Consider the following 57671-nt stretch of genomic DNA (forward strand, 5'->3'; position numbering starts at 1 on the left):
TTCAATTATATCATCCAATTGTTGATTTGTTAAGTCTGGTGCAATCTTTAATAATATGGGCTTAACTTTTTCCTGTTGCTGATTTAATTCCATTAAATGATTTAATAATTGCATCAATGGCTCCTTTTCCTGTAATTCTCTTAATCCGGGGGTATTGGGCGAACTTACATTGACAACAAAATAATCTACATACGGATAAAGTTGAAGAAAGCATTTTTCATAATCATTGAAAGCTTCTTCATTAGGCGTGACTTTGTTTTTTCCGATATTCCCCCCAATGATTACATTGCTTTTTCGTTTTTGCAGTCGTTTAATCGCTCCTTCAATCCCCTGATTGTTAAATCCCATTCGATTAATAATCCCACTGTCTTCAGTCAGTCGAAAAAGTCGAGGTTTTGGATTTCCAGACTGTGCTTTTGGCGTAATGGTGCCAATCTCTATAAACCCAAAACCCAAAGAGGCTAACTCATCAATAAGCTTGGCGTCCTTATCGAAACCCGCAGCCAAGCCCACTGGGTTGGGAAATTTTAAGCCAAACAATTCTTGCTCAAGTTTAAGTGATTTAACTTTAAACAGGCTTTTATTGAAGGATTTTACTCCGGGAATATTGAAAAAAATTTTGGTTAAAGAAAAGGTGAGGTGGTGTGCTTTTTCAGCTGACAACTTAAATAATAAAGGACGGATTATGGATTTGTACATTAATTCAAATTCAGAAATTGGTAATTCTTTATTGAAGCCCAAAGTTCTGACATAGATTTTATAAATCCACGTATTTGGTTAAAAATTAAATTCCAATCTTTAATAGAATGAATTAAAGCTCCTCTAGATAAAGAAGCTTTAATTTGTAAATTTTAATTCCAGCTTAAATCGTCATCATCTTCATCTCTATCAAACTGAGTGAAGTCAAATTCCGGCATCAAATCGGTTTTGATGTGATCTACCGTTTCGCCTAATGCATTAACGAATTTATTAAAATCTTCTTTATACAAGAATATTTTGTGCTTTTCAAAAGTAAAACCATCATCTTTTGGTTTTCTTTTGCTTTCGGTAATGGTCAAATAATAATCATTGGCTTTTGTTGTTCTTACATCAAAGAAATAAGTTCTTTTTCCAGCTCTAACTCTCTTCGAAAATAATTCTTCCTGTTCTCTTTCCATAAACTCTTTCACTAATCTATCTAAATGTTGTTTTTAATTATTTGGCTTAAATATAGTACAAACCCTTACACTTTTGCAAATTGCCCTTATTAAATTGCCAAAACATAACTTTAAATAAATAAGTATATAATATTCATGGACATATCATTAGAAAACCTTCCTGAAATACCATCATTGGATTTATTGGCCAAACAGCTGGTCGAAGGATTTATTACCGGCATGCACAAATCTCCTTTCCATGGGTTTTCGGTTGAGTTTGCTGAACATAGATTATATAATACAGGAGAAAGTACTCGTCACATTGATTGGAAGGTCTATGCGAAAACTGATCGGCTTTACACCAAAAGGTATGATGAAGAAACTAATTTAAGGGCCTATATATTATTGGACAATAGCTCTTCCATGTATTATCCCACGCAAAATAATGGTAAGATTAGGTTTAGTATTTTAGCTGCCTCTACCTTAGCTTATCTTTTGCAAAGACAAAGAGATGCGGTTGGATTGATAAGCTTTTCTGATAGAATAGATGTATTTACTGAGGCAAAGTCAACAAGGGCTCATTTGCAAAACATATTTGTTCATTTGCAAAAAATTTTACAGCAAAATCAACAACAGAAAAGTACCGAAATAAGTCAAAGCCTGCACATTGTGGCAGAAAAAATTCATAAAAGGTCATTAGTGATAATTTTCAGTGATTTAATGACAAAACCAGAGCAACTTGAAGAGTTTTTTAAATCCATACAGCATATCAAACATCGAAAACACGAAGTGCTGTTTTTTCAAGTAAATGAACCTACTACCGAGTTGGATTTTGATTTAGATGATCGTCCTTATTTAATTGAAGATTTGGAAAGCGGTCAAAAGATGAAATTAAACCCTTCACAAATAAAGGAAACTTATCACGAAAAAGTAGAGGAGTATTATAATCAAATAGCCTTAAAATGCCATCAGTATAAAGTTGATCTAACAAGAGTGAATATTAATGATAATATTCAAAAAGTATTGGCTGAGTTTCTAATTAAAAGGAATAAAATGAATTAGGATTTTATTAATTAACTAAAACTAATTGAAAGCTTGGGTGTTTTTCAATTCATTTACTTTTAATTAATATTACAATATGTTTACAGGAATTATAGAATCATTAGGAGAAATAGTGTCAGCAGACAAAGAGAACACTAACCTAAAACTGACCATCAAAAGTGATATCTCCAATGAATTAAAAATAGATCAAAGTATTTCCCATAATGGTGTATGCCTTACGGTAACAGAATTGCATCCGGATGCACACACCGTAGTTGCAGTGGACGAAACATTAAAAAAATCTTCAATAGGGAATCTTCAAAAAGGGGATTTTGTGAATTTGGAACGTTGCATGATTATGAACGGAAGGTTAGATGGCCACATCGTTCAGGGTCATGTAGATGGAAAGGGAAAATGTCTGAACATTAAAGATGAGGATGGAAGCTGGTTATTTACTTTTTCTTATGATTCTTCGGAAAATGTATTGGTAGAAAAAGGGTCTATTTGCATAAATGGTGTAAGCCTTACTTGTTTTGATGTTAGCGATGAAAAATTTAGTGTGGCCATAATTCCCTATACTTTTGAGCACACAAACTTCAAAAAAATGAAAAAAAACGATGAAGTGAACTTAGAATTCGATATAATTGGGAAATATGTACATAAACTAATCAATAAAACCAACTAACCAACTACAATATGGCTTCAGAATTGAATTGCATGATAGTGGATGACGATCCAATTTTCAGACAATATATCTCTAAACAGATCAAGGAAACTAATGGTCTAAAATTAGTTACAGAAGCTGAAAACGCGAATAGTGCTCTTGATTTATTAGAAGAACATGAAGTAGATATTATTTTTCTTGATGTGCAAATGCCTGAAATGAGCGGTATTGAGCTAACACAGCGCTTAAATAATGGTTATGAGGTAATTCTTGTAACCGCTAACGATAGCTATGCAGTAGATGCTTTTGAACAAAAGGTCACCGACTATCTTGTTAAACCTTTTGAGTACGAAAGATTTGTTCAGGCCATCAATAAGGCTCAGCGGAATATTGAAGCTTTCCGCAAGAAAAAGAATATTATAGAACATATTTTCATCAAAAGTGATGGGAAAATTGTGCACTTAAGGTTGCAAGATATACTTTTTGTTGAAGCTTTGGCTGATTATGTAGTAATCAACACAGAGGCTAAGAAATATATTGTACATCATACCATGAAAGGGGTTGAGAAAAAATTACCAGTTCATCGATTTGTGCGCGTACATAGATCTTTTATCGTCAACATTGAAAAAATAGACTATATAGAAGATTTGACCGTACATATAAAAGTCAAGTCGATTCCAATTGGCGCTTCTTACAAGGAGGCTTTATACAACACCATGAATTTTCTCTAAGTGATTAGGGAAAATTCTTTTATATAATTGATAGGTGATAATAGCCGCAATAATACCCAAAATTGCTCCCATAATAATATCGCCCGGATAATGAACCCCGACATAAATTCGGGAATATGAGACTACCACAGCCCACCCTATCATGATTTTAGCATAATTATTTCTATATATAAACCAAAGAAAAAAAGCCAAAGCAAATGTATTAGAGGCATGGCTGGAAGCAAATCCATATTGACCGCCACAGCCTTTCACCATGTGTACAAGATCTTGAATGGCAGGTTCATGGCAAGGGCGCAACCTCTCAAAAAAAGGCTTAAAAAAACCGGATGCTGCTTGATCGGCTAGCGTTATTAATAATGCAAAAGCTAAAATCATAGACCAACTTTGCCATTTTAGCCTTCTAATGACCAGAAACAAAATCAGTGCATATAAAAGAATCCAAGGATTCCTCTTGGTTATAAAAAGCATAATAGGATCTAACCAATCGGCATTAAGCCCATTAAGCCAAAGGAAAAATTGTTGATCGAGTTCTATCAATGATTCTAACATTCTGTAAAAATTTGAGGAAAATTAATGTTAAACTTAGAAATGACCTAAAAAGAATCTATTGAATATCGACCCAATCTACATTTTTCTTTAATAAAGCCATAGTATCTTTTTCAAAATCCTTCTCAGCTTGATAATCATAGGTCCAATTGGCTTGGGGTGGCATACTCATGAGAATGGATTCTGTTCTTCCATTAGTTTGCAGACCGAATTTAGTTCCTCTATCCCAAACTAAATTAAATTCCACATATCTTCCTCTTCTTAGGTACTGCCATTTTTTATGTTCATCTGAAAAGCTTCTATCTTTATTTATTTCCATCAAATGGCTATAGACTGGAGCGAATAGTTTTCCAACATCTTGAACAAAGGCAAAGATTTCTTCCTTGCTGTGTTTTTCATTTTCAGATAACCGATCGAAGAAAATACCTCCTACTCCACGGGTTTCATTTCGATGAGGCAAATAAAAGTAATCATCAGCCCACTTTTTGAATTTGGGATAATAGTCCATATCATGTTGATTACAAACTTTTCTAATCTCCTGATGGAAATATTGGGCTTGCGATTTGTCAATAATATGAGGTGTAAGGTCAATTCCTCCTCCAAACCAATAGGTTCCATTGCTCAATTCGAAATAGCGCACATTCATGTGGATGATGGGCACCATTGGGCTAAAAGGATGCATCACTATGGACACACCAGTAGCGAAAAAACTTAAATCATCATGCTGATTAGCATCTATTTCCAAGGTTTTCAGTAATCCTTCAGGAGCTGAGCCTTCTACAGCAGAAAAATTTACCCCTGCTTTTTCCAAAACGTTTCCATTTTGCAGTAAGCGAGATTTACCTCCTCCACCCTTTTCATGTCTCCATTCATCAATTTCAAATTTTCCTTTTCCGTCTGCAACTGAAATTTGATCGCAAATGTCGGCTTGTAATTCTTGAAAAAAATGTCCTATGGATGCTTTATCGGTATTCATTCAATAAGTCTTATATGGATTCTAAAATTAAATTGCACAAACGATATTCATTTGATTCTCCTTTTCAAATAGATATAAATGATCTTATGATAATTGCTTCAATGCTATTTATTTGAGCTTTGATATAACATATTTCACTAAAATTCTAAAAAAATAACCAAGGTTATTTTTTTATGTGTTCTCTTGTCTCTATTGTGGTTAAGAAAGAATGGTGGCAATCTTCAACAACTTTAGTAAATTCCAACCACAAAAGAAAACAAAAGTTATTTTCGCTTTAGCGAAAATCTCGTTGAGGAAATTCCCTGAACATAATTGCATTGGTTACAACCTAACAAGCTCTATTTATAAAAATTTAGAAACAGTATTCATTAATTCTTCTAAGTATTTTTGGTCAATTTCATCAAAAGTATTGAGTTCATCACTGTCAATATCCAACACCAAAGCCACTTCATTATTTTTAAAGCCAGGCACCACAATTTCAGACTTTGAGGCTGAACTACAGGCAATATGACCCGGGAAGGCTTCTACATCAGGAACCACAATGGTTTTGGCATCTGCCCAAGCAGTACCGCAAACACCTTTTCCTTTTTGAATACGAGTACAAGCAATGGGTCCTTGGAATGGCCCCAACACTAATTCTCCATTTTTAACTATATAAAAACCTATCCAGAAATAGCCAAAAGCTTCTTTCAGTGCAGCCGTGATATTGGACAAATTCGCCACTACATCTTCCTCTCCATCCACCAAGGCCTTGATTTGAGGAAGCAATGCTTTATATTTTTCTTCTTTTGATGCATTTACATCAATTAATAATGATTCTGACATTTTATGAGATTTATATATGCTAGATTAAAGATTATAGACTATTTATTTTGATAAATACTTAAAAAATCTGTTTGGTTTTTAACCATGATATTTTTTTGAAAAACGAGCTTTTGATTATTTAGTTGGGGTGATTGAATTCCTGTTACAAAATCAACAGGCGCCTTAAAAATTCGAGCTTCATCCCAAAGTACTGCGTCAATAAAAGATTGTATAGTCTGTGCCCCCCCTTCCACTAGTACGGATTGAATTTTTTGTCCATAAAGATAATCCATCATTTCATTCAAGAAATTTTCATGTCCCAACTGAATTGAATCAACTCCATTCAAATTTCTCTTTTCAGCTTTAGTATGAAAAAGAATAGTCTTTTGTTCTTTATCAAAAATTTTCAGCTCATCACTTAAAGCCAATTGATGATCAATGACTAATCGAACGGGATTTTTACCTGACCAATCTCTAGCTGTCAATTTGGGATCATCATAATGAACTGTATTTTTCCCTACCAAAATAGCATCTAGTTCTGTACGCCATTTGTGCACCATTTGTCGAGATAGTGGATTACTGATCCATTTAGAATCAAAATTTTCTCTGGCTACAAATCCATCAGCAGTTTCAGCCCACTTTAAAACAATAAAAGGTCGCTTTTTCTGCATAAAAGTAAAGAATGCACTATTAATTTCAAGACATTCATTTTCCAAAACCCCAGCTTTTACTTCAATTCCTGCATTTTCCAGAATTTGAATTCCTTTACCAGCCACTAATGGGTTTGGGTCAACTGCCCCTATCACCACTTTTTTAAGTTGTTTCTCCACCAATAGTTCAGCACAAGGAGGGGTTTTGCCATAATGGGCACAAGGTTCTAAAGTAACGTAAGCAGTAGCAGATTTTAATAGCTCCTCATTTTTGACGGAACGAATTGCCAAAACTTCGGCATGAGGCTCACCCGCTTTTTGATGCCAACCTTCTCCAATTATTTCTCCATCCAAAACGATTACACAACCCACCATAGGATTAGGGCTAACAGTTGCCCTGCCATAACCAGCCAGTTGAAGGGCACGTTGCATAAATAGTTCATCTTGTTTGTGCATCATTGGCAAAACTAAATAAAAAATGATGAAATTTGGGGAAAGGATTCTTAAATGAACAGCAAATTACTACTAGAACATTTAAAAAAGGAGATTTCAAATTTTGAAGAAGCTTCAGAAGCAGAGGCCATTGCAATGCTCATTATAGAAGATATTTTCAATATCTCCAGAATGGATATTTTAATTGAAAAGGAATTGGATATATCCTCCGATTTAAATGATAACATACAATCCATATTGAACCAATTAAAATCAGGTAAGCCAGTTCAACATATTTTAGGAAAGGTTGAGTTTTATGGAAGGCAGTTTTTAGTGAATTCAAATGTTTTGATACCCAGAAGGGAAACAGAGGAATTAGTCCATCTTATTTTAGAAAGGCATCCTGATTTAAGCGAGCAGTTAATAGTGGATATTGGAACAGGCAGTGGCATCATTCCCATCACGATAGCCAAAGAAAGAAAGCATTGTGAAGTTTATGGAGTGGATATCAGTTCTGCTGCATTGGCAACGGCCAAAAGAAATGCAGACCTCAACCATGCTCAAGTCAATTTTATTCAGGCAGATATTCTCGAAGATGAAATTGAATTACCTAAGGCCAATATTTGGGTAAGTAATCCACCTTATGTAATGGAAAAAGAGAAGGCTAGAATGGATGCTAAAGTTTATGATCATGATCCTGCCACTGCTCTATTTGTTCCTGATCATGATGCATTGATTTTCTATGAAAGAATTACTAAAATGGCTTTCAATAATTTGGTAAATGGTGGAGCATTGTATTTTGAGATTAACGAACAATTCGGAAAGGAAGTGAAAAAGCTTATGGAAGATAAAGGTTTTGGGGAGGTGAAAGTTTTGGGGGATATGCAGGGAAAGGATCGGTTTGTGGTGGGGACGCGGTGACGCCTAGGTAGCTCACAGAAACCACAGAAATCCACAGAAAAAAGTTTTAACCTTGAATATAATTTTATAGTTTAGGATTTAATTATTTTTTCAACCTTCTATAAAACCCAATGAGTATTAATGATTTAACCTACCAAATAAGAGGAGCAATCTACACTGTATTTAAAGAATTAGGGCCAGGTTTATTAGAAAGTGTTTACGAAGCAGCCTTAATGTATGAGCTGCATAAAATGGGACTTAATGCAAGAAGCCAAGTTGGATTACCCGTGATTTATAAAGGCATTAAATTAGAGTTAGGCTATAGATTAGACATTTTGGTAGAAAACACCATTATAATTGAGATCAAATCAGTAGAATTTCTGCACAATGTCCATAAAAAGCAACTACTCTCCTATCTTAAATTATCAGACAAAAAATTAGGCTTATTGGTTAACTTCAACGTTTCAAAACTAGTGGATAACGAAAGCTTGATCAGGATTATTAATTAAATCTCTTCAAATTATAGCAATCAATATCTATTTACTATTTTTATTTCCAATTATTCTTTCTGTGACCTTCTGTGAGAAAATTATTCTGAGAGAATTTTTATAAGCAAATAAATACTATGAAAAAAACAGCATTTATAACAGGCGCAACATCAGGCATTGGTCGAGCTACTGCCCTACTTTTAGGTAAAAATGGATTTAATATTATTGCAACTGGCAGAAGACAAGAGAGACTTGATGCATTAAAAAATGATTTAGCCAAACATACTGAAATCCACACCCAGAATTTTGATGTTCGAGATCAAAAGGCAGTATTGAAAGCAATTGAAAACTTACCTGCAGAATGGAAAAATATTGACTTACTTATTAATAATGCAGGAAACGCACATGGATTGGCTTCAATTGAAAACGGCAGTATGCAAGATTGGGAAGCCATGATCGATATCAATGTGAAAGGATTATTATACGTTTCGCAACCCATTATTCAGAAAATGATTAAACAAAAATCCGGACACATCATCAACATCGGCTCTGTTGCTGGAAGGGAAGCCTACCCAAATGGAAATGTTTATTGCGCTTCCAAACATGCAGTGGACGCTTTGAACAGCTCCATGCGTATGGATTTAAACCAATATGGCATCAAGGTTTCTCAAGTAGCCCCTGGCTTAGTAGAAACTGAATTTTCTTTGGTTCGATTTAAAGGAGATGAAGATCGATCCAAATCAGTTTATGAAGGATTTGATGCTCTAAAAGCAGAAGATATAGCAGACCTAATTTTATTTATGGCCACTAGACCAGCGCATGTAAATTTAGCGGATGTTTTAATTTTCCCTACTGCACAGGCTTCCTCCACTATGGTGAATAAGTCTTAGAAAAGTTTTAAGGTGAATAAGCGTTGAAGTTTAGAATTAATGGGTATGATTGTATATTGAATTTTAGCTTAAATTATCTCTTTGAGCAATAATCTCATTAATCTTATTTTTCAAATCCTCCTTTTGGGCGGTGCTCAAAATACTTCCATCTGATAGTTGAGTACTCATCAGTTTGATGATTTCATCTAATTCCTCACAGGAATTAAATAATTTGTCCATCAATTCTTGAGTCTTAGGATCAGTGGATTCCATCCTGATTAAGTCTGTTAATCCTAAAATTCTAGCCAGAGGTGCTCTTAATAAATGGGAATTGATAAAAGCATATTCTGTAAGCTGATAGTTTCTTTCCTCCAACTCTGTAGTTCTGTTTTTGACCATTAAATCCAGACCGTCATTCATGGATGTAAGCTCCTCATTAGCATGATTGAGTTCTTCCACAGTACTTCGCAATTCTTCTGTACGTTCACCGACCAAATCTTCCAAACTGGTTGAATACTTCCTTAATTTTTTACCATAATTAAATTGAACCAAAAACAGAGTGACCACAAGTAAGGAAGTAATATATTCAAAATAAAGAGACTGCCTTAATTCATTATAAAAAGGTATAAAAGGAGTATCGTTCAAGCCCAGTACTTGATTGGTGACAATAAAAATAGGTATTAAAAAAAAAGCATAATAGACAGTGATTCCTATAGCACAGAATAAAATACTTTTTAATACATAATCAGAATATCTTTTGATAACCAAATGATAAAATATACCGAAAAAAGCCAATCCACCTGCATGCATTAAAATAGTGGAATATATAGAACCTTGCTCAGGAGTTGTCAAGGCAGAAATAACAACTGTGATAATTAGATAAAAAGGATTGCTTATATAAAATACACTTATCAACAATGGGATTTCATTTAAGCTGCTGATTGCTGCGGTAAATCCCGGGATATTAAATCTGACAAGCCCTAAGAGCGTTGAAAGCAAGCCAAAGATCAGGCTGAGCAATATATCCCTAAAGTGCTGATTATTTAATATATTTTTCTCCAATCATTTGAATTTAAGTAGGAAACTACATAAAACGAACCTTAAGATTCTTTGTTTAAATCTTTTATTATTTTAGATGCTTTATCAAAATCAGTAGCGTTTACATATAAATCTACTGCATTTGGCAAAGCTCCAAAACCTGCCATTACAGCAGATTGAAATTCATTTTTAATGATGGAAGGAATTCCTACATTAGATAATTCATCTTGGATTAAATTAATGTTGATTTCGGTATCACTATAAATTCTTACAATATCATTCTTTTGGTTCTCCATAAATTAAAGATAAGAAATTTATAGAATATTCATATAAATATTACGATTGTTATAATTATAAAATTACTTTTTTAGTATCCGTGCAAATTTATATCCGCTATATTTTTTAACTCTATTTTTTGCTTGGTTTTCTTTTGTATTACCTCAAAGTGATGTAATTCTTCCTTTGAAATCAAGGAAATGGCAGTGCCTGCATGTTCAGCCCTTCCTGTCCTCCCCACCCTATGGACAAAATCCTTGGGAGAACGAGGGAGTTCATAATTTATCACAAAAGGTAGAAATTCAATATCTATACCTCTAGAAAGTAAATCAGTAGTTACCAAAACATTGGTTTTTCCTTCCTTAAAATCCGCTAAAGCTTGTTTTCTTGCATGCTGGCTTTTTTTACTGTGCACTGCCATTGCATTGATTCCATTTTTACCCAATTTTTCGGTTACTTTATCGGCACTTGTAATAGATGAAGTGAAAACCATCACCTGATTTAGATCTTTTGATTTTATTAAATATCTCAGAAAAGGTCCCTTTTGATTGGCTTCCACCGCATAAGCAGATTGCTGAATTAATTTTAATTTTTCCTCAGCTTGCTCTAACTGAACAATATGGGGATGGTTAAGATATAGTTCTTTCAACTTTTGTACATCAGGACTTAAAGTTGCTGAAAACAATAATTTCTGGGCAGTACCGGGGATGAGTTTTAAAATATCTTCCAGCTCCTTTTTAAAATTGGCATTCAATAATTTATCCGCCTCATCAATAACCAAAAGCTGTAAACCACTCAATTTTAAAGCATTAGAAGAAACCAAATCCAATAAGCGCCCAGGTGTAGCAATCAATATCTTTACTTCTCCCATGGCTTGCATTTGCGGATTAATGGAAGTCCCTCCAAATACAGCCAAGGTTTTGCTATGATTTCTATTCGTATCCACAAAAAGTTTAAAGACCTCCAATACTTGTTGTGCTAATTCACGAGTTGGTACCAAGATTAAAACCTGTGGCTGACGATTTCTTCCTTCCGGAAAAAAATTGAGTTTTGTTAAAATGGGTAAAACATAGGCTAAGGTCTTCCCTGAACCCGTTTTGGCAATGCCTAAAACATCTTTTCCGTTCAATGCCAGCGGAATAACTTCTTGCTGAATAGGAAAGGGACTTTTAATATTATGTTTTGATAAAACGTTGGAAAGTGCAATAGGTAAATTAAATGATGCAAAAGACATAAAGGGGTGTGCTATAAAATGAAATGCAAAGTTATTCATTTTTGATCGTGATTCCCTTTTTACATTCAGATTTAATCCTCCTATGGCAAGTTCATTGTGAGGAGGAAACCTGTCAGGTTTATCATTAATATTAATGATGAAAAACGCTACTATTTTTGATTTATAATATCTAGAAACCTGACAGGTTTGGCAAAATTCCTATTATGCTAATGAAGGATCAAAATCAAACTTAATTTCCTTAGCTTTGCATCATGGTTCAAAAAATCAAATCTCAGGGCGAAATGTTGGCCAAATTGGGTATTAAGGGATTAAATCCCATGCAAAAAGAGGCCTTGCAGGTTCTCAAAACTTCTGAAGATACTATATTACTCTCTCCAACAGGCAGTGGCAAAACATTGGCATTTTTACTGCCCATTATTGAATCATTAGACCCAGAATGCAAAGAAATTCAAGTATTGATCATTGTTCCTTCTCGTGAGTTGGCGCTACAAATTGAGCAAGTAGTGAGAGAATTGGGCAGTGGATATAAGGCGAATGCAATTTATGGAGGCAGAGCTGGAGCAAAAGACAAAATTGATTTACAACATCCCCCGGCTATTTTAATCGGGACTCCCGGTAGAATTGCTGACCACATCAAAAGGGAAAGTTTTGCGGTAAAAAGTATAAAAACTTTAATACTAGATGAGTTTGATAAATCCTTGGAAATTGGTTTTGAAGGAGAAATGAAAGCCATCGTTTGGGAGTTACCTCAAGTGAGAAAAAAGATTTTAACCTCTGCCACTGAACCTAAAGAAATCCCCGAATTTCTCGGTTTACGTGATCCCTTTTATCTCAATTATTTGGATGAAAAGATTAACAAATTATCAGTTAAAATCATTAAATCCCCCGATAAAGATAAGCTTGAAACGCTTGAGCAATTAATTCAGAAATTAGAAGGTCAGCCGGGTATTATTTTTTGCAACTTCAAAGACAGCATTGAAAGAGTAAGCGAACATTTAAGAGAATTGAATATTCCTCATGGTTGTTTCTATGGCGGATTAGAGCAGAAAGATAGGGAAAGAGCTTTAATTAAATTCAGAAATGGAAGCTATCATTTGTTGTTAGCTACTGATTTGGCTGCCAGAGGACTTGATATTCCAGAAATTAAATTTATTATCCACTATCATTTGCCTATTAAAGAAGAAGAATTCACCCATAGAAATGGAAGGACTGCCCGAATGCATCAATCAGGGGTGGCTTATGTTTTAGAAGGAGCTGAAGAGAAGCTACCTAATTTTATCAATGAAGAATATATCTCTATTCAAGAAATTGAAGGGACAGAAACAGATAAAATTGATTTCCTAACGCTTTTTATTTCAGGAGGTAGAAAAGATAAAATATCTAAAGGAGATATCGCAGGTTTGTTTATGAAGGAAGGCAAACTGCAAAAAGAAGATATAGGTGTAATTGAATTAAAGTTGGATTGCGCTTTTGTAGCCGTAAATGCAGATAAAGCTAAAGGCATAGTGAAATCCTTAGATAACAGCAGGTTAAAGAAGAAAAAGGTAAGGATTAAAACTATTTAAGAAAGAAAAAGCCCAAGCGAGACGCTTGAGCTAGATATCTGTAGTAAAAAGGCAACTGGTTCAAGCGTCTCGCTTGGACCTCTTCAAACACAACCACCTAAATCTCACCTCGGAATAGCATAAATCTCTTCCTGTCTTCCGTCAATGTAATAGATTTCTTCCCCATCAAAGAAAGCTTCTTCTTCTAGCATAATGCGGATTTCCTTATTCCATTCTTGGATGAAAACCGCTGCATTCAATTCAATGGAATAGGCTGTATTTGGATATAATGGATAATCACCACTCCCTGGAACACCACCTTGAGAATCCCACATGCCAATGGTAGGCCCTGCTGCATGACCGTGATATCCGATTGGATGCGTATAAATAGTGGGTTTCAAACCAGCTTCTTTAGCCTCCTCCAATGCTGATAACAACATTTCATTGCCTGTTCGGCCTGTTTTGAATTGGTTAGTCAAATGATCCTGCACTTTTTTACCCTCTTCAAAAGCTTTCACCAAATATGTAGGGATTCTTTCCTCTCCGGGCTTTAATACATAAGCATGCTGTTGTGTATCGGTATTCAATCTTAAATAAGTAATTCCAAAATCCACATGCAATAAATCTCCTGGCTGAATAATTTGCTGGTCAGGCCTTTTACTGAAACTCCTCAGATGATCAAAATTTTCAGGATCTGCCCTTTGGACATCCACAGTGGGATGAAACCATGTTCTTAATCCGAGCTTATTAATTTCCTGACGATACCACCAAACCAAATCATCAGTGGTGCTTACCCCTGGAGTGATGGCTTCCAATGAAAAGCCTTTAGCTATAATTTTATGGGCAATATTGCATAAGTGCTCATAAATTACCCTTTCCCTTTCGGTTCTTGTTTCCAACCATCCTACCGCTAATTTCTCTGCTGAAACCACTTTTTTTTGTTGTGGTTTTGACAAAGCATTCATCAGTAAATCATATTCCGATTTTACCAAACCATCGGCATGTGAAAAGTCATTGGACATATTCACGCCAATTTTTTTAGGATTTTTCTCTTCTATAAGTGATGCTAATCTTTTCCACTGGTCAGGCTGAGTATCAGGATTCCAAGCTCTTTTAAATATTTCCCCTACATCATATCTGGCTACTGCATGAGCTTCCAGTTCAGCCCCCTTTTCAGCTTGATAAATCACCAACATGGTAGTTCTTCTAGCTGCCATCCATGTGGAAGGTAACATGGTTTTGATTACGGGATCCTCATTATACTCACTTGAAATAATTACCCACATATCAATTTCTGTACGCTCCATTATTTCTGGCAATACTGTTTCAAAACGTTCTTTTAGAATTTCATCCTCCAGTTTGGCCTGATCTTCTAGGCTAAGGATTTCTGGATATTGAGCTATGGTAGGAAAGCTAATAAGTATTGACAATGCTAATGTGTAAATGGATTTGATTTTCATATTATGTTAGAATTAGTCAGAAAATGTAGTTAGAAATTTAATAAAATATAAAATTGAACTTCATTCAAATAGACCTGTCAGGTTTATTGAATCTCAATTTACATATAAAATTTATTAAGCCTGAATTGTCAATCAAAGAAATCCTGACAGGTCACTGACCGGAATTTAGGTTAAATCGTTATAAATAAACCACACCGCTTTTTCATCAGGTGAATTCATCATTTAATCTCAGTCAAAACAGTATAACTATTTAATTTCCCATTTTTATCATATTGCTCTGATCTTACAACCCCGACATTTTTTGCAATCCACTCAATATTTTTTGTTTCTCGGGTTATCATGGCATCGAATTTTATGATGGAATTAATTTTATAAGTATCATAGGTTCCTGCCGGCACTTCAATATCTTCTTTTGACATCACCTTTCTATCTTGGATTTTGATTTCCATCTTCATTTGCATAGGCCCTGAAATTGTCATGGTCACGCCACCATCTTCCAAGTATTGTCCAACTTCCAAATTTTCAGGAATGGTGATAGCATCAAATTCCATTTCAACATCCATATTTTTGAAGCTTTCCATGGTTTCCTCTGGAATATATTTTGACATATCCATTTCAACCACGCCATCTTTGCAGGTAAACTCCACCTCTTTTTCCATCACCATTTTGTCCTTTTTATCGTAAGACGTCAGCATTACATTAGCAGTTATAATCCCGTCTGCTTCGCTTACGGAAAGCACCTCATAACTTTGCTTGCCTTGATATTTGTCCTTTGCATTATAATTGGCGGTTGTCCATTTCCTACCTTCATCAAGTAGCAAATATGGATTGCAATCCGACTGAGCTAAGGATTTAATGGGCATTGATAAAATAAAAATAAGGGCAAGTGTTTTGATAAAAGTTTTCATAGTCTGGTAAATAAGTTTTTTACCAAATTACTATTTTATATTGATAGTGCCAATAATGTATAAGTTGTGGAAAACTTTATTTTTGGTTTATTGGCAAATGCGAGATGCTTGCTCCTGTGCGGAGGAAAAATAAAAAGATATTATTGCTCAACCTGAACATCCACCAGCATATAGGAAAAGAAATAACCTCTTGATGACATTAACTGAAAATACAAGCCTTCTTTGGTTACTTCATACCTGTTTTGATAAACCTTATCATCAGGAAGATTTATCTCTTTTAAAACATTAAATTGATTATCTATAATTTGCAAAAAATATTCGTGCTCATCTTTAGTTTCATCTTTCACTCTGAATACCCGATAATACAAATCTCGATACTTATCATAAGTAATAGGATGGTATCTATTACTCCGAAAAGAGCTTTTGATGATATCTCTCAAACTGCCATTTTGATTGATTTCTACAACAGATTCTATCTTATTGGATTTTACCTCATTAGCACTAATGGTACTATCTTGAAAATCATAAACATAAATAGTCGAGTGATTAGGGAATGAGTAAACCAAACGGTCTTCCAACTCAATAATTGAAGGCTTGTCCAAAATTCCGTAATTAATTCCAGACCGAAATAATTCGGGATAAGTTAAATAGGGTTCAATTTTAACGGATTTAGTATCAAAATTTAATTTACAGAAAAGCGGAGCTTTATAAAATTCAGGAGTATTCGCCTGTAAATTTACAGGATACAATCTCATATAGACCGATTTTTGATCTACTGATAATTCCTTTTTCACGGTATAACTTATCGTAAATCCCCCATCAATAACGTATTCATTATCGAGATCTTCCGCTAAATTCGAATAATTAACTCTATTTAAAACCTGCCCTTGATAATCAATAATAATCCATTCAGGAACGGTCTTTAAAATAATTTTATCTTCTGTTACAAATATTTCAGAAATAGTCTTGATTCTATTAGGCCCATCTCTTTCTAATTTGATCGTTTGTTTGGTTTCCTTACTGTGGAGATCAATGAATTGCAAAGAGTGATCAAAGTGATTATAGCCGACAAATAAAATTTCTTCATCCAGAATATCGTAAATGGCATAATAGTCTAAATATTCAGGAGAGATTCTAAATTTAACAGTATCAACCTTAATTTGATAGGTAGTTTGACTCGAATTATAACCATCACAACCTGTAAAGAGGACATAAATGAAAATTAACAGCAAGGACTTTACTAAAGATAATAAAATGATATTCAAATTGTTTCCCATTGAATAATTGCACATTTAATAAACCGGGAACTGCTCCATTAGGAATTCTCTTTAAATCATAAAAAGAACAAACTTCAAATAGACATTTATACAACGTATTGAATCGAATAAAATTACCCCAGCAACTCCGCTTGCATCTTCTCCATCACCTCTTCTTTCAATTTCGGAAGGTCTTTCTGGGTCAATCCTTCCGTTGATATAGACGGCAAAATTTGCACATGCACATTGCCGGGCTTCATTAAAAAGCTGCTAGGCTTCATCAATTTGGCTGCATCTTTTATTACTATGGGTAAAATTGGAGCTTGGGCATCAATAGCAATTCGAAAAGCTCCGTCATAAAATCGTTGTAAGGGCTGATCTGTTCGGTTCATGGTGCCTTCAGGAAAAACCAAAATGGAGGATTCATTTTCCAAAACCTCATTTAATCGCTCTTTACTTTTCTGTCTGCTTGATGGATTTGATCGGTCCACTACTTCGGTTATCATTTTGATCAAAAATCCAAAAATTGGGATTTTAGTCAATTCTTTTTTAGCCAAGGCCTTAAAAGGAGCATCAATAGCTTGCGCAATGGCAGGAGTATCTAAAAAGGAAGTATGATTGGAAATGACCACATAATTTTCCTTTTTATTGAAATGTTCTTTCCCTTTGATTTTATAAATGATACGGTTAAAAGTACTAAAAAGTAATGACCATAATCGAATCGCCTTGAAGCTTAGATGTATTCCTTTTTTATGGATCATGGGTGGAATTAAAAACACCGGGAAAAGGATAATCATAGAGATATGAAAAATGAGCAGTGCCCAAATGGTATATAAAAATTGGAAAAATTTCAGCATTGAATCTCGAACAATATTTTTAATCAAAAACAAAGATGCTGAAATTTCCTGTTTTAGGTAAAATTTTCTTTGGAATAAATGGATTGCTATATATTACCAATCCAATTCCAGAAGATTCTGGATAATTTTAGTCTCATTTCCTTCGTCATGAGACTAAAATTTCCGGAATGACGTTCTTAGCCCCGGTCGGTGGCTCACCGACCGGAAGAGCAGAAAAGATTGATATTTGGTTGAGATGATGGCTTCCCTAACGTCATTGATTTCATTTTAATGACAATAGCTTTCTTCCTATTTTGAAGTTCTTCAGGATTTTCCAAGTGTTATTCTTTGCGTAATTTATATGCAGTGAAATCACCTGCTAAACATGATAAAAGCCCCCCAATAATATGGATGCTTATATTCATTCAACATGGCCAATTGGGCTGATCGGAATGCCTCAGGAATGGCTTTTCCTTGAACATTTTCCCTATAAAACCCTGACATTAATTTTTGGGTGGCGGTATCATCTACTTTCCATAAACTCATGACCAGTGATTCAGCTCCGGCAACGATAAATGCCCTTTGCAAACCGTAAACTCCTTCTCCTGCTTTTACATCTCCTTTTCCTGTTTCACAAGCCGAAAGCACTACCATTTCGGTATTATTTAAATTTAAATTAATAGCCTCATAAGCCGAGAAAAAGCCGTTATCACTTTGATTGAAAGACTGTGAACTTCCAGAAGCTTCATCTGATCCTGCCCCTGTTAACAATAAACCCGAACGTAACAATGGGTTTTGTCTGATATATTGCAGTTGAACTCCAAACAAATTATCATTAGCCTGTTTGTCTTCCAAGAAATAACCATGACTTGCTAAATGCAAATACTTTGGTGATTGAACCTGTTTTAAATTAGACTCATTGGCTTCATCCGCCAGATATTTTTGCATTGTCATACTGGGCGAAAGATATTTTGAAATATCTTCTATCTCTTTTCTTGTTCCTGGTAATTGAGCAATACTTTTACTATTGAAATTCGGGTCCCCCATTAAATAAGCTTTCTGAGCTGTAGCTTGTGAAGATGCTTTCCTGTATAAAATATCGTTTGGATGGCCGATATAGCGGATATCATGGTCTTGAATTAAATATTTACCATTAGGCTGTTGAAGGGTATTCATATTGACCTGATTATAAATCCCATCCGGAGAAATATAAATTCTGGAAGTATTGCCAACTTCGCCTTCAATGCTTTTCCAGTATTGATCGTAGGAGTAATCATCTTTCATTTTCTGATTGATCACGTTATTATAGTAGGCGTAATATCTATTTTCCAACAGATTGCCGTCTTTATTGATGACAATTTCCGGTTTGCTTGTGCCTTTCTTTAAAATCACAAAAGCATAAGCATTTTTACTGGTTAATTTCTTGTCAAAAATAGGATATTGAACGATTTCAACCATTACTTCTCCTTGCTTTAACTTATTTAGAATAACTTTATAATCAGTATTTCTGTCTTCATAAGCCGTTGAAAAAGCATCCGATTTTAAGGACAATTCCTTTTCAGTTTGGTTGGCGGCATTTTCTAAAGAATCCACATTAAGTGACTGCTCTTTAATTTCTTCATCGCTAAGTGCGTATGCATTGGCCAACTGTTGTTTTTGATCAACCCATTTTTCATAAAGAGCAGTTAATTCCTCATCATTTTGGCTGAAAATAGTATTTCTCAATGCTGTGGAAGCACTTAATAATATGCCTTTGGTTGATAACCTATAGCGCATAAAATCTTCCAATAACTCAGGATATTCTTGATGGTTTTCCAATGCAAAATTATAGAAACGGAAAAATCTAGGCTTCATTTGTTCCCAGTATTTGGTTTTTTCAGCTTCACTTAAAGCTGGAAAATAATCTTCCACAAACTCTTCACTTGTTTCCATCACCCTTTTAAAATAGCTTTTAGCTGATTCTGTTTGACCATTGGCCCAAAACCATAATGCCATATCCTCTTGGCTTTTCACCACCTTCGGATGAGTTTTGGATAATTTTCTTTCACGAGTGTAAAGGGCAGATTGTAATAAAGGCTCCGCTTTTTCAAGTTTACCTAAAAATCGATATAAATTTCCTAAATCAGATTGGGTCCCTGCCGTGGTCAAATGTTCGGAACCAAATTCATCTTCATAGATCTCTAAGGCCAATTTCAAAGCTTCCTCTGCTTTTACGTATTCTTCTTTAGCTACATAAAGTGCCGCAATATTGGATTTCATGTGGGCATAATCAGGATCATTTTTAGCATTCAATTTCAACCTGCTTTCCTGTAAATCCAGCACTTCCTGAAAGGTGTTTTCGGCCGTTTCCAAATCACCATTTTCTTGCTCCAAAATAGCTTTATTAGTCAGAAATTGAAGATAGGTGCTGTTTTTTTCCGTCAAACTTTCCTTGGCAATTTCACTACATCTTTTCATCAGGTTTAATGCTTGGTCAGCTCTGCCCATGTATTGATTTAAGATGGCTTCGTTATTTAAATATATTGCATAAGGTAGCTTTTCATTCTCCTCTTCTGAACTGAGCGTTTGACCCAACTTTTGAATGATTTTTTCAGCTTCCAAATAATTCCCCAGGTTGATTTGAAGGACGGCATAATTATTTAACTCAGCTAAGTAACCAATGCTTTCCTTTCCCTGCATTTTCTCCCATCCATCTAAAGCTTTTTGGGTAAATTCCTCTGCTTTCGTGAATCTTCCCATATCACTGTAGAGAAGCCCTAAAAGACCGATAGTTTTTAGATAATTGGGCTCATCGGTAGCAGAAATTTGTTCATACTTTAGTTTGGCTAATTTCAAATTTGTTTCCGCCATAAACTGATTGCCCATTTTATAGTTTAAGCGACCAAAATCATAAATATCTCTTGTGGCTTCCAAATCTGTTTGGGGTTCATCATCCCTTAAAAGGAAATTGGCAGTTTTTACCAATCCCTCTCCTTTTTGTTGGTTTTCAAATGATTCCGTTTTATCCAGAAAAGCAATGGCATAATTGAATGAAAGGGTATCATAACTTTCACGTTTCTCCTCCGTTTTTTCTTTCAATTTATCTTTTACCAACTTTTCGGCTTGCTTTTTAAGGGCGTTCCCCACTCCAAACTGTGCAGTAGCATCATGCGCAAAAAATACTGTAATTATTGACAAAAGAGATATTACTGTTAATTTTAAGTAAAAAGTCATGGTTCTTAATTCTTTATTATTTTGGTAATGGTAATAAAATCAAACAAATTTCATAAAAATAAGTAAATAAAATAACGATAAAGCAATAAACAGATTTAAGATTTTTTGATATCTAATTTTTTAACATGATGAGAAAATTAAGAATTCCTAAGATAGTCCCTGATTACCAAAATAAAGAAAAGATTATCTTAAGAGATTTTTTAGCTTTAGAAAGAACAACCCTAGCCAATGAGCGGACTTTGTTTGCCTATATACGCACCAGCTTGTATTTAATTTTGGGTGGAATTGCATTTTTAAAAATGGAAAGTTTGGAAACAGTCCAATGGCTTGCATATTTATCATTCGGAATTAGTTTTCTGATGATAATTTATGGACTTGTTCGCTATTTCAAATTAAAGCGAAAACTTCAAAAATTTTATGATGAAGATTCCATGAAACCATTTGAAGAAGAGGAAAAACAAGAATCCGCATAATTTTATCCCTCTTTTTAATTAGTTTAATATTTAGTGTTTGTACCTTTGTAACCGAATTCAGAATTAAGCTTTATGTATCCAATTAAAAAAGTAATTATAGGATTAGATTTAAGTGATTTAGACAAAACCATGGTGGAGTTTGCAGACTTTTTAGCAAAGGCTTCTGCTGTGGAAGACGTCTATTTTGTCAATGTAATTAAGAACCTTTATGTACCTAAGGAGGTATTGAAAGAATTTCCTGATATGGTAGAGAATGCTATCAAGGAAAGAAAAGGTGAAATGGAGAAAAAATTCGAAAAATTCACAACTGGAGATCATAAAGCTAATTTCCATTTTAACGTGCTAACAGGAAAAATAGCAGACAGCATTCTAAAATTCACCAAAGAAAAAGATATTGACTTGATCGTTATGGGGAGAAGAGAAAAAGCAGCTGAAAGTGGTTCTCTTGCTCAAAGATTGGCTAGAAGGGCCGCATGTAGTCTGTTGATTATTCCAGAAGGAACCGTGGCTAAAATGGATAAAATATTGGTTCCAAGTGATTTTTCAGAGCATTCTAAATTGGCATTGGAAGAGGCCATTAATATTGCTCAACTCAATGATAACTCCACTGAAATCACAGTTCAAAATGTATTTACCGTTCCTACCGGATATCATTATACCGGTAAAACTTTTGAAGAATTTACAGAGGTGATGAAGAAAAATGCTGTAAAGAATTATAAAAAATTCATGAGCACAATCGACACAAAAGGCATCAAATTGAAGGCCGTTTATTCACAAGACACTAACGAAGATGTTACGACCGATATGGTTGATAAAGCACATGACATTGGTGCTAATGCCATCATTGTGGGAGCCAAAGGCCGTACTGCCACTACAGCCTTCTTTTTGGGAAGTATTGCAGAAAGATTAATTCAATTGGATAATGACATTCCTTTAATGATCGTAAGACCCAAAGGAAAGAATGCAGGATTTTTGGAGTTTTTAAAAGAATTATAATGCGTAAAACCATAGAAAAATTCTATGATTGGCTTTTTGCAGATAAAGAAAGTGAAGAGGTAGTTCCCTATGCCAATAAGCGTTTTATGTTTTGGTTTTCTATTATCAGTTTTGCTGTGGTATTATTTTTCATCATAAAAGATGTAGTTAAAAATATTCAAAACGTGCAACCCTAATGCAGCACATTTCACTTACAGACCTCAATTTATTAATCAAAGATACGCTTAACACTCAATTGGAGCCCTCCTATTGGGTGGTAGCTGAAATTGGGGAATTAAGAGAAGCCCGAAATGGACATTGTTATCTGGAGTTTGTGGAAAAGGATGAAGAAAGCAATCAATTGCTTTCAAAAAGTAGGGCTACCATTTGGTCATATAGTTATAGAAGCATCAGTGCTTGGTTTCAATCTATTACAGGGGAAAGTCTAAAAGCTGGTATGACGGTATTGGCCAATGTGCAAATACAATTTCATGAGGTTTATGGTTTAAGCCTAAATGTAAAGGATATAGATCCTAATTTCACCTTGGGTGAAAGAGCCAGGAAAAAGCAGGAGATTATAGCACAACTCAAAGAAGATGGTGTTTTTGAGATGAATAAAAGCCATCCACTTCCAATGGTGCCACAACGAATTGCCATTATCAGCGCTGAATCTGCGGCCGGATACGGTGACTTCATGAACCAAATAGGCAATAATGATTATGGATATCATTTACATAGCCAGCTTTTTGTGGCCACCATGCAAGGAGATAAGGCAGCCAAAACCATTATTGAGGCCTTACACCAAATCCATGAACAAATGGAGGAATTTGATGCAGTTGTATTAATTCGCGGGGGCGGTGCTCAGGTGGACTTGGATTGCTTTGACGATTACGAACTGGCTTCCCATATTGCCCAATTTCCTTTGCCTATTTTTACAGGTATTGGCCATGAAAGGGACGAGACTATTTGCGATTTAGTGGCTCATACCAAATTGAAAACACCTACTGCTGTTGCGGAATTTTTGATTAGAGGCATGAGGATTTATGAAGAAAAAATCAATCTGGCTACCAATAACATTTTGGCTTACCTCAATCAAAAAGTAGAAAGAGAGCAACACAAGCTCAATGACCGAAAACATTCTATGCGGTATGCCTTAAAAAAGCATTTTAATAAAGCCGAAAACCAATTGGGTCGTTATCAGCAGAAATTACAATATGATGTCAGAAAAAGCTTTCAGAACACCCGACAAAAGCTTGAAATTTATGAAAAAACCTTAGAATTGGTGAATCCTGAAACTGTTTTCAAAAAAGGTTACTCCTACACTAGCCTGAATGGCAAAAGCATCATGGGACAAAAATTGAAAAAAGGGGATGAATTGAAGACTATTACGGCTAATCAGGAAATTAAAAGTAAAGTGGAGGCTTCTGAGAAAAGAGATTATTCATAATCTAAAATTCCTAATTCGTAATTACTTCCCATACCCCTCCATTATCCCCAACCCAAAAAGTGCAAAATCATATTTAACCGGGTCATTAGCATCCATTTTTCTTAAAACTTGGGTTAGTTCTTCTGCGGTTTGCCAATCGGTTTGTTTTCTTTGGATTAAACCTAATTTCCGAGCTACCCTATCGACATGCAAGTCGCAAGGGCAAATTAAATCTGCAGGTTTAATTTGATGCCAGATACCGAAATCAACTCCCCTATCATCTTGTCTGACCATCCACCTTAAGAACATATTAATTCTTTTACAAGCAGATTTCCTTTCAGGAGTAGCAATATGTTTTCGAGTGCGTTGTGGGGCTAAATCCGATTCAAAAAAGAAATGATGAAAGGAAATTAAGCTTTCTTTCATGAATTCGTTCTCAGATGATCTGCCTAAAAGGAATGCTTCCTCTAAACTATCATGCTTTTGATAAAGTGCTTTAAAGAAATGAATAAAATAAAGGGTGTCAATATCATTAAAAGTTCTATGCTTGAAATGCATTAAATCTTTCAAGTCATGATCTGAATGATTTAAGATAAACTCATGAGGTCTATTGCCCATCATGGCCATCAATTCCTTGCATTTATTGATGATGGTCTTTCGCTGACCCCAAGCCAAAATGGAAGCAAAAAAACCAGCTATTTCTATATCCTGCTTTTTCGTGAATAAATGTGGAATACTAACTGGATCATCTGCAATAAAATCAGGACGATTATACAAATCATACTTTTCATCCAGCAAGGATTTTACTTCCTCAAAATGCTTCATTATCAATCCTTCAATGGAAGATAACTGATTTCAACTGGGAATTTATAATCTACACCACCTAGTTTTTCAAAAGCCTTTTTAGAAATCCTGATCACTACTTTTTCATCTACACCCGTGTTGGGTAATTTGCCTAAAACCCTTACAAAAACGATCTGATCATTCAAATCATTACGCACCTGCATAATGGTACCGATTTTAGCAGTTCTATGTAGTGCTAAATACTTTTCAGTACCCTCAGAACCTTCAATTACTTCCGCAACGCCTTTTTCTTTGATTTTATCAATTTTAGGCATATCATCTTCCTCCACAGTAAAGTAAGCTTTAGTATCTTGTTTTTGTGGATTTTCTGATGTTTTAGGCTTAGTTGATTCAAAAACAGGCTTTTCATCATTTTTAGCATCGTCTATTTCAACATCGGCCATTAATGCATCAGGATTTTGAATGTATAATTTTTGTCCTTTGCTAATTTGATAATTATCAAGGCTGTTCCATTTTCTTAAGTCCTCCACTTCAACTCCGTATTTTTCGGACAGGCTATATAAAGTTTCACCAGACTGAACAGTATGTATCCTAGATTTATCAACTGAATCCGTACTATTTTCTTCCTTTTCTAGATCAGCTGATTTTTCTTTTTCAATTTCAGGAGGCACAATTTTAATTACTTCCCCTCCAACAAATGGTTCTTTAAATTTATTCCATTTCTTAAGTTTCGATGCTTGCAAGCCATAAATTTTAGCTACTTTTTCATAAGTCTCTCCTTTTTTAGCATTATGAAAAGTCTGAACACTTGGCGTCTGATATTGATTTTTAGGCTGTTCTATTTCCTCCTCTTTTTCCTGTTTTGATTCCGTTTTCACAATTAATTTTTGTCCAACGGCTATATTATTGTCTTTTAAATCATTTAATTCAATGATTTCACTTTGTGTAACCCCATATTGTTTAGAAATACTGTAAATAGTTTCCCCTAAATCCACTACATGCACTACTTCTTCTTTTTGCACAATTTCTTTTTCACTATCTTGTTTTTTATCACCTGAAGGGAATCTAGCAGGATTACTGACCCATAATTTTTGTCCAATATCTAAAGTGGTTGATTCTAAATCATTCCATTTCATGATATCATCTTGACTGACATTATATTGTTTTGAAATAGAATAGATGGTTTCTCCAGCATTAACTATATGCTGCTTTCCATCGGGCTTTTGCGTAGATACTCCAGATGAAGAAGCAAACTCTTCTTCTTTGTAAGGAATCAACAATTCTCGACCAATTTGATCGATTTTATAGCCATCCTTCTCTTGAGGGTTCACCTCTTGGATTTCCGCTACTGAAACATGGTAACGTTTCCCCAATGAGTAAAGCGTTTCTTTAGGCTCCAATTTATGGATGATATATTTTTTCCCGTCAATAACTTTTATCCCAACAGAATCAACTGTAGAAGCATTAACTCCTAACGAGCTCATTAATAAGAAAAATAAACTGATGAATGAAATTTTTATCTTCATGCTTTAAAGGTATCCGATTGCTTTACAAAAATGGTTATTATGTAATGATAAGTAAAATAAATTTGGGTTTTTAATTCTCAAATCATAAAAGAAAACGTGATTTTGTTTTACGGATTATAAAAGTAACCGTTTATTAATTAAATCTATTTTAATATGTACTTTATAGAAAATTTAAAAAATGTCGTTGCTTATTATTGTTGCTTAAATACTATTCTCTTAAATTGAATGCATAATTTTATTACATGAAAAAAACAGCCTTAATTTTATTTTTACTCAATATTATTCAATTTCCAATTTTTGCTGACACCCTATCCACCAAGCAAGAAGTATTCATTATGGAAATCAAAGATCAGATTGATGCCAGAACCAAACGTTACGTTGATATTGCTCTACAAGAAGCCAAAAACAGGGAATCCACACATATCATAATTGAAATGAACACTTATGGCGGAGCATTATACGATGCAGATGAGATACGATCCGCCCTATTAAATTTGGATATTCCAGTCTATGTTTTTATTGATAATAATGCTGCCTCTGCTGGTGCATTAATCTCAATTGCTTGCGATAGCATTTATATGGCCCCCGGTGGAAGTATAGGCGCGGCCACAGTTGTAAATCAATCAGGTGAGGCAGCACCAGATAAGTATCAATCCTACATGCGTTCTATCATGAGATCAACGGCAGAAGCCAAAGGTCGGAATCCACAAATAGCAGAAGCAATGGTGGATGAAAAACTAGAAATTGAAGGGATCACAAAAGCAGGAGAGGTAATTACCTTTTCAACATCAGAAGCAATAAAAAACAATTTTTGTGAAGGCCAATTCAATAGCACCACCGAATTATTAACGCATTTGAATTTAGATGCCACTAAAGTTCATCGATTTAAAACAAGTACTACAGAATCAATCATTTCCTTTTTTATCAATCCATTTATTAGCGGAATTTTAATCCTTATCATCATAGGGGGAATATATTTCGAATTACAAACGCCTGGTGTTGGATTTCCAATTATGGCCTCCATTATAGCCTTAGTATTGTATTTGGTGCCATATTATTTGAACGGATTTGCAGAAAACTGGGAGATACTGGCCTTTATAATAGGATTGGTATTAATAGCCATCGAAGTTTTCGTTATCCCAGGATTTGGCATTTTTGGAATTTTAGGATTGATACTGACTTTAGGTTCCTTGGTATTTATGATGCTAAATAATGAAATGTTTGATTTCGAATTTGTGCCAAGTGAAAATATAACCAGGGCTTTATTGACCACTCTAACTGGATTATTTGGAAGCATAATTTTAATGTTTATCGGGGGAGTACGTTTAACCAATAGCAAATTCTTTAAAAGAGTTGCATTACAAGGAGTTCAATCAAAGACTGAAGGGTATTCTTCTCGATTTATAGCCGCTGGAATGGCTGGTAAAACCGGAGAGGTATTTTCGGTTCTAAGACCAAGCGGAAAAGTAGAAATTGAGGGGGAATTGTACGATGCGCATACGAGAGGAGAGTATTTAGAACAAGGAGAAAAAATAGTGGTAGTAGATGAAAGTGGAACGAGTTTAAAAGTAAAAAAAGCTGAAAACTAAGAAAATATGGACATAATTGGAATCATCCCTGCAAGATATGCCTCAACCAGATTTCCCGGGAAGCCATTAATTGATATAGGGGGTAAAACCATGATTCAAAGAGTGGTGGAGCAGTGCAAGAAAAGCAAGGCGCTGAAAAAAGTCATAGTAGCTACGGATGATGAACGCATTTTCAATCATGTTAAAGACTTAGGCCATGAAGTTTATATGACAAGCCCAGACCATAAAAATGGAACAGAGCGATGCCATGAAGCATTAAAACTAGTGGAAGGAAGTTTTGATTTTGTTATTAATATTCAAGGAGATGAGCCTTTTATAGACCCACAGCAGATAGAACTTTTAGCGGGTATTCTAAACAGAAAGACAGAAATTGCTACTTTAATTAAAAATATTGATGATCTAGAAGATTTAAAAAATCCTAATGTCATAAAGGCTCTTAAAGCCGATAGCGGTTTAGCTTTATATTTCTCTAGGTCTCCTATTCCCCACATGCGTAATATCCCTACTGAAGACTGGATGAAAAGTCATCAACACTATAAACATATCGGTATTTATGCATATAGAGTTGACATTTTGGCAAAATTAGTAACCCTTTCACCAACCCCTTTGGAATTAGCTGAATCTTTGGAACAATTAAGATGGATAGAAAACGGATATAGAATAAGAACCGCAATTACCCCCATAGAAACTATTGGAATTGACTCCCCCGAAGATTTGGAAAGGGCTTTAAAGGAAATGCCATTATGAAAGAAAAATTAATAAAAGGATATCCTCATATCAAATTAAACCACCAAAAGCCTAATTTGGCAACAATTCAAAAAGTATGTGAGGATTTCTACTTATCAATGGATAAAAGAAGGTCAGTTCGTGAATTCTCTGACCAAGACATTCCCAAAGAAGTAATTGAAAACATCGTTAAAACTGCATCCACAGCTCCATCAGGTGCTCACAAACAGCCTTGGACATTTTGTATTATATCTAATCCAGCATTAAAAAAGAAAATAAGGATTGCTGCGGAAGCAGAAGAAAAAGAAAGTTATGACAGCCGAATGAGCGATCAATGGTTAAAAGATTTAGAGCCCATAGGCACGGATTGGGAAAAACCCTTTTTGGAAAGAGTTCCCTATATCATAGTAGTTTTTAAAAAAATCTATGATGAGGAAGAAGGGCAAAAGAAAACCAATTATTATGTAAATGAATCTGTCGGGATAGCTTGTGGATTTTTGATCTCCGCAATTCATCAAGCCGGATTAGCCACTTTAACCCACACTCCAAGTCCTATGAATTTTCTATCTGAAATTTTGGAAAGACCCAAAAACGAAAGACCCTATTTGCTGTTACCTGTTGGATTTCCTGCGGAGGAGACTTATGTGCCTAAGCTTGAAAGAAAAGGATTGAATGAAATTGCCATTTTTTTTGAGTAAAAAAAAGAGGCTCATCTTAAGAGCCTCCCTAATCGAATTTATTCCTTAATAAATTTACGTTTTACAGTTCCTCGTTGACTTTGCAGGATCAAGAAATACATCCCTTTTTTAAGATGGCTTACATCTATTGAAACATTTTGAGTTCTATTTTCATCACTTTGAATTAAAGTACCATTCGCTTCATAAATCATAATTTTAGTAGTTCCGTGCTTAATATTTCCTAAATCAACTTTCAGTCGATTCGCAACAGGATTAGGATATAATTTAGTATTAAAAGCATCCTGAACAGATAAAATTGTTTCAGTAACTTCAAAAGGCTCAGACATAAACCCACATCCATTTAAGATAGCTTCAACAGAATAAATACCTGTTGAGTTGACCAATGGTCGCTCTTGTATGGATAATTGATTTCCATCCTCATCGTACCAAATTAAACTATTGTAAGGTATGTTCTGAACAAAAAGCTCTACATCTCCATTTTCCAACCTATTAGATTCTATTATTGGGATATCAGATTGAACTACGCTACCTGAAATATTAACATCTGAAGTGGTTATTGATTCACACTGTCCGCTTATTATACATTGATAGTTAAAATTCAGATTTTCATCTGTTACTATAAACATTAAAGTATCATCGTTTACTGAAGAATAGATCTCACTTTCAGCAAGATCGACAAAACCATTTCCTTCGTCCACTTGCCATTGATAATTTAATGATTCTCCTCTTGTATTTACATATAAATATGTCTCGCTCTCAAGACAAAGTAAATTCCCTATTATATCAACTTCCGAAAGCGGGCCTTGCAATAAGGTTACTTCATTCATAATAAATTGAACTGTATCACTCGTGGCAGACTGATTACAATTATTACCGTTAGTTACAACAGCTCTAAAATAAGAACCGTCTAAATTCATATTTGAATTATCATTACCATCTAATTTGAGTGTATCCTCACTGCTGAAGGCAGAATAGCTACCATCTATTGTTTCAGAACGTTCCCAAAGAATATTAATATTGTCTCCTTGAGTACCTACAGTAAAAACAGCTTCTTCATCCTGCTGAAAACAAATTATTTGATCTTCTGGTTGGGCTGTAATAGAGGGGGCTTCTTCAATGAATAATCGTGAAGTGTCAGAATAGAAGTTCGATGAACAACCCGTAATAGATAATCTATAATAGTTTGAATCTAAATCTAATGCAGCTGAATCTATACTCAAAACTCGCTCAGAAGTTCCTGAATAGAACATATCATTTGTTAAATCTGAAAAAGCTGTCCCATCACTTGAAACTTGCCATTGGTAATTAAAGAAATTGGAATTTATTCCATCATAATTACTCAGTGATCTATCTATTCTAGCATAATCACTGTCCTCACAAACCGTAAGGTTCCCTGTACTTTTAGAAACGTTGAAATTAGGATCGCTATATATAATTAGCCTGACACTTTGAGAAGTTTTTTCACATAAGCCATTCTCACTAGTGACCACGCAACGATACAATCTATTCATAGCTCCACTGTTATTCGTAATATTTAAAGTATCATTTTTAGCTCCAGAATGACTATTATCTTCTGTCACTTTTATGAATGAATTGGAATCGAAATATTCCCATTGATAGCTTACGTTAGCTTGATCAGAATCTACCACAAACATAGATTCTGTATTTTCACAGGCCTCAATATCTCCACTGATAGTGATCTCTGGAAATTCATCAATAATAGCTTGTACTGTATCGGAAACTACATTACATGGTAATACTACTGCTCGATATTGTATATCACTAAATTCTTTATGGGCAGTGAAAGTAAAAGAAGTATTATTTCTTCCATCTAAATCTATAAATCCGTTACCATCTAAAGAATCCACCTGCCACTGAAGCATTTCACCATTCTCTAAATCAGCTTCAAGACTAAAGCCAACAGATCTACCAGATCCATTAGTATCACATTCAGTCACATTAGTTGGTTGTCGAGTGATTCTGTTTCTTGATGGCTCACTATCTACAATAATTAATCTAGTTGAAGCTTCCCCTTCGCAATTGGTATTTGAATTTGTAGCAACACATTTATAGAACACTGTTCCACTGCTATTAATATGTTCCATCGAATTATCTGCGCCTGTGATCTGAAGTGTCTCAGTATTAACACCACTGTAGATACCTCCATTGGCTAAGTCTTCATAGTTTGTGGTGTTTAAATTATAAATTTGCCAGCGATATGTCAGGTTTGCATTAGTTGATGTAGCCGTTAAACTGATATCACCACTATCACACAGAGCAACTTCACTACCTGAATCAATTGCAAAATCTGGTGCAGGATTAACTGTTAGCGTAGCAGGATCAGAAATAACCTCTGTTTCACAACCTCCCGCAATTACTCTATACTGATTTCCATTCATTTCAATATTTATATTGTCCACTTTGAGAGTAAAGCTGTTAGCACCTGTATAAGTAAAATTATTACTTAAATCCACAAATCCTTCTTCATCAGTTGACTTCACTTGCCATTGTAAATTTTGCGTATTACCGGAAATAGTGAATGTAAATTCAACACCATCATCATATTGACATGCCGTAACATCAGCAGGTGAAGTATCAAAAGTAGGATTCTCCGCTACAAATAGTCTTACGTCCTCTGATGTACTATTACAATCTGCATCTGAAATAATCACACGGTACCTATGCCCTTCTGTAAAATCTATATTACTAATTGTTAAAATATTTGAGGTAGTATTACTGTACTTTCCACCTTCAGGAATATCTGTATATAAACCAGATCCTCCATTGGTGTTTTCCTGCCATTGGTAAGTAAGATTTGTACCGGTAGCTTGTACAGTTAGCTGAGCAGACTCCCCTACGCATTTAGTTGTATTTGTAGGTTGTTGGTCAATTGTGATGTTACTACAATTTTCTAACTTGGCGATGGTGTTAGCAGTTTTTCCTCCATAAATATCAAAATCCCCTACTGCAATAAATTCATCAAGTGTTTCATTATATAGAATACTTTTTACATTTGAAGTGGTACTGCTTTCAAAATTATTACCTACAAAAAAGTCAGTTTTTGATAAGGTTGCTGGATCACCATAGACAACACCAAATTCTCCTGAAATGAAAAAGTAATCATCATTATCAGCTACTTTCAAATCTGTCAATTCCACTGGAGCAGTTCCAGTCGTAGAAACAAAATTATCATCTACATAGGAACCATCAGATTGATATTTTACAAAAACAACGCCAGCACTAGATGTATTTTGAATGGTATAAACATCTCCATTATTATTAATTTCAATTTGTATAATTGGTCTTGAACTAATAACATGTTGAGCATAATCAGGGACAAAATTTTGATCAAAATCTCCAGTCAAGTAATCAAATCTGGCAATATTAATCGGACTGAAAATTCCAACTGAATTAAATCTCCCAACAATATATACATCATTATTATTGTCAACCGCTATGTCCTTAACAGCTGCACTGGTCCCAGTAAGTGTTCTTACTGAAAAATCATTGTCCTCTGCACCTGTGGAACTCAAGTGCTGAGCAATTTCGACATCACCGCTTACTTCTTGACCAATATATAGCTTGCTTAATTGTTCATCCAAACCTAATTCTTGAATGGTGCCTCCAGCAGATAAATTGGTCCGACTGAAATTAAATCCCCCATCAATATTACCAGTATTATCTATTTTTAAAACTTCATCGGTAAATGTTCCTGAAATATAAATATTATCACTAGCATCTATTTCCATATCAGTTATGCTAGTACCAGAAAAAGTAGCACTTAAATCGCCAAAACCTGTATCTAAGGTTCCATCAGCATTCAATCTGACCAAACCTTCTCTAGCGGTTCCATTGTAGCCTGTAAAATCACCTGCTACAATGTACTTTCCATTCGAATCCATTAACACAACATTTGGAGACCCTCCGGTAAACCCAGCACCCACATTGCTATTGAAGTTTTCATTTAGCTCGTAATCTTGAGCCTTGACAATAAGAACAGTATTTATAATTAAAAAAATACTAAGAAGAGACTTGTAAAATAAACGCATTATACACTAAATTTTTATTTTAAATTACTATTGTAAATATTCAAAAATTTAATGCTTTCCTTATACCTCTTATGAGGTATTATTTAATTTTTGATCATATATTATAATCTATCTGATTAATATTTGAATTAAAACTCCTTTTTTATGACTTTTATCATCTATTTTGAGTTCTCCATTAAGAAGTTTTATCCTATTTTGGATATTTAAAAGCCCTATTCCCTTTTCCGCTGCTTTTAATTCAAATCCAATACCGTCATCCTCATATTGAATCTTAATCCCATCTTCAGAACAGAAAAATTGAAAACTAACAGTACTAGCTTCACTATGCTTAATGGCATTTTGTATTAATTCTTGAACAATCCTAAAAATATGGAGGGTGACTTCACCAGATGGATTATAAAATTCCCAACCATGGAAATGACTTATGAATTTTATATTTTTATTAGAGGAAAGAATACAGAGCTCTTTTATCTCAAATTGTAAATCTTTGTTTTTTAATTGAGGGGTAATTAAACCATGACTCAAATTTCTGACCGTATCAACAGTATGTTGTAGAAGGCTCCTCAAATACTGATTCTCTTTGGTAATTTGTTGCTTTACTACAGCCAAATTAGCTCCAATCATATCATGAAGTTCACGGCCCACCAAATTCCGTTCTTTTTCCTGACTTTCAACTGTTGCTAACAGTAAATTCCTTTGATGTAATTTTTGAGCTTGTACTAAAGAGGTTCTTTCTTTATAAATTTTATAATTCTCCCTTGCTACAAGTATAAGAAAAGTGAAAATTTCAACTATAGACATGATCAATAGGATAGCATATACATTTATATTTTCATTTTGAATTACACCTAAATTGGGAAAGGTATTAGTCAACCAAAAAACTGTAACGTAGAATGTATAGATCGTCAACAATAAAATAGCATTTGGTTTCTTTAAAATGGCGGCTCGAAATAAAAATATCAATTGAAAAACAAATATTAGGGCAGAAACATAAATTGCATAATATGTTATAATGAGTAAGATTTTAGTATCCTTGATTGGATCAAATAGTACTAAGATAAATAAAATGGAAAAGCCCCCTACTAAATACATCATGAATTTCCACATTTTAGGGTTCAGCTTTTTTATAGGGGTTAAAGCATTTAAAAACATTGGAAAAGAATAGACTACAAATATATTTCCCAAATGCTTTATATCTATTATGGAATTTCTACTGTCCTGATTCAGAAATAGAAAAAAGTCACCCGTTTCTACCCCTACAAAAAGTATAATCCCAACAAGTAAAAGAGTATAATATAGAAATAACCTAGTTCTTATAAAAAAGAACAGTATTGTAGATAAAATTATAGAAAACAGCATAATGCCCTTCCAAAACCACTTTAAGGATTGATAATCATTATTAATTTCCCTCATTTTATTTTCAGAGAGTAAAAATAAATTTGCTCTGAGTGGTAAATAGCGATGGTCAAGCCTCAGATATAACTGATAAGTTGAATTTGGCTGCAAATCCAATTTAAAAGGATAGCCTGTTGATTCAATTACCTTATCATGATACGGACGGGCAGTTCCAGTTTTAACCTTCTTGATTATTTTATCCTTCTTAAAAACAAATAAATCCATATACTCGATATGATGATAAGGAATATATAAAAATTTTGATATTGAATGATTACTAACATTTTGGATATCAAAATGTATCCATTGAGGGTGTTCAGCTATACCAAAATTTAAATTAGCTTCTTGCCCTCCTTGCCAATCAAAAGTATTGACATCATTAATTTTAGCATTATCCGTGTAATCTGAATAAGTTTGAAAGTTTTGCGAGATTTTAAAAATATCCTCAATTTGAGCTATATTAATAGGTTCAGCACACCACAAGATATTTGGTATCAGCATGAATAAAATGAAGAATCGCCTCATTTCACTAAAAAATTCTGCTTTGCATAACTAATTATATCACTTAGTTCATGCATTCCAAGCTTAGTTCGGATGTTTCTTTTATGTGTTTTTACAGTCTCCAAACCAACTGACAAGTGATCTGAAATCTCCAAATTACTAAATCCTTTCACCATCAATAATATTATCTCCTCTTCCCTGTCTGAAATATTATTTAATTGATTTGAATATTTGCTATAAAATCTAACAATTCTAGGAGAGTAAAATTGTTGTCCCTTTAAAATGGAATTTATTGCCTCAGTCAAATAATCATCATCATCTTTTAATAAATAGCCCTCAATTTGAAAATCTTTACATTTTTTGATAATTGATAACTTCTTATGCATGCTAATGACTAAAATAGGAATATTAGGATAGGATTCCCTTAGCTCATTAAAAAAAGTAAAGACATCTTCACTAGGAAGTTCTATGTCACAAATTAACAAATCAATTTCCGGAAAAATTGATTTACGTTTCTTAAATTCAGAAATAGAATCAAAACAGTTAATGTTAGAATTTTTAAATTTTTGTGAGATTAACTCTTCGAGTCCTCTAAGGAAAATAGTATGATCGTCTATGACAGCAAAAAAAATTGGCTTTTTCATACAAAAAAATAAACTTTCTCATAAGTTAAAAAATAATCTACTTATTTAAAAGTTAAACCAATATTATATAAACTTATGTATTTATGATAATTAAACCTTATTGGAATAAATATTCACTATAATTTTATTTTCTCCTTTCCATCTATCAATAGAATATGACAGCAATCTTTACCAATTATCATTTTATGCTTAACTACTTTGGATCCATTTCTAATGCCAATAAAAGTAACCTCCATTCCCTCAAATGATACACTATCCATTTCGCCATCAGTAGCTACAGGATAAAAACCCTCCTCCAGCTGGGTTAATTCTTCATCTATGGTGACATTAAAGTCTTTAAATTCAGTGTAATAACTATCTAATTGAACAGGATTACCATCTTTATCCTGTATTTGTAATTTTATGACCCTAAATTCCATAGTGCATATTACATCAGGATCACAAGGATTATCCTTATTCGATTTATTTTGATCTTGACAAGTAGCTGCCAATGAAAAAAAGCAAAAGATAATTAATAAATTTTTCATACGTCTTCTATTACAATTTTGTCATCCCCTTCGATTAATATAACATGACAGCAATCATGTCCAATCACCATTTGATGCTCAACCAAATTTTTTCCATCTTTCTCTCCTACAAAAATTAAAGTGGTACCCTCCCTATCTATTTCGTCCATTTCAGCATCAGTAAGGACAGGATAAACTCCCTGACCTTCTTGAATTTCATTTAAAGTAAATTCAAACTTTTTTCTAGAATCTAAGAAAGTGTAGAAGTCATCTAAAATCACAGGTTCCCCTTCTAAATCAACTATTTCCAATGTAATACTCCTAAACTCCTCTGTACATATTTTTGAAACTGAATCACAATCATCAGAAGATAGGTTTTCTTCTTCACAAGAAAATAATGAAATTGAGAAAGCAATTAAAAAATATAAACCCCTGAATTTCATAGCATTTGCTTTAATTCTTAACGATGTCTTCCTTCCAATATTTTGACTACATCTTGTAGCTTATATCCTTTTGCCTGCAATAAAATCAAATAGTGAAATAATAAATCAGCGGATTCATTCAGAAACAATTCCTCATCATTATCCTTGGCTTCAATTACTACTTCTACAGCTTCCTCCCCCACTTTTTGAGCAATTTTGTTTATCCCTTTGTCAAATAAACTCTTCACATAGGATTTTTCACTATTTCCATTTTTACGGTCCTCAATTATGGACTCTAATTGATTAATAAAGCCAATACTTTCATTTTTCTCATTCCAACAAGTATCTGCACCTGTGTGGCAAGTAGGACCATCAGGTTTAGCTTTAATTAAAAAAGTATCCTGGTCACAATCCAATGCAATATCCACCAAATGAAGAAAATTGGACGATGATTCTCCTTTAGTCCACAATCTTTGTTTGGAACGACTGTAAAAAGTTACTTTTCCTGTTGATTTTGTTTTTTCCATTGCTTCTTCATTCATGTAGCCCAACATGAGCACTTTGCCTGTTACGGAATCTTGAATGACTGCTGGAAGCAAACCATTTTCACCTTTTGAAAAATCAGGTTTTTGCATAATTCTTATATTATTAAATAGCGTCTATTGGCAATTTATCAAGAAAATTTTGTCCCGATAGCTATCAGGATTGATATTCAGTACCAAATAATAAATATTTGTGATATCAAAAATTAGATTCTTGTAGGTATATTTTTATTCTTCAAATAAGTTTTTAATTCTGGAATTCCAATTTCCTTAAAATGGAAAATACTTGCCGCCAAAGCCGCATCAGACTTCCCATTTGTAAAGGTATTATAAAAATGTTGCATATCCCCTGCCCCACCAGAAGCAATAACCGGAACATTTACCAAAGTGGAAATATTGGCCAATAGCTCATCAGCGAAACCTGCTTTGGTGCCATCATGATCCATGGAGGTCAAAAGAATTTCACCAGCTCCCAACTCAACAGCTTTTTTGATCCATGTTTCCGTTTCCAGTTCCGTAGGTTTTGAGCCACCATGTGTGTGGACAATATTTTTATTTCCCACTTTCCTTGAATCTACGGCCACCACTATACACTGAGAACCAAATTCATCTGCCATCTCTTTGATAATTTGTGGATTACGAACGGCCGCAGAATTTATGGACACTTTATCTGCTCCTGCTGCCAATAGCACAGAAACATCTTCTACAGTGCTAATTCCACCGCCCACTGTAAATGGAATATTGATAGCTTCTGCAACTTTTTCAACCAGTTCAATCAGTGTTTTACGTTTTTCATTGGTTGCTGTAATATCTAGAAAAACCAATTCATCGGCACCTTCTGCTGCATAAATCTTAGCTAATTCAACAGGGTCACCAGCATCGCGAAGCTCTACAAAATTCACTCCTTTTACTGTACGCCCATCTTTAATATCTAGACATGGGATTATTCTTTTCGTTAACATATCTATTGAAACTGCTTTAAATCTTTTAGGTTTATTCTTTTCTCATAGATCGCCTTCCCCACAATTGCCCCGTAAATGTCCATCCCTTCTAATATTTGTAAATCTTCCAACTTACTTACTCCCCCACTTGCAATTAAATTTATAGAAGGAAATCTATCCAAGATATTTTGGTATAACTCATTAGAAGTACCTTCTAATGCACCATCTTTTGAAACATCCGTACAAATCACATATCGCAAACCTTTGGCTAAATAATGATCGAGAAAATCATAGATATGTTTTTCGGAGCTTTCCTGCCAACCATGAATGGCTATTTGCTCACCTTTTACATCTGCACCCAATATGATCTTTTCACCTCCAAATTCTTCAATCCACTCGGTAAACAATGCTTCATTTTTAACGGCTATACTTCCACCCGTGATTTGATTGGCACCAGCATCAAATACGGCTTTCAAATCTTCAGTACTTTGAACTCCTCCACCAAAATCAATAGTTAAATTGGTATTTTCAGCAATAGACTTAAGCACATCCAAATTCACTACCTTTTTTGCTTTTGCCCCATCCAAATCCACCAAATGTAATCTTTGAATGCCGGCCGCTTCAAATTCTTGCGCAACTTCTAAAGGATTGTCATTATATTCTGTTTTTTGATTGTAGTCGCCCTTGGTAAGTCGGACGCATTTTCCATCTATAATATCAATGGCTGGTATTATATGCATAATCTTATAATTCGAATAAAAAGTTCTTTAAAAATTGTTCCCCGGCAGTTGCACTTTTCTCCGGGTGTGGCTGAATAGCATAGAAATTGTCTTTTTTCAACACATTGCTAAATGCTACCATATAATCTGTTTGAGAAATAGTTTGTTTACAAATTTCTGCATAATAAGAATGGACGAAATAGAAATAGGCTGGGGATTTTATGTCTTTAAATATAATATCCTCGGATAAACTCCCGACATTCCAACCCATATGGGGTACCTTCAAATCGTTGGTAAATTTCTTTACTTTAGCATCAAATATTCCCAAGCATTCAGTATCCCCTTCTTCTGAATGGCTACATAAGAGTTGTAATCCCAGACAGATGCCAAGAAATGGCTTCTCAATAGATTTAATTACTTGATCTAAGTCTCTTTCCTTTAAATATCTCATAGCAGATTTGGCTTCTCCCTGTCCGGGGAATATCACTCTATCTGCATTTAATATCTCATCAGGATTATCCGTTAAGTTTCCTTCTAAGCCCAATCTTTTTAATGCCAACATTACTGATTTAATATTGCCGGCATTATATTTTATTACTGCTATTTTCATTAATATTAATTCATATACTTAAACCAGGTCAAAATACCCTCTAATCTTTTCAATTCAATTAGATTCCGCAGGTGGCTACTATAAGATAATTGCAGTATTTATTTTGAATACTCCAAAGAATCTTGATTGAATTCGCAAGTTAATAATTGTATTAATAACCTCCGCTAATATTATGTATAAGCTTAAAATTAATTCTTGAACGGGGGAAAATAACAATTTTAATACATTTACGTTAATTGTATATACATATATTTAAAGTTATAAATTATCAAGCTATGGCCAATAAATGGAGTATTGATCCAATTCACAGCGAGGTATTATTTCGAATTAAATATCTAGTGATATCATCCGTTACTGGCCAATTCACCAGATTTGATGGTGAAATATCATCTGAAACTGAGGATTTCAATGGAGCGACAGCAAATTTCCAGATAGAGGCTGCAAGTGTAAGTACAAAAGTGGAAGATAGAGATAATCATTTAAGGTCACCGGAATTTTTTGATGCTGAAAAATTTCCTTTTATCAAATTTACCAATGGTAAATTAACGCGAAATGGAGGCGAATATAAACTTTCGGGTGATTTAAGCATTAGAGATACTACCAATAACATCACCCTAGATGTTGATTTTGGTGGCTCTATTGTCGATGGTTATGGGCAGAAAAAAGCAGGATTTAAAATTTCCGGAAAAATCAACAGAAAAGAATTTGGTTTGACCTATGACGCAGTTACTGAGGCTGGCGGTGTTGTTGTAGGAGATGAAGTTAGATTAATATTAAATATACAGGTAGTGAAGCAAAAAAATATTTAAAGGGCTATCAAAAATCCTTTATTTTTACCTTCTCTTGTTTCCAAAATTAAATAAACCGCCTCTTCCTCTGTTTGGTCTGATATTATAATGCTTTCCGCCAACTCCAAAAATTCTATTTAACATATCACCTTGGATGTAAAATTCAGCTCTTACATTAAAAATCAAATAATAATCATCACTTTCTGGATTACCTCTTATTTCTCCTTGTCCTGTAGGATCTGACAAAGCCAGAGCAGTAACATCTTCAGGATTGTTTAAATCAAATAAATTTTTGTCAGGATAGCCTCTTCCCTTGTCACCACCTACACCGCTAACGTCATCCAAATAGTCTGTAAAAGTTATACGGTTACTTACCTGAGCGGTAACATCTATAAATTCCGTTACTTTCACTCTTACTCCCACACCTACTGGAATCACCATGGCAAACCGACCATAAGTATTAGGTCTTTCAGTTTGGTATTTTCTAAGGGAGACCATCTCTCCTGCTCTCGGAACATCCATTATCGCTTCCCCTGCCTCGTCTCTTAAAATATCAGGCACTTCCGCTCTAGGATCAAAAAATAAAACCCCAACACCGGCTACTAAATAGGGATTTATCAATTTCCTTTGAGTAAAACGATTAGCAGTAGGAAAAAGTGAAACAGAAGCTTTGGCACTTAATTCCAAATTATTGGAAACAAAAGACAAGCCCCTAGATCTGGTATTCAATTCAGGATCAATTTCTTGATCATCTCCAGAAAGCTGAAAAGCCATTAAATTAACTCCTGCTTGTACTCTATTAGTAAATCTGTATTGCAAGCCTCCCACTATATTGAGTCGAGTATCGAAATAGGAACCAGGATTAGTAAGATCACCCAAAGACCTTGCATACCCAAATCCACCCGTGGCCATCCAACGTCTGTTTATCCGATTGGAATAAAAGCTTTGTGCAAATATTTCTGCACCGCAGAAAAATAATATCGATATGAGTAGGACTTTTTTCATAAAAAACTTAACAATAACAAATATAAAGAAATTTTTAGAAAATCTCATATATGTAAATAATTGTAAGCAAAACAAAAATTACATAAATCAATTCCAAATTATGCCAATAATAAATACAATTCAGCCTAATTTTTTGTTTTTTTGGGTATGTTAAAACTAGCAGCTATTGATATTGGCTCAAATGCCATAAGAATTCAATTAACAAGGGTAACTTTATATCAGGGTAAAATCACTTTTAAAAGGCTTGAATATGTTCGTTTTCCTTTACGATTGGGGCAAGATGTATTTACTACAGGCAGAATAAGCGAACATTCTAAGGTTAAATTTTTAAAATTAATGCATGCCTTTAAAATTTTAATTGACCTTTATGAGGTGGATGATTATATGGGTTGCGCCACCTCGGCAATTAGAGAAGCAGAAAACGGGAAATATTTAATTGACCAAGTAAAAGCAGAATTGGATCTGGAAATAGAAATAATCGATGGTGATAAGGAAGCTGATATGATCAATAAAGCCATATTTCCATATATGGACGAAAAAGCTTACCTACATATTGATGTTGGAGGAGGTAGTACCGAATTCAATTTCTATCAAAACAATGAGAAACTATTGTCAAAATCATTTCAAATTGGATCTGTCAGGCACCTAGAAACAGATAGCTCCCACCATATGTGGGACGAAATGAAAAATTGGATAGAACAAAAAGTGATAAAGAAATCAGTGAAAATTCACGCTATTGGAACAGGCGGAAACATCAATAAAGTACAAGATTTAGTAAATAAAAAGGCTGGAAAACCCATAAGTTTAAAAAAAGTACAGGAAACACAGGCCTATATCAAAAGTTTCGATATGGATGAAAGAATCAACAAATTACAATTGAATCCAGACAGGGCAGATGTAATCATTCCTGCATTGGACATTTATATTAATGCCATGAGCTGGGCTAAGTCAGCCAGTATAATTGTACCTGATAGTGGTTTAAAGGACGGGATTATGCAGGTGCTGTATGAAAGGAACCAGGAGAAATTAAAATAGCTTATTTTGCCGCAACAGCCTCAACTTCCACCAAAAGTTCAGGCCTTGCTAATTTATAAACCCCAATTGTAGAACGAGCAACTTTATTGGGATTTTCTTCATTATTAAAGTATTCTCCATAGGCTTTAAACCAAGCATCCCAATCAATTTTCCCGCTTTCATCCGGAGCTAAATATACTCTAAGAAAAAAGACATCCTGCATGTCATAACCCTCTGTTTTTAAGGTCTCTTTAATTCGTTTTAGCGTCCCTACACTTTGTTCGTAAGTATTACCATATTTCGAATAGTCCCCTGCTGGAGCATCCGGATTCAGCACTTCGCTTACCAAACCAGATGTATAAAAAATATCCTTATCTGCTGGAATAAAAACGCCCTTTAAAATACTAGCTTCAGGTCTGTCTATTCTCTTGATTTCCTTGTCTTGCCCTTTTTCAGAATCTGCTTGACATGAAAGCAAAAACAAAACTGCAAATACTATACATATACTACTTTTCATCTGCTGATTTAATTAAAGTGAAACGTTTAATTATAGAAAATTGAAGAATAAACAAATTATCATTATTCTCCGGGTTGCCAAAATTGGAAATATTATCCAAATAATCAGTTTGAGGATTCAACCAACCTGTTCTAAATTGAAAACCAAAGTCATTGGAAAGAAAATAATAAGCATTCAAAGTAGTGGGCAATAAAACCGTGAAATTTGAATAATCCTCGCCTTGATCCCTACTGTTTAATTGATTAGCTAAATTATTGCCTTCACGGTCATAAACCAAGAATCTTAAGAAACCAAAACCTTGAGATAAATATACAGAGTAATTGGGCTTTTTTATTAAATGAAAACTAGGCTCTACATGTAGCGATTGGTAATTAGACTTGGCAAAATCATTAATTTGAAACTCGCTCTGATCAAAAAACCGAACATCCCGATTTTCGGATTGTACTTCGCCCACATTTAACCTAAACCCAATATTTAACCAGCGATTGGGGGTAAATTGCATAAATGCCGAAAATTGAACACCTGGTTTTTTGTAGGTAGGTTCTAAATCAGTTCTTGGAATACTGGCTCCAAAACTAATTCCAGCAAATTTGGTATGGACAGAATCTTCTTGCCCATAAACACAAAAAGCAAGCAGGAAACATATTAATGTAAATATTCCGGCTTGCTTTCCCATAAGAATTAAATTTTTACTTAGTACTTTTCAGCTTGGTAAAATCGTAATCATCCAAAAACTTGGTGGTAAAATTACCTGATTTGAAAATCTCATTATCCATCATTTCAATGTGAAATGGAATGGTTGTTTTCACACCTTCTATTACAAATTCACTTAAGGCTCTTTTCATTCTGACCATCACTTCCTCCCTTGTTTGACCAGAGACTATCAATTTTGCAATCATGGAATCATAGAAAGGAGGAATCGTATAGCCTGCATATACATGACTATCAACTCTAACTCCATGGCCTCCAGGCAAATGAAGATTAGTAATTTTTCCAGGGCTAGGCCTGAAACCATTGGCAGGATCTTCTGCATTAATTCGACACTCCATTGCACAAAGATGAGGGAAGTAATTTTGACCAGATATTGTTATTCCGGCCGCAACTTTAATTTGTTCTTTTATTAAATCAAAATCAGTAACTTCCTCAGTAATAGGGTGCTCCACTTGAATACGCGTATTCATTTCCATGAAATAGAAATTATTATGCTTATCCAAAAGGAATTCAATCGTTCCGGCTCCTTCATAACCTACTGCTTCAGCACCTGCAATAGCAGCTTTCCCCATTGCATCACGCAATTCATCAGTCATAACAGGACATGGCGTTTCCTCTATCAGCTTCTGATGTCTTCTTTGAATAGAACAGTCCCTTTCTGAAAGGTGGCATGCCTTACCATTTTTATCACCTACAATCTGAATTTCAACGTGGCGTGGTTCTTCTACAAATTTTTCTAAATAAAGCCCTTCATTTCCAAAAGATGCGCCTGCCTCTTGTTTAGCATCATCCCAAGCTTTCTTAAATCCTGTCTCATCATTCACAATACGCATCCCTTTTCCACCACCACCGGCTGTGGCTTTCAGAATAACAGGATAACCCATATCCTTGGCAATTTTCATCCCTTCCTCAATAGATTCCAAAATGCCCTCGGAACCAGGAATGGTAGGAACCCCTGCCGCTTTCATAGTAGCTTTGGCAGTAGCCTTATCGCCCATTTTGCTGATCATTTCGGGATCAGCACCAATGAATTTGATGCCATATTCACCACATACTTTTGAAAATTCGGCATTCTCGGATAAAAATCCATAACCAGGATGTATAGCATCTGCATTAGTGATTTCTGCAGCTGAGATAATATTAGGGATATTCAAATAAGAATCTTTACTGGCAGCTGGCCCAATGCAAACTGCTTCATCAGCAAAACGCACATGCAAACTGTCTTTATCAGCAGTTGAATAAACTGCCACAGTATTGATACCCATTTCTTTGCAAGTTCTTATAATACGCAAAGCTATTTCACCTCTATTGGCAATTAATATCTTTTTAAACACGGTTTCTATATTTTAATGAAACGGTCATTGACCGACTTATTACAAGCTCGAAAAGAGCAATGACTAAACTTTATAATCACAAGGATTTAATAAAATTAATCATATGAAAAATTAAGAACAACTTCTTATCAAATTGATTGATTAAGAAGGATCTACCAAGAATAATGGCTGATCGTATTCAACTGGTGTGGCGTTGTCCACTAATATTTTCACAATTTTACCTGAAACATCAGATTCAATTTCATTGAATAATTTCATTGCCTCCACTATACAAACGGTATCTCCAACCTTAACTGAATCCCCTACATTTACGAAAGCAGGATTATCTGGGCTAGGAGTTCTGTAGAAAGTACCAATCATAGGGGATTTGATGGCCACATATTTATCATCATCAGAAGCAGGTGCACTGTCGCCACCACCAGAACTAGGAGCTGGTGCAGCAGATGGCGCAGGAGCCGGTGCTGGTGCTGCAGCAGGCTGAGGTGCTGGTGCTGCGGCCTGAACCACTTTAGCTTCAGTATTCTTTTTTACTTTAATTTTAAATTCCTCAGTTTCTATATTTACTTCATCCAATCCGGATTTAGAAATAAAATCAATTAGGTCTTGAATCTCTTTCGCTTTCATAGCTTTTGGTTTAGTTAAAAATCAAAAATTCTTATTAATTACAATTATTTACTTTTTCACCCTTTCCGCATAAGAACGGGTTCTTGTATCCACCTTTATCAATTCATCTTGATCGATGAATAATGGCACTTTAATTTCCGCTCCCGTTTCCACTGTTGCAGGCTTTGTAGCGTTTGTAGCCGTATCGCCTTTAATTCCGGGCTCGGTATAAGTCACTTTCATTTCCACAAAAGGAGGAAGTTCGCAACTTAAAGGTTTTTCTGTTTCTGCATGAATCAAAATATCCACCTCTTGGCCTTCCTTATATAAATCAGCATTGTCTATGACTTCCTCTGGAATCGAAATCTGTTCAAAAGTTTCTGTATCCATGAAATGCATGCCAATGTCATCTTTGTACAAAAATTGATGTGGACGTCTTTCTATCCTTGCAGTAGTGACCTTATGGCCTGCAGTAAAAGTATTGTCCAAAACCTTACCTGTTGTAAGGCTTTTTAACTTAGTTCTTACAAAAGCAGGGCCTTTACCTGGCTTCACATGTTGAAATTCAACGATTGTGAACAAATCATGGTTATATTCTATGCAAAGACCATTTTTAAAATCAGAAGTATCTGCCATATATTAAAGTTTAATTTAATGAAATAATTTAAGAATCGTAAGCCCACTTGATGTAAACGGAGCCCCAAGTAAATCCTCCACCAAAAGCAGCTAATATTATGTTATCGCCTTTTTTCATCTGTTTTTCGTATTCCCATAAACATAATGGAATAGTTCCGCTTGTAGTATTCCCAAATTTATGGATATTTAACATGACCTTATCGGAACTTACTCCCATTCGGTTTGCAGTAGCATCAATAATTCTTTTATTAGCTTGATGAGGTACCAACCAGGCCACATCATCAGATGTCAAGTTATTTTTGGCCATGATATCGGCCGCAACTTCTGCCATATTGGTAACGGCAAATTTAAAGACTTGACTACCTTCCTGGTAAACATAATGCTCTTTTGCAATTAAAGTTTCCGGGGAAGCTGGTTTTCTGCTACCTCCTGCTTTCATGTGCAAGAATTGTTCACCTGAACCATCAGTGTGCAGAATAGAATCTTTAATGCCATAGCCATCAGTATCAGGTTCAAGTAGAACTGCTCCTCCACCGTCTCCGAAAATGATGCAAGTTTGTCTATCTTCATAATCGATAATTGAAGACATTTTATCGGCTCCGACAACCACAACTTTTTTGTATTTTCCAGTTTCTATAAATTGGGATGCGGTCGATAAAGCAAAAATGAAACCTGAACAAGCTGCTTGTAAATCGTAACTAAATGCGTTTACGGCTCCAACATTATTGCTAATTACATTAGCCGTTGCAGGAAAAAGCATATCAGGAGTAGTAGTGGCACAAATTAAAAGATCTATATCTTCGGCTTTATTGCCTGTTTTTTCTAATAAGCCTTTAACAGCTTGAGTTCCAATAACAGAAGTGCCTTGATTTTCACCTTTAAGGATTCTTCTTTCTTTTATTCCGGTGCGGGAAGTGATCCACTCATCATTAGTTTCCACCATGGTTTCCAACTCTTTGTTGGTTAACACATAATCAGGCACCCACCCATGAACCCCGGTAATAGCTGCAGTTATTTTAGTCATGTTTTGATTGTAGTTTCTATGGCTATTGAGTCGCTAATATATATAATATTGGTTTGAAGCCCGACAATTTTTAAAGAAATGCATAGACCTCAGAACAATCAAGCAACACCTATTTTAGAATAATTAAATTTAAACATGATAGAATGCCAAAAATAAATATTCCTCAAAAAATATAGTCAATAAAAAAAGCTTTGCCGCTAAGCAAAGCTTTAAGTTTATAAATTGACTTTATTAAGCCAATACTTCTTTTTCCATTACTACATTTCCTTTGTAGTAAAGTTTACCTTCATGCCAGAAAGCTCTGTGTGGCAAATGCGCCTCGCCTGTAGTAGGACAAATCGCCAATAATTTTGCCGTTCCTTTTTTGTGAGTCCTTCTTTTATCTCTTCTAGTTTTAGATATTTTTCTCTTAGGATGCGCCATTTTATTCTAATTTTAATTCTTATTTCTTTTTATTCAAATTTTTTAATGCTTCCCACCTTGGGTCAATTTTCTCTTCCTCTTCCTCTATATCCTCCTCAGCATCATCTATGTAAACATATTCATTATGCTCTTCATCTTCCTCAATTTCATCAGGATGCAATTTCTTTAGAGGTATTTGCAAAGCAATAGTCTCATAAATGAAATGCCCCACATTAATCACTTGCGTGTTTTTTGTGATCACCATTACATCTTCTTCCAATTCTTGCTCCTCCTCACCATATTTATACAACAACTTTTTGTCGATATCTATGGGATATTGAAATGGTTCTAAGCTTCTATCGCTAATTAAGTCAACGAAACCAGAGAAATCGAAATTCAACTCTATGATATTTTCTCTCTTATCTAGTAGAAGTTGTATTTTTACCTCCCCACTTTTCACCAATTCACCTTCAAAATTGCTGAAAAAGTCTGAATTAACTGTGAATTCATATTCATGTTGCTTGATTCCAAGCTTATAAACCTGAATGTCGAAATCCTTCAACTTTTCCATCCCATCTAAATTCTAAATTAAGAGCGCAAAGATAAAAATATTATTTGATATTACTAAACAGCTTTAAGAATATTCTCTTCTATTCTTTATAATATCGATTGCCAAGAACAAGGCTTGTCGCATAGAAGTTTCATCTGCCAAACCTTTTCCTGTTAAATCATAAGCTGTTCCATGGTCTGGGGAGGTTCTTACAAAAGGAAGTCCTGCTGTAAAATTAACGCCATTAGAAAATGCCAACGTTTTAAAAGGAATTAATCCCTGGTCATGATACATCGCTAAAACAGCATCAAAATTTTTATATTGATGGTTACCAAAAAATCCATCTGCAGGAAAAGGACCAAAAACTAATTTGCCTTTTTCTTTTCTCTTCTCAATTAATGGTCTAATAAAATCCTCTTCTTCATTTCCAATTACTCCGCCATCACCAGCATGAGGATTTAAGCCCAAAACTGCTATTCTCGGTTTTTTAATACCGAAATCCTTCTTCAAAGACTTCTCTAAAATATCCAGCTTACTGTCAATTTTTTCAGCTGTAACTTTTTCACCTACTTGATTTATAGGAATATGACCTGTCACGACTCCTACTCTCAAATCGCCATCTACCAAAAGCATCAGGCTATCCTTTACTCCTGCCACTTGTGCAAGATATTCTGTATGGCCGGCAAATTTAAAATCTTCTGATTGAATATTATTTTTATTGACGGGAGCTGTAACTACTGCATCTACTCTGCCTTCCATAGCATCTTCAACTGCCTTTTTGATGCTTATAAAGGCATATTTCCCGGCTTCTTCGGAAGACTGCCCCATAGTGATATTCACCGTTTCTTCCCATAAATTCAAAACATTAAGCTTTTTATCGCTTAATTCCTCTAGTTTTTTCAACTGAAAGTAATTGAAATCCCGAATATTTAAGGCTTTTCTATAATAGGAAAGTATTTTTCCAGAACCGTAAACCACAGGCGTCATCATTTTAATGATTCTGTTATCCTCCAAAGCTTTGATAATCACCTCAGGGGAAATGCTGTTTACGTCTCCAATTGTAATGGCTATAGTTGGTTTATTGATTTCTTCCATATCTTAAATACGAGCTTGAAGCTGAATTGTAAAATAATTATGATTAAATTCTGTGCAATTTAGTTTTTTTTTATCTGCTTTGAAAAATGAAGGGAGTTAGAGCAAAAAAACATTTAGGTCAGCATTTTTTAAAGGATACCAATATTGCCAAAAAAATAGTGGATAGCCTAAGCGGGCACAAAAAATATCATAAACTATTGGAAATTGGGCCTGGCACTGGCGTGCTAAGTGATTTTTTAATTGAAAAAGCTGATTATGACTTACTTTTCATGGATGTTGACCAAGAGTCAATTGATTATTTACAAAATAAATATCCAGCACAGAAAGATAAAATTATAAAAGAAGATTTTTTAAGGATTGACCTAGGCCGATATTATCAAGAGCCATTTGGCATCATCGGAAACTTTCCGTACAATATTTCCTCTCAAATATTCTTCAAGGTTTTGGAATATAGAAACCAAATCCCTGAAGTAGTAGGGATGATTCAAAAGGAAGTAGCAGAAAGAATAGCTTCAAAGGAAGGGAATAAAACTTATGGAATATTAAGTGTATTACTGCAGGCGTTTTATGAGGTTGAATATTTATTCTCTGTTCCGCCCAACGTTTTTAACCCACCACCCAAGGTTACTTCGGCAGTATTAAGGCTTCGCAGGAATGAAACCAAAACTTTAGCCTGTGATGAGAAGTTGTTTTTCAGAGTGGTAAAGCAAGGCTTTAATAACCGAAGGAAAACTTTGCGCAATGCTTTAAAAACTTTCGACTTATCAACTGAAATAAAGTCATTAGATTTGTTGGATAAACGAGCCGAGCAACTGACCGTTAATGATTTTGTAGAATTGACTAACCATATTGCCAATGGAGAATCTTGAGGAAAAAGAGCATATCGACCAATTTGAACTTTCAAAAGAATATTTGGAGAAATTGCAGCTTGCTATTAATGAGCGGGATAAGAATTTCATCAAAAACTCCTTAGAAGGCATCAATCCTGCCGATATCTCCACTATATTATTAGAGTTCGATACGGAGGAATCTCGATATATTTTAGATGTTTTAGAGAATGAAGTCAGTGCCGAAGTCATCAATGACTTGGATGAAGATGACCGTTCCAAATATCTGAAAGGATTTGATTCTGTCGAGATAGCCGCCATGCTGAATGAATTGGATTCAGATGATGCGGTGGATATAATTAATGAACTTCCTCTAAAAGACCGAGAAGAAGTTATTGCTTCCTTGGAAAATAAGGAAAAAGCTAAAAATATATTAGACCTTTTACGCTACGAAGAAGATGTAGCAGGAGGTTTGATGGCAAAAGAGCTCATCAAAGCCAATGTCAATTGGTCAATTAATCAGTGTATTGAGGAAATAAGGAGGCAAGCAGAAAATGTTGAAAAAATCTACTCAGTTTATGTGGTAGATAACCAAAATGTATTATTAGGAAGGGTCTCATTGAAAAGATTAATTTTGGCGGATGCTCATCTTAAAGTAAAGGATTTATACGATGATGATGTGATTTCTGTGGAGACCTATATGGATGAGGTGGATGTAGCGGAAGTTATGAGAAAATATGATTTGGATGCTGTACCTGTGGTAAATGTTCAGGGGAAATTAATGGGGCGCATCACCATTGATGATATTGTGGATGTAATTACCGAACTGGCAGAGGAAGAAAGACAAATGATGGCGGGTATATCTGAGGATGTTGAGGAAGATGATAGTGTTTGGATGTTGACCAGAGCCCGTTTGCCTTGGCTCATAATAGGCATGTTTGGAGGTCTTCTGGGTGCCCAATTTATAGGTGTATTTGAGGAAGATATTTTAATCGTTCCGGCCATGGCATTTTTCATTCCGTTGATTACCGCAACAGGTGGAAATGTGGGTATTCAATCATCTTCTATTGTATTACAAAGTTTAGCAAGCAAATCAGTTTTTGATGATTCTTTTCTAAAGAGAATTGCTAAAGTATTGGCAGTTGCCATTTTGAACGGAATTGTAATTGCAGGAATAGTGATGGGTATGAACCTTATTTTAGGACAAGAAATAAAACTGGCAATAGTAGTTTCTATTGCCTTATTCACTGTGGTTTTATTGGCTTCTTTTATGGGAACCGTAACGCCATTGGTGCTAGATAAATTAGGTATTAATCCTGCTTTGGCAGCCGGACCATTTATCACTACCGCTAATGATTTACTTGGCTTACTTGTTTATTTTACTGTAGCTCATTTCCTTATCTAAAAAAATGAAAGTACTTATCATAGATGAAATGCATGAGAGCATAGTGCCTTTATTGAGCGAACTCAACTTAGAGGTGGACTATATGCCCAAAATAAAACGACATGAAATTATTTCAATCATCAAAAATTATGAGGGACTGATAGTAAGAAGTAAAACCCCTATTGACGAAGCCTTATTAAAACATGCGACTCATCTAAAATTTGTTGCAAGAGCAGGTGCAGGAGTGGATAATGTGGAAGTAGAAGAACTGGAAAGAAGAAACATCCAGCTTATTAATGCTCCTGAAGGCAATAGAGATGCTTTGGCCGAACATGCAATGGGAATGTTGCTTACGCTTTTCAATAAAATCAATACCGCTGATCTAGAAATAAGAAATGGGAAATGGGATAGAGAAGGGAACAGGGGAATTGAATTGATGGGCAAAACGATAGGCTTATTAGGATTTGGGAATATGGGAGCGGCTTTTGCTAAAAGATTAAGTAGTTTTGATTGTAAAATCATAGCATATGATGCGCAAAAGACTGGTTTTTCCAATGAATATGTAGAGGAAGTCAGCTTAGATATATTGAAAGAGCAGACTCAAATTTTGAGTTTACATATCCCTATGAATGCTCAAAACAAGGGGTTAATTAATAATGATTTCCTTTCAAAATTTAAAAAACTAGATTACATCATTAATACCTCAAGAGGAGAAGTTTTGATATTGAAAGATTTATTAAAGCTTTTAACTGAAGATAAAATAAAAGGTGCTGCCCTAGACGTATTGGAAAACGAAAAAATAAAATCCTTAAACCCTGAAGAACTATTTGTTTTTCAAGAACTTACAAAACTAAAACAAGTAATTCTCACTCCTCATATAGCAGGTTGGTCTTTTGAATCTTATGAAAAAATCAATAAAGTTCTCTACCAAAAAATTAAAACATTGGTTAGAAATATTGATAATTTATAAGTTAGAATATAAAAAAATCATAAAATAAATATAAATTAGAAACTGATTTCAATTTAAGAATTCAACATAATGGGGAAAAAAGAATTAAAAGAAATTATAGAAGAAAGAGTTAAGGAAATAACAAAGAAACCTCTTCTAACTTCCGTTATAGTTCTTGTATTTCTTACTATTTTGGTTTTAGGACTAAGTTTGCCCTACTATTTAGATAATTTTCGTGATTTCTTCAAAGAAGTTCTTGCAGAAGCACATGGGATGCTTTTCGATATTGCTGTGATTGGTATTCTTATTTATTGGCTAAGAGAAAATGGTGAAAAACAGCTGAGAATTAAAATGTACAAAGATGAAATTGATGATTTTCGTCAATGGGAATCAGAAGAAGCTGCATTCAGAACTGTAGGTAATATCAAAAGATTAAACAGACATAAAATCACCGAAATTAACTTGGTGAATTGCCATTTGACAAAAACCAATATGAGCCATGTTGATCTAACAGGTTCAAATTTAAATTCTTCGAATTTTAGCCATGCTAATGCCATAGAATGCAATTTTACGGGAACTAGAGCAAATCAAACAAATTTTGAAAATGCTAAAATGAACCAAGCCAATTTTGAAGGTGCCTTTGCCAGTGGGGCTAACTTTAAAGATACTTTTTTAATTAAAGCTAATTTCAAGAATGCATTCCTTATTAAATCTGATTTTACTAATGCTTATTTAATGGAAGCTGACTTAAGTAACTGCCATCTTACTGGTGCTTTATTTGATGAAGCAAGTCTTTACAAAGCCAACCTTAAAGGAGCTGAAGGTATCACTGCAGATCAACTAAAAAATGTAAAAACACTCTATTTGGCTGAACTTGATGATGATATCAAAAGTGAAATACAAGAAAAGTATCCTGAACTTTTAGGTAAATAGAACGTTAGTCCTCAATCTTGTTTTCAATATTAAATTACATTATCTTTGTTTTAACATTTAGAAACAAGATAGACGGCTCATGCAAAACTGTGCCGTTTTTTATTTTATAGAAATTTCAATTTTTAATAGCGATGAGTAAAGTATCATACTACACAGAAGAGGGTTTAAGAAAAATGAAGGAAGAGCTCCATCATTTAAAAACCGTGGAAAGACCGAAAGCGTCAGCCGATATTGCTGAAGCAAGAGATAAAGGAGACTTAAGCGAGAACGCAGAATATGATGCTGCAAAAGAGGCTCAAGGTTTACTTGAAATGAAAATAAATAAACTGGAAACCGTTGTGGCCAATGCTAGGGTGATTAAAGAATCTGACGTGGACACTTCCAAAGTCGGGTTACTGACCAAGGCAAAAATCAAAAACAAGAAAAATGGAATGGAAGTGACTTACACTATGGTTTCAGAAGAGGAGGCAAATTTGAAGGAAGGTAAAATTTCGATAAAATCACCAATTGGGCTCGGGATCATGGGCAAAAAAGTAGGTGATATTGCGGAAGTTGACGCTCCTGCAGGTAAAATGGAATTTGAAATTTTAGATATTAGTTTATAAATTTATTCTGAGCCGAGTAATTTATTCGGCTCATTTAATTTTTGATTTTATGGCAAGCATTTTTACAAAAATCATCAATAGGGAAATACCAGGGCACATAGTGGCTGAAAATGATGATTACATTGCTTTTCTAGACATTAACCCACTGGTTGAAGGCCATGTTTTAGTAGTCCCAAAACAAGAAACCGATTATATCTTTAATCTGGAAGATGATGTATATTCAGGATTACAATTATTTGCCAAAAGAGTAGCCAAAGCAATTGAAAAATCTGTTGATTGTATTAGGATTGGAGTAGCTGTAATAGGTTTAGAAGTGCCTCACGTACATATACATTTAGTTCCACTGAATTCAATGGATGATATCAATTTCAGCAAAGGAAAATTGAATCCGTCTCAGGAAGCCCTAGAAAAAATGGCTCAGAAAATTAAAGCCAATTTGGAATAACAATTCATCAAAGATTACCAATAGGAAGGTTCCTCTGCAACACTATTCGGATATAACGAACAATCGTAACAATAATCTTGTATTGGATCACTTGGTCTAAAAGGTCTGCAACCTGAAATCACGCTACTGGGTGAACCTATATCATAAGGAGAAACTCTTACTCTTTGACTTGAAACAGCAGAGGTCATAAAATATCCTAAAACATTTTCACCCGGATCTGAAATACATTTTATGTTACTATTAATTTGAGCCGGTAAAGCCGAAAAGATTGATCCATCATTGTTGACTTGTTGTTCAATTAGTCTCCAGAAATTATATGCACCAAGATTCATGGATTTTAATTGCACTTGAAAACTATAGTCATCAACAAACCTGAATCCTTTTTCTAGAAAGGTAATTTCAAATCTTTCTTTAAGGGTATTATTGGTGAAGGAATCCTCATAAAGGTTAATATCTAATTTAGATGATTCCGTAATCCAGCAATATTCATGTAAACTATCCTGAGGTGCCGACTTAAATTGAAAAGTGCCTTCCCAATCAATTTTCAAAAAATCCTGATCGGGAGTATCTTTAAAATCACAATAAAATTTTAATCCAGTGATTGGTCTAGATCGCCCGTCAACAAGTTCAAAAACTTCTTCTTTATTAAAATAAACCGATTCTACTTCACCAGTTGGTATTATTTTTTCAAAAGCCGATTCATATACCTTTTCATCTTGCGTACTGATTCTTAATTTGTAAGATTCATTAATTACACCCACAAATTCTGCAGGACAAGATCTGTAAACACCTGGTTTTTCTTCCACAAATAGATATTCCTTGCCATTTGAATCGATAATCTGTACCACGGCATTAGTTTCTTTTTCAGGCTGACCTGATTCGTAGTTTGAAGTTCTGCTTAGTTCCACAGTATATTTCTCCACCTGATCTGTTACTTCAGCATATACAACCAAACTTGTACCATCATTCTTAATTTCAACTTCTAATGGATCAATGCAAGCTGAAAAGAAGGTAAATATGAGTGCAACTATGATTAATTTTTTCAGCATCTTAAAAATTAAAGTTATAAGTTAATGAAGGAAATGGAATACCTAAAATAGCTAATTGATAACCCTGTGGTGGAGCTCCATTTTGATCTCTAAAGAATACAGAAAAAGGATTTTTTCGACCATAAACATTATATAATCCTATAGTCCAACTACTATCAATTTTCTGTCCAGTATTGTCAGGATCCCAGTTTAATGACAAATCAAGTCTATGGTAATCTGGTATCCTGTATTGATTGCGCTTAGAAAATTCAGCTACAGAAACTTTGCCAATATCATATTTACTGATCGGAATACTTACAGGTCTGCCCGTACTATAGGTGAAATTAGCACTTACACTCCATTCCTTATCCATTTTATAAGTAAAAATTGTGGTTAGATCGTGTGGTTTATCAAAGTAAGCAGGATAAATCTCTCCATCGTTTATTTTTTCTTCTTCAAATCTACCTGTAGCTTGAAATAGGGAACGAGAGAAAGTATAACTCAATCTACCAGAAAAATCTCCTTTAGTTTTATTGATAGAAAATTCAGCTCCATATGAATATCCATTTCCATTAACTAATTGAGTTTCTACAAATTCATTTAACAATAGATTAGCCCCTTCTTTGTAGTCAATAGAATTTTGAGTGCTTTTATAATATATTTCTGTTGAAGTTTCAAACAAGCCATTTTCAAAATTTTGAAAGTAACCCAAGGATACTTGATCCCCTATTTGTGGTTTGATATTTGGATTACTCAATTTATAAATATCGGTTGGAACTACCGCTGCATTATTTGCAATCAAATGCATATACTGCCTTGTTCGCTGATAGCCAAATTTTAAAGATTGGGTTTCGGATAACTCATAATTAACAGAAAATCTGGGTTCAATCCCCCCATAAGTGTTGATAATTTCATTCTTTTCATACTGCCTTGTTTCCACTACATTTTGAGGTGACTTAGTATTATTATTTCCATAAGTGTAGGATGTATATTCCCCAATTTTATTGAACAAACTATATCTAGCACCTATTATGAATTTAAAATCTCCATAATTGAAATTATCTTCAACAAAAAACCCCCATTCTCTTCCCCTATCTAACTCAAGTTTTTTGGCTGTAATAATTGACTCTGTTCCGTTTGGCTTTAAATCACCAGGATTCAATTGATATTCATTGAATTCAGCACCCCATTCGATATAATGTTTTGGCAAATCAGCTCCTAAATAAATTTTGGCAGCACGGTTCTCACTACCGATATCTAAAATAAATTTTTGATTACTGAAATTTCCGTTGACTTGTGAAAAATTGTTAGAATAGGTTGCTAAGCTAGTTAAATTAAAAATTTCATTTATTTCATGTTGATATTTTAAGGTTGATGATAAATTACCATAACGATAGGTGGTATCTGGAGAGAAGGCAAACTCATCAGCCCCATGGTATATAGAATAGCTAAGCCTGCTTTTATCTGATATCTTCCAACTTAATTTTGAATTTAAATCATAAAATGAAGCTGAACTATTTTCGATTTGAGGATTATTGACTGCATTAATTATCCAATCTGAATATGTTGTTCTTCCAGACAACATAAAACCTAATTTATCACGAATGATAGGTGTCTGAACTGTTAATCTACTCGAAATGATTCCTGCCCCGCCACTTACTTTGACGGAGTCTATAATAGGATCTTGTGTATCAACAGATAATACTGAAGAAATTCTACCTCCATATCTTGCGGGAATACTACCTTTATACAGGGTTACATTTTCTACCACATCCTGATTGAAAACCGAGAAAAATCCAAATAAATGTGAAGTGAAAAATATGGGCGCTCCATCCAATAGCACCAAATTCTGTCCTACGGAGCCTCCCCTAACATTAATCCCTCCAGAACCTTCACCAATTGAACTGATACCAGGTAATGTAATAACACTTTTAATAACATCGACTTCTCCCATCATAGGTGGGATTTGTTTTATGGCTTTGATTGATAACCTCTCAATACCCATCGAGGCAGATTTTAAGGTAGAGACATCACCCCTCGACCTAACTGTTACCTCGGATAATTGCTGAACATCTGGTTCTAATTGAAAATTTAGATTTAGATTTTTATTAATCTTTAAATCTCTCTTTATGGTTTTCTTACCTACAGCTGATATGGTCAAGGTGTAGAAACCTGGTTCAATATTAAATGAATACTTACCATTTACATCTGCTACAACACCTTCCCGTCCATCATTCCAAGAAACTGATGCTCCTACAATGGCTTCCTTGCTT

General features: G+C 34.5%; 59 protein-coding genes (2 of these 59 cut by a window edge). 22 read left to right on the forward strand and 37 right to left on the reverse strand.

Features of this window, described 5'->3' with window-relative positions; translation table 11 throughout:
- Together ACFE0M_RS07025 and ACFE0M_RS07030 are read right to left on the reverse strand one after the other, a co-directional pair.
- Positions 1-699, reverse strand: partial view of a quinone-dependent dihydroorotate dehydrogenase gene (locus ACFE0M_RS07025; RefSeq protein ID WP_434545041.1) — the 5' portion only. It extends 342 nt beyond the left edge of the window; the window shows 699 of its 1041 coding nt (coding positions 1-699); it begins with the start codon at positions 697-699; its stop codon lies off the left edge, out of view.
- Positions 700-851: 152 nt separating this feature from the next.
- Positions 852-1157, reverse strand: a complete 306-nt coding sequence (locus ACFE0M_RS07030; RefSeq protein WP_434545042.1) for a DUF3276 family protein — start codon at positions 1155-1157, stop codon at positions 852-854.
- A gap of 135 nt (positions 1158-1292) precedes the next feature.
- Between ACFE0M_RS07030 and ACFE0M_RS07035 the strand changes: the two genes are divergently transcribed.
- From ACFE0M_RS07035 to ACFE0M_RS07045, 3 genes are all read left to right on the forward strand, one after another.
- Positions 1293-2198: a DUF58 domain-containing protein gene (locus ACFE0M_RS07035; protein ID WP_434545043.1), complete on the forward strand. Its 906-nt coding sequence runs from the start codon at positions 1293-1295 to the stop codon at positions 2196-2198.
- A 76-nt stretch (positions 2199-2274) separates the two neighbouring features.
- Entirely contained in the window at positions 2275-2862 is a 588-nt protein-coding gene (locus ACFE0M_RS07040; RefSeq protein WP_434545044.1) for a riboflavin synthase, read from the forward strand.
- 11 nt (positions 2863-2873) lie between these two features.
- On the forward strand, positions 2874-3572 hold the full coding sequence (locus tag ACFE0M_RS07045) for a LytR/AlgR family response regulator transcription factor (protein ID WP_434545045.1): 699 nt from the start codon (positions 2874-2876) through the stop codon (positions 3570-3572).
- Here ACFE0M_RS07045 and ACFE0M_RS07050 read toward each other — a convergent pair.
- From ACFE0M_RS07050 to ribD, 4 genes are all read right to left on the reverse strand, one after another.
- Positions 3546-4121, reverse strand: coding sequence for a phosphatase PAP2 family protein (locus ACFE0M_RS07050; protein WP_434545046.1), 576 nt, complete (start codon positions 4119-4121; stop codon positions 3546-3548). The two genes, ACFE0M_RS07045 and ACFE0M_RS07050, sit on opposite strands and share 27 nt — an antisense overlap.
- A gap of 55 nt (positions 4122-4176) precedes the next feature.
- Complete coding sequence (hemF, locus tag ACFE0M_RS07055; RefSeq protein ID WP_434545047.1) at positions 4177-5094, reverse strand: oxygen-dependent coproporphyrinogen oxidase; 918 nt, start codon at positions 5092-5094, stop codon at positions 4177-4179.
- A gap of 342 nt (positions 5095-5436) precedes the next feature.
- The gene (locus ACFE0M_RS07060) at positions 5437-5919 is read right to left on the reverse strand and encodes a GAF domain-containing protein (protein WP_434545048.1); all 483 of its coding nucleotides are present in this window, start codon (positions 5917-5919) and stop codon (positions 5437-5439) included.
- A 38-nt stretch (positions 5920-5957) separates the two neighbouring features.
- Positions 5958-7004, reverse strand: coding sequence for a bifunctional diaminohydroxyphosphoribosylaminopyrimidine deaminase/5-amino-6-(5-phosphoribosylamino)uracil reductase RibD (gene ribD, locus ACFE0M_RS07065; protein WP_434545162.1), 1047 nt, complete (start codon positions 7002-7004; stop codon positions 5958-5960).
- Between the two features lie 51 nt (positions 7005-7055).
- Between ribD and prmC the strand changes: the two genes are divergently transcribed.
- The 3 genes from prmC to ACFE0M_RS07080 all read left to right on the forward strand — a co-directional run bounded on the left by prmC (position 7056) and on the right by ACFE0M_RS07080 (position 9258).
- Positions 7056-7901, forward strand: a complete 846-nt coding sequence (gene prmC, locus ACFE0M_RS07070) for a peptide chain release factor N(5)-glutamine methyltransferase (protein WP_434545049.1) — start codon at positions 7056-7058, stop codon at positions 7899-7901.
- Between the two features lie 110 nt (positions 7902-8011).
- Positions 8012-8389: a GxxExxY protein gene (locus ACFE0M_RS07075; RefSeq protein WP_434545050.1), complete on the forward strand. Its 378-nt coding sequence runs from the start codon at positions 8012-8014 to the stop codon at positions 8387-8389.
- A gap of 116 nt (positions 8390-8505) precedes the next feature.
- A complete protein-coding gene (locus ACFE0M_RS07080) occupies positions 8506-9258 on the forward strand; it encodes an SDR family NAD(P)-dependent oxidoreductase (protein ID WP_434545051.1) in 753 nt (250 codons plus the stop codon).
- A 63-nt stretch (positions 9259-9321) separates the two neighbouring features.
- On the opposite strand, the gene ACFE0M_RS07085 is transcribed toward ACFE0M_RS07080, so the two are convergent.
- From ACFE0M_RS07085 to ACFE0M_RS07095, 3 genes are all read right to left on the reverse strand, one after another.
- Entirely contained in the window at positions 9322-10299 is a 978-nt protein-coding gene (locus tag ACFE0M_RS07085; protein WP_434545052.1) for a hypothetical protein, read from the reverse strand.
- A gap of 38 nt (positions 10300-10337) precedes the next feature.
- Positions 10338-10571, reverse strand: coding sequence for a DUF2007 domain-containing protein (locus ACFE0M_RS07090; protein ID WP_434545053.1), 234 nt, complete (start codon positions 10569-10571; stop codon positions 10338-10340).
- A 71-nt stretch (positions 10572-10642) separates the two neighbouring features.
- Positions 10643-11824 carry a DEAD/DEAH box helicase gene (locus ACFE0M_RS07095; protein ID WP_434545054.1) on the reverse strand — a complete coding sequence of 394 codons (1182 nt, stop codon included), beginning with the start codon at positions 11822-11824 and terminating at the stop codon, positions 10643-10645.
- Positions 11825-12036: 212 nt separating this feature from the next.
- On the opposite strand from ACFE0M_RS07095, the gene ACFE0M_RS07100 reads away from it, so the two are divergent.
- Entirely contained in the window at positions 12037-13350 is a 1314-nt protein-coding gene (locus ACFE0M_RS07100; protein ID WP_434545055.1) for a DEAD/DEAH box helicase, read from the forward strand.
- 104 nt (positions 13351-13454) lie between these two features.
- Here the strand turns inward: ACFE0M_RS07100 and ACFE0M_RS07105 are convergent, their stop codons facing one another.
- From ACFE0M_RS07105 to ACFE0M_RS07125, 5 genes are all read right to left on the reverse strand, one after another.
- Complete coding sequence (locus tag ACFE0M_RS07105; RefSeq protein ID WP_434545056.1) at positions 13455-14789, reverse strand: M24 family metallopeptidase; 1335 nt, start codon at positions 14787-14789, stop codon at positions 13455-13457.
- A 218-nt stretch (positions 14790-15007) separates the two neighbouring features.
- On the reverse strand, positions 15008-15697 hold the full coding sequence (locus ACFE0M_RS07110; RefSeq protein WP_434545057.1) for a TapB family protein: 690 nt from the start codon (positions 15695-15697) through the stop codon (positions 15008-15010).
- A 140-nt stretch (positions 15698-15837) separates the two neighbouring features.
- On the reverse strand, positions 15838-16974 hold the full coding sequence (locus tag ACFE0M_RS07115) for a DUF4221 family protein (protein WP_434545058.1): 1137 nt from the start codon (positions 16972-16974) through the stop codon (positions 15838-15840).
- A 113-nt stretch (positions 16975-17087) separates the two neighbouring features.
- Positions 17088-17714 carry a lysophospholipid acyltransferase family protein gene (locus tag ACFE0M_RS07120; protein WP_434545059.1) on the reverse strand — a complete coding sequence of 209 codons (627 nt, stop codon included), beginning with the start codon at positions 17712-17714 and terminating at the stop codon, positions 17088-17090.
- A gap of 447 nt (positions 17715-18161) precedes the next feature.
- Positions 18162-21002, reverse strand: a complete 2841-nt coding sequence (locus tag ACFE0M_RS07125) for a CHAT domain-containing protein (protein WP_434545060.1) — start codon at positions 21000-21002, stop codon at positions 18162-18164.
- 125 nt (positions 21003-21127) lie between these two features.
- On the opposite strand from ACFE0M_RS07125, the gene ACFE0M_RS07130 reads away from it, so the two are divergent.
- The 4 genes from ACFE0M_RS07130 to xseA all read left to right on the forward strand — a co-directional run bounded on the left by ACFE0M_RS07130 (position 21128) and on the right by xseA (position 23897).
- Positions 21128-21475, forward strand: a complete 348-nt coding sequence (locus tag ACFE0M_RS07130; protein WP_434545061.1) for a DUF202 domain-containing protein — start codon at positions 21128-21130, stop codon at positions 21473-21475.
- A 72-nt stretch (positions 21476-21547) separates the two neighbouring features.
- Positions 21548-22471, forward strand: coding sequence for a universal stress protein (locus ACFE0M_RS07135; protein WP_434545062.1), 924 nt, complete (start codon positions 21548-21550; stop codon positions 22469-22471).
- On the forward strand, positions 22471-22647 hold the full coding sequence (locus tag ACFE0M_RS07140; RefSeq protein WP_434545063.1) for a hypothetical protein: 177 nt from the start codon (positions 22471-22473) through the stop codon (positions 22645-22647). The genes ACFE0M_RS07135 and ACFE0M_RS07140 overlap by 1 nt, the downstream gene beginning before the upstream one ends.
- Positions 22647-23897: an exodeoxyribonuclease VII large subunit gene (xseA, locus tag ACFE0M_RS07145; protein WP_434545064.1), complete on the forward strand. Its 1251-nt coding sequence runs from the start codon at positions 22647-22649 to the stop codon at positions 23895-23897. The genes ACFE0M_RS07140 and xseA overlap by 1 nt, the downstream gene beginning before the upstream one ends.
- Positions 23898-23918: 21 nt before the next feature.
- On the opposite strand, the gene ACFE0M_RS07150 is transcribed toward xseA, so the two are convergent.
- Complete coding sequence (locus tag ACFE0M_RS07150; protein ID WP_434545065.1) at positions 23919-24701, reverse strand: TIGR02757 family protein; 783 nt, start codon at positions 24699-24701, stop codon at positions 23919-23921.
- A 2-nt stretch (positions 24702-24703) separates the two neighbouring features.
- On the reverse strand, positions 24704-26206 hold the full coding sequence (locus tag ACFE0M_RS07155) for a LysM peptidoglycan-binding domain-containing protein (RefSeq protein WP_434545066.1): 1503 nt from the start codon (positions 26204-26206) through the stop codon (positions 24704-24706).
- Positions 26207-26448: 242 nt separating this feature from the next.
- On the opposite strand from ACFE0M_RS07155, the gene ACFE0M_RS07160 reads away from it, so the two are divergent.
- From ACFE0M_RS07160 to ACFE0M_RS07170, 3 genes are read left to right on the forward strand one after another with little or no spacing between them, the layout of a single operon-like run.
- Entirely contained in the window at positions 26449-27795 is a 1347-nt protein-coding gene (locus ACFE0M_RS07160) for an NfeD family protein (RefSeq protein ID WP_434545067.1), read from the forward strand.
- Between the two features lie 6 nt (positions 27796-27801).
- Positions 27802-28542, forward strand: a complete 741-nt coding sequence (gene kdsB, locus ACFE0M_RS07165) for a 3-deoxy-manno-octulosonate cytidylyltransferase (protein WP_434545068.1) — start codon at positions 27802-27804, stop codon at positions 28540-28542.
- On the forward strand, positions 28539-29219 hold the full coding sequence (locus ACFE0M_RS07170; protein WP_434545069.1) for a nitroreductase family protein: 681 nt from the start codon (positions 28539-28541) through the stop codon (positions 29217-29219). The genes kdsB and ACFE0M_RS07170 overlap by 4 nt, the downstream gene beginning before the upstream one ends.
- A 38-nt stretch (positions 29220-29257) precedes the next feature.
- Here the strand turns inward: ACFE0M_RS07170 and ACFE0M_RS07175 are convergent, their stop codons facing one another.
- From ACFE0M_RS07175 to hisH, 9 genes are all read right to left on the reverse strand, one after another.
- Positions 29258-33268, reverse strand: a complete 4011-nt coding sequence (locus ACFE0M_RS07175) for a T9SS type A sorting domain-containing protein (RefSeq protein WP_434545070.1) — start codon at positions 33266-33268, stop codon at positions 29258-29260.
- Positions 33269-33376: 108 nt separating this feature from the next.
- The gene (locus tag ACFE0M_RS07180; RefSeq protein ID WP_434545071.1) at positions 33377-35188 is read right to left on the reverse strand and encodes a sensor histidine kinase; all 1812 of its coding nucleotides are present in this window, start codon (positions 35186-35188) and stop codon (positions 33377-33379) included.
- On the reverse strand, positions 35185-35808 hold the full coding sequence (locus ACFE0M_RS07185) for a response regulator (protein ID WP_434545072.1): 624 nt from the start codon (positions 35806-35808) through the stop codon (positions 35185-35187). The genes ACFE0M_RS07180 and ACFE0M_RS07185 overlap by 4 nt, the downstream gene beginning before the upstream one ends.
- A gap of 116 nt (positions 35809-35924) precedes the next feature.
- Positions 35925-36335, reverse strand: coding sequence for a hypothetical protein (locus tag ACFE0M_RS07190; protein ID WP_434545073.1), 411 nt, complete (start codon positions 36333-36335; stop codon positions 35925-35927).
- A complete protein-coding gene (locus tag ACFE0M_RS07195; RefSeq protein WP_434545074.1) occupies positions 36332-36757 on the reverse strand; it encodes a hypothetical protein in 426 nt (141 codons plus the stop codon). Before ACFE0M_RS07195 ends, ACFE0M_RS07190 begins: the two co-directional genes overlap by 4 nt.
- Before the next feature lie 17 nt (positions 36758-36774).
- On the reverse strand, positions 36775-37371 hold the full coding sequence (gene hisIE / locus ACFE0M_RS07200; protein WP_434545075.1) for a bifunctional phosphoribosyl-AMP cyclohydrolase/phosphoribosyl-ATP diphosphatase HisIE: 597 nt from the start codon (positions 37369-37371) through the stop codon (positions 36775-36777).
- Between the two features lie 113 nt (positions 37372-37484).
- The gene (gene hisF / locus ACFE0M_RS07205) at positions 37485-38240 is read right to left on the reverse strand and encodes an imidazole glycerol phosphate synthase subunit HisF (RefSeq protein ID WP_434545076.1); all 756 of its coding nucleotides are present in this window, start codon (positions 38238-38240) and stop codon (positions 37485-37487) included.
- A gap of 2 nt (positions 38241-38242) precedes the next feature.
- On the reverse strand, positions 38243-38959 hold the full coding sequence (gene hisA / locus ACFE0M_RS07210) for a 1-(5-phosphoribosyl)-5-[(5-phosphoribosylamino)methylideneamino]imidazole-4-carboxamide isomerase (RefSeq protein WP_434545077.1): 717 nt from the start codon (positions 38957-38959) through the stop codon (positions 38243-38245).
- Between the two features lie 4 nt (positions 38960-38963).
- Positions 38964-39548 (reverse strand): imidazole glycerol phosphate synthase subunit HisH, encoded by a 585-nt coding sequence (hisH, locus tag ACFE0M_RS07215; RefSeq protein WP_434545078.1) that lies wholly within the window; start codon positions 39546-39548, stop codon positions 38964-38966.
- Between the two features lie 275 nt (positions 39549-39823).
- Between hisH and ACFE0M_RS07220 the strand changes: the two genes are divergently transcribed.
- A complete protein-coding gene (locus tag ACFE0M_RS07220; protein ID WP_434545079.1) occupies positions 39824-40357 on the forward strand; it encodes a YceI family protein in 534 nt (177 codons plus the stop codon).
- 24 nt (positions 40358-40381) lie between these two features.
- On the opposite strand, the gene ACFE0M_RS07225 is transcribed toward ACFE0M_RS07220, so the two are convergent.
- Positions 40382-41341: a hypothetical protein gene (locus tag ACFE0M_RS07225; RefSeq protein WP_434545080.1), complete on the reverse strand. Its 960-nt coding sequence runs from the start codon at positions 41339-41341 to the stop codon at positions 40382-40384.
- 147 nt (positions 41342-41488) lie between these two features.
- Here ACFE0M_RS07225 and ACFE0M_RS07230 point away from each other — a divergent pair, with 147 nt between their 5' ends.
- Positions 41489-42376: a Ppx/GppA phosphatase family protein gene (locus tag ACFE0M_RS07230; protein WP_434545081.1), complete on the forward strand. Its 888-nt coding sequence runs from the start codon at positions 41489-41491 to the stop codon at positions 42374-42376.
- A 1-nt stretch (position 42377) separates the two neighbouring features.
- Here ACFE0M_RS07230 and ACFE0M_RS07235 read toward each other — a convergent pair whose 3' ends face one another.
- The 9 genes from ACFE0M_RS07235 to pdxA all read right to left on the reverse strand — a co-directional run bounded on the left by ACFE0M_RS07235 (position 42378) and on the right by pdxA (position 49227).
- On the reverse strand, positions 42378-42872 hold the full coding sequence (locus ACFE0M_RS07235) for a RidA family protein (RefSeq protein ID WP_434545082.1): 495 nt from the start codon (positions 42870-42872) through the stop codon (positions 42378-42380).
- A complete protein-coding gene (locus ACFE0M_RS07240) occupies positions 42862-43548 on the reverse strand; it encodes a hypothetical protein (protein ID WP_434545083.1) in 687 nt (228 codons plus the stop codon). The genes ACFE0M_RS07235 and ACFE0M_RS07240 overlap by 11 nt, the downstream gene beginning before the upstream one ends.
- Positions 43549-43561: 13 nt before the next feature.
- Positions 43562-44917, reverse strand: coding sequence for an acetyl-CoA carboxylase biotin carboxylase subunit (gene accC, locus ACFE0M_RS07245; protein WP_434545084.1), 1356 nt, complete (start codon positions 44915-44917; stop codon positions 43562-43564).
- 141 nt (positions 44918-45058) lie between these two features.
- Positions 45059-45541, reverse strand: a complete 483-nt coding sequence (gene accB, locus ACFE0M_RS07250; protein ID WP_434545085.1) for an acetyl-CoA carboxylase biotin carboxyl carrier protein — start codon at positions 45539-45541, stop codon at positions 45059-45061.
- A gap of 48 nt (positions 45542-45589) precedes the next feature.
- Positions 45590-46156, reverse strand: a complete 567-nt coding sequence (gene efp / locus ACFE0M_RS07255) for an elongation factor P (RefSeq protein WP_434545086.1) — start codon at positions 46154-46156, stop codon at positions 45590-45592.
- Between the two features lie 28 nt (positions 46157-46184).
- Entirely contained in the window at positions 46185-47180 is a 996-nt protein-coding gene (locus tag ACFE0M_RS07260; RefSeq protein WP_434545087.1) for a beta-ketoacyl-ACP synthase III, read from the reverse strand.
- A gap of 231 nt (positions 47181-47411) precedes the next feature.
- Positions 47412-47603 carry a 50S ribosomal protein L32 gene (gene rpmF / locus ACFE0M_RS07265; protein ID WP_434545088.1) on the reverse strand — a complete coding sequence of 64 codons (192 nt, stop codon included), beginning with the start codon at positions 47601-47603 and terminating at the stop codon, positions 47412-47414.
- Between the two features lie 19 nt (positions 47604-47622).
- On the reverse strand, positions 47623-48153 hold the full coding sequence (locus ACFE0M_RS07270) for a YceD family protein (RefSeq protein WP_434545089.1): 531 nt from the start codon (positions 48151-48153) through the stop codon (positions 47623-47625).
- Positions 48154-48216: 63 nt separating this feature from the next.
- Entirely contained in the window at positions 48217-49227 is a 1011-nt protein-coding gene (pdxA, locus tag ACFE0M_RS07275) for a 4-hydroxythreonine-4-phosphate dehydrogenase PdxA (RefSeq protein ID WP_434545090.1), read from the reverse strand.
- A gap of 86 nt (positions 49228-49313) precedes the next feature.
- Here pdxA and rsmA point away from each other — a divergent pair, with 86 nt between their 5' ends.
- The 6 genes from rsmA (at position 49314) to ACFE0M_RS07305 (ending at position 54370) form a co-directional block, all read left to right on the forward strand.
- A complete protein-coding gene (rsmA, locus tag ACFE0M_RS07280) occupies positions 49314-50096 on the forward strand; it encodes a 16S rRNA (adenine(1518)-N(6)/adenine(1519)-N(6))-dimethyltransferase RsmA (RefSeq protein ID WP_434545091.1) in 783 nt (260 codons plus the stop codon).
- On the forward strand, positions 50083-51459 hold the full coding sequence (gene mgtE, locus ACFE0M_RS07285; protein ID WP_434545092.1) for a magnesium transporter: 1377 nt from the start codon (positions 50083-50085) through the stop codon (positions 51457-51459). Before rsmA ends, mgtE begins: the two co-directional genes overlap by 14 nt.
- Before the next feature lie 4 nt (positions 51460-51463).
- On the forward strand, positions 51464-52408 hold the full coding sequence (locus ACFE0M_RS07290) for an NAD(P)-dependent oxidoreductase (protein ID WP_434545093.1): 945 nt from the start codon (positions 51464-51466) through the stop codon (positions 52406-52408).
- Between the two features lie 69 nt (positions 52409-52477).
- On the forward strand, positions 52478-53320 hold the full coding sequence (locus tag ACFE0M_RS07295) for a pentapeptide repeat-containing protein (RefSeq protein WP_434545094.1): 843 nt from the start codon (positions 52478-52480) through the stop codon (positions 53318-53320).
- 131 nt (positions 53321-53451) lie between these two features.
- Positions 53452-53925, forward strand: a complete 474-nt coding sequence (gene greA / locus ACFE0M_RS07300; RefSeq protein WP_434545095.1) for a transcription elongation factor GreA — start codon at positions 53452-53454, stop codon at positions 53923-53925.
- A 49-nt stretch (positions 53926-53974) separates the two neighbouring features.
- On the forward strand, positions 53975-54370 hold the full coding sequence (locus ACFE0M_RS07305; RefSeq protein WP_434545096.1) for an HIT family protein: 396 nt from the start codon (positions 53975-53977) through the stop codon (positions 54368-54370).
- Between the two features lie 14 nt (positions 54371-54384).
- Here ACFE0M_RS07305 and ACFE0M_RS07310 read toward each other — a convergent pair whose 3' ends face one another.
- Positions 54385-55419: a DUF4249 domain-containing protein gene (locus ACFE0M_RS07310; protein WP_434545097.1), complete on the reverse strand. Its 1035-nt coding sequence runs from the start codon at positions 55417-55419 to the stop codon at positions 54385-54387.
- A 1-nt stretch (position 55420) separates the two neighbouring features.
- Positions 55421-57671 carry the 3' portion of a TonB-dependent receptor gene (locus ACFE0M_RS07315; RefSeq protein WP_434545098.1) on the reverse strand. 107 nt of this gene lie beyond the right edge of the window, so only the last 2251 of its 2358 coding nucleotides appear in the window; its start codon lies off the right edge, out of view; it ends in the stop codon at positions 55421-55423.

Source organism: Marivirga sp. (assembly GCF_051117495.1).
Taxonomy (GTDB): domain Bacteria; phylum Bacteroidota; class Bacteroidia; order Cytophagales; family Cyclobacteriaceae; genus Marivirga.

Bases quoted from the DNA above. Each gene is read 5' to 3' on its own strand.
- rsmA (WP_434545091.1), top strand. From the start codon at position 49,314: ATGAAGGGAGTTAGAGCAAAAAAACATTTAGGTCAGCATTTTTTAAAG.
- ACFE0M_RS07195 (WP_434545074.1), bottom strand. From the start codon at position 36,757: ATGAAATTCAGGGGTTTATATTTTTTAATTGCTTTCTCAATTTCATTA.
- ACFE0M_RS07125 (WP_434545060.1), bottom strand. From the start codon at position 21,002: ATGACTTTTTACTTAAAATTAACAGTAATATCTCTTTTGTCAATAATT.
- ACFE0M_RS07175 (WP_434545070.1), bottom strand. From the start codon at position 33,268: ATGCGTTTATTTTACAAGTCTCTTCTTAGTATTTTTTTAATTATAAAT.
- ACFE0M_RS07060 (WP_434545048.1), bottom strand. From the start codon at position 5,919: ATGTCAGAATCATTATTAATTGATGTAAATGCATCAAAAGAAGAAAAA.
- ACFE0M_RS07100 (WP_434545055.1), top strand. From the start codon at position 12,037: ATGGTTCAAAAAATCAAATCTCAGGGCGAAATGTTGGCCAAATTGGGT.
- ACFE0M_RS07135 (WP_434545062.1), top strand. From the start codon at position 21,548: ATGTATCCAATTAAAAAAGTAATTATAGGATTAGATTTAAGTGATTTA.
- ACFE0M_RS07235 (WP_434545082.1), bottom strand. From the start codon at position 42,872: ATGAAAAGTAGTATATGTATAGTATTTGCAGTTTTGTTTTTGCTTTCA.
- kdsB (WP_434545068.1), top strand. From the start codon at position 27,802: ATGGACATAATTGGAATCATCCCTGCAAGATATGCCTCAACCAGATTT.
- ACFE0M_RS07050 (WP_434545046.1), bottom strand. From the start codon at position 4,121: ATGTTAGAATCATTGATAGAACTCGATCAACAATTTTTCCTTTGGCTT.
- hisF (WP_434545076.1), bottom strand. From the start codon at position 38,240: ATGTTAACGAAAAGAATAATCCCATGTCTAGATATTAAAGATGGGCGT.
- ACFE0M_RS07240 (WP_434545083.1), bottom strand. From the start codon at position 43,548: ATGGGAAAGCAAGCCGGAATATTTACATTAATATGTTTCCTGCTTGCT.
- mgtE (WP_434545092.1), top strand. From the start codon at position 50,083: ATGGAGAATCTTGAGGAAAAAGAGCATATCGACCAATTTGAACTTTCA.
- ACFE0M_RS07115 (WP_434545058.1), bottom strand. From the start codon at position 16,974: ATGGGAAACAATTTGAATATCATTTTATTATCTTTAGTAAAGTCCTTG.
- ACFE0M_RS07140 (WP_434545063.1), top strand. From the start codon at position 22,471: ATGCGTAAAACCATAGAAAAATTCTATGATTGGCTTTTTGCAGATAAA.
- greA (WP_434545095.1), top strand. From the start codon at position 53,452: ATGAGTAAAGTATCATACTACACAGAAGAGGGTTTAAGAAAAATGAAG.
- ACFE0M_RS07230 (WP_434545081.1), top strand. From the start codon at position 41,489: ATGTTAAAACTAGCAGCTATTGATATTGGCTCAAATGCCATAAGAATT.
- ACFE0M_RS07040 (WP_434545044.1), top strand. From the start codon at position 2,275: ATGTTTACAGGAATTATAGAATCATTAGGAGAAATAGTGTCAGCAGAC.
- ACFE0M_RS07080 (WP_434545051.1), top strand. From the start codon at position 8,506: ATGAAAAAAACAGCATTTATAACAGGCGCAACATCAGGCATTGGTCGA.
- ACFE0M_RS07220 (WP_434545079.1), top strand. From the start codon at position 39,824: ATGGCCAATAAATGGAGTATTGATCCAATTCACAGCGAGGTATTATTT.
- ACFE0M_RS07170 (WP_434545069.1), top strand. From the start codon at position 28,539: ATGAAAGAAAAATTAATAAAAGGATATCCTCATATCAAATTAAACCAC.
- efp (WP_434545086.1), bottom strand. From the start codon at position 46,156: ATGGCAGATACTTCTGATTTTAAAAATGGTCTTTGCATAGAATATAAC.
- ACFE0M_RS07130 (WP_434545061.1), top strand. From the start codon at position 21,128: ATGATGAGAAAATTAAGAATTCCTAAGATAGTCCCTGATTACCAAAAT.
- accB (WP_434545085.1), bottom strand. From the start codon at position 45,541: ATGAAAGCGAAAGAGATTCAAGACCTAATTGATTTTATTTCTAAATCC.
- ribD (WP_434545162.1), bottom strand. From the start codon at position 7,004: ATGCACAAACAAGATGAACTATTTATGCAACGTGCCCTTCAACTGGCT.
- ACFE0M_RS07160 (WP_434545067.1), top strand. From the start codon at position 26,449: ATGAAAAAAACAGCCTTAATTTTATTTTTACTCAATATTATTCAATTT.
- ACFE0M_RS07150 (WP_434545065.1), bottom strand. From the start codon at position 24,701: ATGAAGCATTTTGAGGAAGTAAAATCCTTGCTGGATGAAAAGTATGAT.
- ACFE0M_RS07120 (WP_434545059.1), bottom strand. From the start codon at position 17,714: ATGATCCATAAAAAAGGAATACATCTAAGCTTCAAGGCGATTCGATTA.
- prmC (WP_434545049.1), top strand. From the start codon at position 7,056: ATGAACAGCAAATTACTACTAGAACATTTAAAAAAGGAGATTTCAAAT.
- ACFE0M_RS07030 (WP_434545042.1), bottom strand. From the start codon at position 1,157: ATGGAAAGAGAACAGGAAGAATTATTTTCGAAGAGAGTTAGAGCTGGA.
- ACFE0M_RS07260 (WP_434545087.1), bottom strand. From the start codon at position 47,180: ATGACTAAAATAACTGCAGCTATTACCGGGGTTCATGGGTGGGTGCCT.
- ACFE0M_RS07075 (WP_434545050.1), top strand. From the start codon at position 8,012: ATGAGTATTAATGATTTAACCTACCAAATAAGAGGAGCAATCTACACT.
- hisA (WP_434545077.1), bottom strand. From the start codon at position 38,959: ATGCATATAATACCAGCCATTGATATTATAGATGGAAAATGCGTCCGA.
- ACFE0M_RS07155 (WP_434545066.1), bottom strand. From the start codon at position 26,206: ATGAAGATAAAAATTTCATTCATCAGTTTATTTTTCTTATTAATGAGC.
- ACFE0M_RS07090 (WP_434545053.1), bottom strand. From the start codon at position 10,571: ATGGAGAACCAAAAGAATGATATTGTAAGAATTTATAGTGATACCGAA.
- ACFE0M_RS07180 (WP_434545071.1), bottom strand. From the start codon at position 35,188: ATGAGGCGATTCTTCATTTTATTCATGCTGATACCAAATATCTTGTGG.
- pdxA (WP_434545090.1), bottom strand. From the start codon at position 49,227: ATGGAAGAAATCAATAAACCAACTATAGCCATTACAATTGGAGACGTA.
- ACFE0M_RS07105 (WP_434545056.1), bottom strand. From the start codon at position 14,789: ATGAAAATCAAATCCATTTACACATTAGCATTGTCAATACTTATTAGC.
- ACFE0M_RS07185 (WP_434545072.1), bottom strand. From the start codon at position 35,808: ATGAAAAAGCCAATTTTTTTTGCTGTCATAGACGATCATACTATTTTC.
- ACFE0M_RS07290 (WP_434545093.1), top strand. From the start codon at position 51,464: ATGAAAGTACTTATCATAGATGAAATGCATGAGAGCATAGTGCCTTTA.
- ACFE0M_RS07095 (WP_434545054.1), bottom strand. From the start codon at position 11,824: ATGAATAACTTTGCATTTCATTTTATAGCACACCCCTTTATGTCTTTT.
- rpmF (WP_434545088.1), bottom strand. From the start codon at position 47,603: ATGGCGCATCCTAAGAGAAAAATATCTAAAACTAGAAGAGATAAAAGA.
- ACFE0M_RS07225 (WP_434545080.1), bottom strand. From the start codon at position 41,341: ATGAAAAAAGTCCTACTCATATCGATATTATTTTTCTGCGGTGCAGAA.
- ACFE0M_RS07110 (WP_434545057.1), bottom strand. From the start codon at position 15,697: ATGAAAACTTTTATCAAAACACTTGCCCTTATTTTTATTTTATCAATG.
- ACFE0M_RS07270 (WP_434545089.1), bottom strand. From the start codon at position 48,153: ATGGAAAAGTTGAAGGATTTCGACATTCAGGTTTATAAGCTTGGAATC.
- ACFE0M_RS07305 (WP_434545096.1), top strand. From the start codon at position 53,975: ATGGCAAGCATTTTTACAAAAATCATCAATAGGGAAATACCAGGGCAC.
- hemF (WP_434545047.1), bottom strand. From the start codon at position 5,094: ATGAATACCGATAAAGCATCCATAGGACATTTTTTTCAAGAATTACAA.
- hisIE (WP_434545075.1), bottom strand. From the start codon at position 37,371: ATGCAAAAACCTGATTTTTCAAAAGGTGAAAATGGTTTGCTTCCAGCA.
- ACFE0M_RS07295 (WP_434545094.1), top strand. From the start codon at position 52,478: ATGGGGAAAAAAGAATTAAAAGAAATTATAGAAGAAAGAGTTAAGGAA.
- ACFE0M_RS07035 (WP_434545043.1), top strand. From the start codon at position 1,293: ATGGACATATCATTAGAAAACCTTCCTGAAATACCATCATTGGATTTA.
- ACFE0M_RS07045 (WP_434545045.1), top strand. From the start codon at position 2,874: ATGGCTTCAGAATTGAATTGCATGATAGTGGATGACGATCCAATTTTC.
- hisH (WP_434545078.1), bottom strand. From the start codon at position 39,548: ATGAAAATAGCAGTAATAAAATATAATGCCGGCAATATTAAATCAGTA.
- xseA (WP_434545064.1), top strand. From the start codon at position 22,647: ATGCAGCACATTTCACTTACAGACCTCAATTTATTAATCAAAGATACG.
- ACFE0M_RS07310 (WP_434545097.1), bottom strand. From the start codon at position 55,419: ATGCTGAAAAAATTAATCATAGTTGCACTCATATTTACCTTCTTTTCA.
- ACFE0M_RS07190 (WP_434545073.1), bottom strand. From the start codon at position 36,335: ATGAAAAATTTATTAATTATCTTTTGCTTTTTTTCATTGGCAGCTACT.